The following is a 57,671-nucleotide window of genomic DNA, read 5'->3' as shown; positions in this document are numbered from 1 at the left end:
GATGACAGGAGTTGCTGATGCTAATCTTGATGGTGCGCCTTTAGTCGCAATTACAGGGCAAGTAGGAACAGATCGCATGCATATTGAATCCCATCAATATCTTGACCTGGTAGCAATGTTCGCTCCGATCACTAAATGGAATGCCCAAATTGTTCGCCCCGATAACACTGCCGAAGTTGTGCGCAAAGCTTTTAAAGTTGCCCAAGCCGAAAAACCTGGTGCTGTTCATATTGATTTACCAGAAAACATTGCTGCAATGTCTTTAAATAGTAAGCCTTTGTTGCGAGACAACCGTGAAAAGACTTATGCCTCGACTCGCAGCCTTAATGCTGCTGCTGCTGCCATATCTAAAGCCAAAAAACCGATGATTTTAGCTGGAAACGGCGTAATTCGAGGTTGTGCTAGTGAAGCCCTAACTGAATTTGCCACTCAATTAAATATTCCAGTTGCCAACACCTTTATGGGAAAAGGGGCAATTCCCTATACTCACCCTCTGGCTTTGTGGACGATTGGATTACAGCAGCGGGACTTAATTATCTGTGCTTTTGAAGAAGCAGATCTGGTGATTGCAGTTGGTTATGACCTAATTGAATATTCTCCTAAAAAATGGAATCCCGTCGGTGACAAGCAGATTATCCACGTTGACGAAAGCAGATCGGAGATCGATAGTAGCTACATTCCAAAGGTAGAAGTAATTGGCGATATTTCAGATTCTCTTAATGATATTGTTAAACGTTGCGATCGCTCCTGTAAAGAAACTCCGATGGCAATAAGTAACTTGCGGAGCCAAATTAGAGAAAACTACGAACAGTACGCTAATGATGATGGTTTTCCCGTTAAGCCGCAAAAGATTATCTACGATCTCCGCCAGGTCATGGCTCCAGAAGATATTGTTATTTCTGACGTAGGGGCGCACAAAATGTGGATGGCGCGCCATTATCACTGTGACTGTCCTAACACCTGTATTATTTCTAATGGCTTTGCAGCAATGGGTATTGCCATTCCAGGGGCGATGGCAGCTAAGTTAGTTTACCCTGACCGCAAAGTTGTCGCCGTGACTGGCGATGGAGGCTTTATGATGAACTGTCAGGAATTGGAAACTGCTCTAAGAGTTAAAACTCCTTTTGTAACTTTAATTTTTAATGATAATGGCTATGGCTTAATCGAATGGAAGCAAATCAATCAGTTTGGTCATTCCACCTCGATTAGTTTTGGCAATCCAGACTTTGTTAAATTTGCCGAAAGTATGGGACTTAAAGGCTATCGAGTCGAATCGGCTGCCGATCTAATTCCTACTTTACAAAAAGCTTTAGCAGATGATGTACCTGCAATCATTGACTGTCCTGTGGACTATAAGGAAAATTTACGATTTTCGCAAAAATCAGGACATCTCAGCTGCAATATCGAGCTCTAGCTCTAAAAAGGTACGAGAATGTAAGAGGGCTAGTTACTGGTTACTGTTTCTGGCTCTTTCGCAGATAGATCGACTTCGTAAAGTTACAACTAAATGTAACTTATAGTTTTTGACTGGTGTTTGAGGTTAATATTTATTTAGCTATATTAGATTGATTTAAGAACTAATATTTATGTCACGTACTCAAAGAAACGATAACTTCGTAGATAAAACTTTTACCGTCATGGCAGACATTATTCTCAAAGCTCTGCCTACCAATAAAAAAGCCAAGGAAGCCTTTGCCTATTACCGCGATGGAATGTCGGCTCAGGGCGATGGAGAGTATGCAGAAGCTCTAGAAAACTATCAAGAGGCGTTGACTCTGGAAGAAGATCCTAACGATCTCAGCTATATTCTTTATAATATGGGCTTAATTCACGCCAGTAATGGTAGTATCGACAAAGCGATCGAGCTATACACTGAAGCGATCGACTTAAATCCTCGAATGCCTCAGGCATTGAATAACGTTGCGGTTATTTATCATTACGAAGGAGAAAAAGCCAAGGAAATAGGGGATGTCGAAAAGGCAGAGTCTTATTATGACAAGGCGGCTGAATATTGGAAGCAGGCGATCCGAATTGCGCCCAATAACTATATGGAAGCTCAAAACTGGCTCAAGATTACAGGACGTTCTGAAATGGATGTATTCTTTTAAAAAGTTATCAGCTAATAGCTATTAGCTATTAGCTTAATACAATGTCAAGCCTTTAATTGCTCTTGAGGCAAATAGGCTTTATTCAGTTTAAATATTTAAGTATTCGATATTAACAAACTAAACAAACTAGTAATCAAAATATGATCGATCGCGCAGAAGTAAGAAAAGTTGCTAATCTAGCTAGGCTTGATATTACTGAGGCAGAAGAGGCAGAATTTACGACTCAACTTAATAGCATCCTGGAGTACTTCGATCAGTTGAGCGAATTAGATACTACCGATGTTGCGCCAACTACGAGAGCAATTGAAACCAGCAATATTACTCGTGCCGATCGGTTGATTCCCTTTGCTGATAAAGAAGAATTATTGAAAGCTGCGCCCGAACAACAGGGCGAATTCTTTCGCGTGCCTAAAATTATTAGTACCGACGAACAATAATGAGGATCTGTGAATTGATCTAAGTATAGCGATCGCTAAATTATTTTAATTAATCCCGATACATTTGAATCCTTAGTCACAATTTTTCGTAGGGCGTTTGTCCGTGCATGATAAGCTTCGAGACCGAAGGGAATCCTTTAGGGCAAATGTGACCGAAGGGCGGAGTGCGGTTTATCCGTGAATCCGCGATTGGCTTTAGTATAAGCTCCGCGTCGCAATTACTCCCTTACAGAGTTTTATTGGTGGCTAATTTCCTTTCTAGATATTGATAAAGTTTTGGGGAATATACATCTTCTCTTGATAAGGTGACGGTTTAGGTTGAATACTTTGGATAACATACCCAATCTAAAAATATCAAGGTTTAATAATGAATGATCGATATTAAATTTATAGACTTCTATTATGTCCGCAGGGTCTTTCAAACAAGATGGTTTAGGCTGGCGTTTCAACCTGAGCCAACAAAAATTTAGTGAATGGATTGAATACCAGACTTCTCAACTAAACGTTAATTGGGACTTGCAATCTTTTCAATCTACGCTGCTATGGCAAATTATTAAGTTTTGCCTCTGGTCGATAATTGCGATTTTATTTGTTTGGATAACTTGGCAACTATGGTTACTATTGCGTCTTTACTGGAAACGTTGGCAACGTCCGAACGATCGCTATTCACCACTCGATTCACCGATTAATACTCCGCAATTATCCGCAGCAGATTGGGTAGAGCGATCGCAAACCGCCAGAATTGAGGGCAACTATCGCTCTGCAATTTTTTGTCTGTATCAGGAGAAGATGTCTTAAGTTATCTGGCTCAAACCCCTTGGTTTTTACTATTTATTCAAGGGATTATTATGGCTAGTATCTCTGCTGCTTCTGGCTTTCGCCGCTTTGGTCAACCTCTCATTCCTCAAACGGCGATCGCCGATAATAGTACAATTTATATTGATGCTTTAGCTGGAGTATTGGCAAAAGCCAACAGCACTGATTTTGTCGTTGAGGCGATCGCTAAAGACGAACGACTTAAGTTACAAGCATTTCTTGGTCTAGGAAAATATTTGGTTGATGAAGAAAACTTAATTGCAGCCTGGAAGCAACAAAAAAATCAGCCAGTAGAGGAGTTGAGCCAACTTTTGCAGATTCATCAGGCTAACAAGAAAATTAGTGATGCTCAATTAATTACTTGGATTCAAAAATGGCCAAAAATTAATCGCTAGTTAGATTCAATCAAATAGTTCAAAAAGATAGGATTAAATTAATAATGCTTTACACCGATGCTCAAGAGAATCAAAACAAATACTGCCATCAAATTTTTAAGCAGGGACTATATAGACAAGAACTTTAACAGTTGTGGAAAATAAGTATATTTGGTTAGCATTAGCAATTGGTAATTCCAGATTGCACTGGGCATGGTTTAAGCGTCACACTTTAATCGAGACTTGGAGTACTCCGCACCTATCCAATGCAATCAAGTCAGATCGACTACCGCCGCTGTTTTTATCTAGCAATTTAATTAAGCAAGGTTTAACTAATATTCCCATCTATCTAGCTTCGGTGGTGTCTGGGCAAACAGAACTTTGGCAAAATTATCATAAATTAAATTTAATCAGCTTAGAAGATATCAAATTGTATAATGCCTATCCCACCATGGGAATCGATCGCGCTTTGGCAGCCTGGGGAGCGCTCATAACTTACCATCGACCTTGTTTAGTAATTGATGGGGGAACAGCCTTAACCTTTACAGGAATTGACGAACCAGGACAACTTGTCGGAGGAGCAATCTTACCTGGTTTGCGATCGCAATTAACCACCCTGAAGCAAAAAACCGCAGCACTACCAGAAATAGACCTTCCTGATACGTTACCGCCACGCTGGGCAACAAATACCGAGCAGGCGATCGCTAGTGGTATTATTTATACAGCGATTTTTGGTATTCATGGTTATATTGTTGATTGGCTCAAGCAGTTTCCTAATGGCTCAGTGATTTTTACGGGAGGAGATGCCGAATTACTCTCTCAATATTTACATCTACAGTTTGCCGAACTTGCCCAACAGACAAAAATTGACCATAATCTAGTATTTTGGGGGATGAGATTAATTTATGCGCAGCAGAGGCAGAGGCGATTCGCGGATAAATCCGATTAATTCTTATGAATTGGCCGAAAAACCAGAAATTTTTCACAAAGAGCGTTACGATCTTTATTAACAATAATAAACTTTTGTAACTAAACGTGACTGCAACTCAACCATTCAATCTCTATACTACCCCTGGTAGCTGGCACTCTCTCAAGCCAATTTGGTCGGGAGACAAAGAAACTGTGCAGCAGGGACTACCCCACGAACAGCTAGCACCTACTTGGCAAATGCTTTTGCTGGGAGATGGTTCACCGACTCATTTGTTGCAGTTACTAACAGGAGAACGAACCGAGGTAGACGTGATTGATATGTCTTTGATCGGCAAGCGAGATGATGGCGCACCAGAGGAGATTGAAGTCATTACCGAACCTCGATTAAGAAGACAGGTGTGGTTGCGAACTGAATCAGGACAAAGATTGGCTTATGCTGCTTCTTGGTGGAATGGAAGTAACGTAGATGATTATCTCCAAAATCGTTCTTTACCTGTATGGCGGAGTCTTTCAAACTTGCATACCGAACTATATCGAGATGTGCGAGGAGTTTATTGTGGGCATTGTCCCGAACTAGAGTTGGCATTCGGGCAAAAAGCACCATTTTGGGGTCGTCATTACCTATTTTGGCACGATCGCCAGCCTTTAACCTTAATTTATGAAGTGTTTTCTCCCTATCTACAAAAATATCTGGGTGAGATGAGTCAAAAATCTTAATAACAAGAAATCTAAAGTCTTTGTTAGTTCTTGACTCTGTTTTTACTTGCTGTATTCTATACTGCCAAGAGGTGCAGGAACGTCATGCACTCTAATTATCGATAAGAGGTAGAAGATTATGGGTTTTTTAGGAAAACTTTTTGGTAGAAAAGAAGAAGATAAAGCGAAAAATTCAGGTAAAGTTGCTGTCGCAGCGGCAGCTAAAGATAATGGGATTCCTCGTGAAAAAGTTGGTTTAGATGGCAAGTTTGATGAAAGCGGTTTAGCCAAGCGTGTTGCTCTAGCACTAGATGAAGCCAATATTTCTGATAGCGTTGGGCTTTGGGTTGCTCAAAGAGGCAGCACTGTAGTTTTAAAATACAATCCTGATGCTGAAAGCGTTCTCTCTAAAGCAGAACAGGTAGCAAAAGGAGTTGACGGTGCTGATGCGGTGCAGACTATACCTAACAGCTAGATATTAATTAACCATTTAACGACAGCAAGGATTATGATGCGATCGCACATAGTCCTTTTTTGATGCTTAATGTTCATGGGGGAGAAGTTAAGACACTACGCTGTTTGTTAATCGGTTTAAAGCTTTTAGCTCTTATAGCAATAATTTTCATATTTATAAGGTACACCTCAATTAGCCCGTGCATGATTAGCCCGTGCATGATTAGCCCGTGCATGATTAGCTCCTTACGTCGCGTCCTATTAGCTATTAGCTATTAGCAAAAAACCAGGGTGTCAGACTGTATCTTACGTGAATGAGAACCGCTATATATATTTAAAATAAAAACAACCAAGTTAAATGTAGCATGGAAGAATTAATTGAATTAAGAAAGAGTATTCAAGAGCAAAATTATCCAAAAGCTCTCCAAATTGTTGATGAGTTAGAGGAAATGTCTTTAGAAAATAAGCTTAATAAGATTTATAGCTACATGATTGTGTTATTTCTACATCTTATTAAGCAAGAAGCGGAAAAAACGCTGACTAGATCGTGGGAACTTTCTATTGTTAATTCAGTTAAGCAGATAAATCGAACTAATAGTCGTAAGGCTGGTGGGTAGTATGCCTAACAGAAAGACTTAGAAGAAATAATTAACGATGCTTTTGAGATTGCTCTAAAAGGTGCAGCAATAGAAGCTTTTGGCGCAGACTATAGCCAAGAAGAGCTTTTAAAGTTGATCGATTGCCAAAAAATAAAAGCTCAAGCACTTTCTTTAATTGATTATTAATAATATTAATAATTAACTTTAAGATTTCCAAAATAGTTGCTAAAGCGATCGCCAGTCTAATAAATTTGCCTAAAGTTTAGCCTTGGCAAATGTTCAACTCAAACAAAACTATGGTAATCTTTTTGTTCCTTATACAACGCTTTAAACTTCCTCTGCTGTTGCTTGTGATCGACAATAGGCTGTGGATAACCATAGCTAGCTCTTTCTAATTCTGGTATTTTACCTGTGACTAAATACTCTGTATCCATTGAGCTTATTTCCGACACCCACTGACGGATATATTCACCATCTTGGTCAAATTTAGCAGCCTGAGAAGCGGGATTAAAGATCCGCAAAGGCTTCGGATCCATCCCACTAGAAGCACTCCACTGCCAACCGCCATTATTATTAGATAAATCACCATCGTAGAGTTTTTGTAAAAAATACTTCTCACCCCAACGCCAGTCAATAATCAAATCTTTAGTTAGAAAGCTGGCAACAATCATCCGACAACGGTTATGCATCCAGCCGATCTCATTTAGCTGTCGCATTGCTGCATCAACGATTGGATATCCTGTTTTTCCCTCGCACCAGGCTTGAAACTTAGCTTCGTCGTTTTCCCAAGGAAAGTCTTTGAATTCTTCGCGGTAAGCACCTTTTGCTAGATCGGGAAAGAAAAACATACAGTGTTGATAAAATTCCCGCCAGGCTAACTCTTTTTGCCAAGTTACGACACCACTTCTGGCTTCATCGCTACGACAGTTCTCTAAAACAGCCAAAGTTGCTTGCCATAGTGTACGAATGCCGATCGCCCCAAACTTAAGTGCAGCACTCAACCTAGATGTACCATCAACATAGGGAAAATTACGCTCTTCATCGTAGCAATAAATAGCGCGATCGCAAAATTCTTCTAGCTTTTCTTGGGCTGCGGTTTCTCCTGGAGGTACTAACAAGAGATTATTCCATTCATAACCCAAGTCTTTGGCAGAAGGTAAAGCGATCGCACCTGCTTGGTTTGATTTCTCTATTTCAGCCTGTGATAAACCTTCTAGCTTTTCAATTTTTTTAGCTACACCTGCTTTATCTTCTTTATTCCAGCTACGCCAAAATGGAGTGTAAACTTTGTAGGGTAAGTTGGAAGATTTGGTGACAATTTGTCCTGGGGCGTGTAACAGCTGATCCCAAAAGTTTTTAGTATCAATACCTTTTTCGGCTAAAGCATCTTTAACAGCGCGATCGCGCTTTTTGGCATAAGGTTCAACATCCAAATTCCAAAAGACTGCTTTTGCCTGGAGTGCTTCTGCTAGTTGAGGAATTGCTTTTTGAGGTTCGCCTTGAATAATGAGCAACTGGCTACCCAGCTTTTGATAACTTTCCTGCAACTCTGTTAAACAGCCAATCATGTAGGTAACTCTGGCTGGTGCGATATCATCCCCATCAAGAATACCTGGATCTAAACAAAATAAGCCAACTACCTTAGAAGTGTGTTCTTTAGCTGCTGCTAATCCAAGGTTATCAGAAATCCGTAAATCCCGACGATGCCAAAAGAGTATTAAATCAGACATGAATTGTTCAATGCTTTTCCGTTGTTTATCTTAGCGTTTTTTTAGTTCATCTGAACTTACTTTTGTGTGTCTAATTAACTTTGTAGAGATTTATCGGGTTTGAGCTACTAGTTTTTAGCTATTAGCCCTACGAAAAGCTTTTAAGCGGATGTGTATTTAAAGTGTACATAGCTCGTTTGTGTCCTCGCTTTTAACCACAAACAAACTCGATCGAGTATAACTAACCTACATCTATTTTGAATTAAATATAGTTGCTCTATTTAACAGCTCGTATTTTATGAATGTTCAACGTTGGATCGCCAGAAGAGAACCAAACTGGAAACGTTTAGACGGGTTGCTACAGCAAGCAGAAAAAAAGGGCATAAAATCTTTATCCGCCAGCGAAATTAAAGATTTAGCCAGCCTATATCGTTCGGTATCAGCAGATTTAGCGAGAGCGCGCACTAATAAAGTTGGCAATATTTTAACTCAAGATTTACAAAGGCTGACTTCTCGTGGTTATAACCAGATTTATCAAGGTTTCCAACGTCAAGAATGGCAACAGGTTAAAGAATTTTATCTCTGGGGATTTCCTCAAGTGGTTCAAGATACTTGGATCTATATTGCGATCGCTGCGGGAATCTTCTGGTTAATAGCAATAATCGCTTGGTGGTATGGTTGGCGCGATCCTGTATTTATCGCCGTTACTGTTCCCGAACAAATAATTAACGTTGTCGAAGAAGATGGAGAACTTTGGATGGGTTCAATTGTGGGAGTTGAACCGTTAGCCTCTAGCAGCATTACGATTAATAATCTGTCGGTTTCTTTTGGAGCGCTCGCGGGTGGCATTACCGCAGGACTTTACACGATTTATATCATGGCGTTTAATGGTTTATCCATTGGCGCAATAGCTGCTTTAGTAGATAAAAATAATCTGGCATATCCCTTTTGGGCATTTGTGTTTCCCCACGGTTCATTAGAATTACCCGCTATTTTTCTCGCTGGCGGTGCAGGTTTACTATTGGCAAAGCGATGATTTTTCCTGGTAAATATAGGCGAATTGATGCTTTAAAATTGAACAGCACTAAAGCAGCACAGCTATTGTTCGGTATTATCCCCATGCTAATTATTGCCGGGACAATTGAAGGTTTCTTTTCTCCTAGTCCAATAGTTCCCAATTCCATTAAGTACCTGGTAGGAACAGGTTTGTTTTGTTTATTAATTTTGTATTGTTCTCGTAAGCAAGAAATATAAAAAGCTGGCACGTATTTAGTACCACATTGATTTGTCTAAGTAATAAGTTCTACTCAAGTGAAATTCACTGTAAATGCTGGAGTCCTGATTTGTGACAATAATAGTAAGGTCGAGTAATTAATCAAACTTTATGCCGAAATATATTATGTGGGGTAGCTATTGCGAAAACGCTCTGGAAAAGCGTACTCCTTACAGACAATCACATTTAGATGGTCTAACCCTTCAAAAGGAACAAGGAATATTAGTGACTCTAGGTCCCACAAAAGATAACACCAAGGTCTTCGGGATTTATGAAGCAGATCGAGAAGATATCGTCCGTCAGATCGTCGAGTCAGATCCTTACTGGCAAAATGGCATCTGGACTGAGTATAAAATAAAAGAATGGATTCAAGCTTTCTAACTCAAATTTAAACACCATATCTCACGAAATATTAGAACCTGATTATGCTAGATTTCCTTAATCCGATACTCAACCGTCATCCAGAGCGTATTAAAGCTAATGTTGAGATCTATACCTGGGCTACCTGCCCTTTTTGTATCCGTGCCAAACTGCTTTTATGGTGGAAAGGGGTAAATTTTACTGAGTATAAGATTGATGGCGATGATACTGCCCGCAACAATATGGCGCAGAGGGCAAATAATAAAAAAACAGTGCCTCAAATTTTTGTCAATGACCATCATGTAGGAGGTTGCGACGATCTTTATGAGTTGGATGCTAAGAATGAACTAGATGATTTATTAAGTCAACCTGCAAGTTAATTCTTGGCTGCAAAAGGTTTACATTTTCCACCTAACCCATTAACGATCGCACAGGTATTGTGAGACATCATTTCGGTGTAGTTTTCGGCTTGTCCTAACCCATCGACGTACAGCTTTTCTGGGGATAGTTCAACATTAGCAATACGGGCGACATTATTGATAACGCGATCGTTCTGCGTAGATTCGGTAAAAATCGTGGGTACTCCAGCCTGTTTAATTTCTGCCGATAGTTTTCTTACTTGAGAAGCGGTAGGAGAGACTGACGAACTCAAACCCTGTAAAGTTCGATAATCTTCTAAATAGTAAGCTTGAGCATAATAATTAAGCGAGTCGTGGGTTGTGAATAAAACTCTTTGCCCTGCGGGAATAGTAGCAATTTGTTCATCGATCCAGGCATCAAGCTGCCACAGTTGGTCGGTTAAAGCGGTGCTATTCACTAAGTAAAGTTCGGCTGCTTGTGGGTTTACTTGCAGCAATGTTGACTCGATCGCTTCGACCATCGCCACAGTGTTTTCGATGTTATGCCAGACGTGGGGATCTGCTTCTAATTCTGGCTCAGATTTGGCTGATTCTGATTCAGACTCTTGCTCATGGTCGTGTCCTGCTTCTGCTTCAGAATGTTCTTCATGTTCATGTTCTGACACGAGCGGTTCGGTAACTACCTGTTCATATAAGGCTATTCTGGGTATCTTATTGTCAGTGGCCTCTAGTAAATTAATTACCTTGGGTTCTAACTGATAACCGCCATAAAAAATTAATTGCGCTTCCTCGATCGCCTTGCGTTGTGAGGGCGTAGGGCTATAGGTATGAGGATCTTGATTATCGTCAATTAGGCAAGTTAAATCGAGTGTGTCTTCAGCAATTGTGGTAACTAAATCGCAGATTACATTATGCGATGCTACTACTTTGGGCTTTTCTTGGGCTTGAGCAATATTGTTGCGATTTTTAATAATGCTGCTGGCGATCGCGCTGGCAACTATGCCTGCAATAGCTAAACTAAAAATATTTCTGACACCGTTGTGTTTAAACATAAAAATAATTGTGATTTACTGCTGACAAATAATTCAGCCTGAGAATGATTCTAATTATTTTAATGTAGAATGATAACGGATCTCATTTTTATTCATCAATGCTAGAAGTTTGTAACCTAAGCGTAAACTATCGTCATATTTGGGCAATTGAAAACGTATCATTTACGCTACAACCTGGGCAAGTAACGGGTTTGTTAGGCTCAAACGGTGCGGGAAAAAGCACCTTAATCGAGGCTATTTTAGGATTAGTGCCTCTAGCGGATGGGGTGGCAAAGTGGATGGGTAAGCCAGTTGCCAAACAGCTCAACAAAGTTGCTTATGTACCTCAGCGATCGCAAATTGATTGGGACTATCCCGTCACGGTAGAAAGAGTCGTAATGATGGGGCGAGTGGCTACTACAGGCTGGTTTAGACAGCATAATCGTCATTCGATGAGGCTGGTCAGAAATGCTCTCGAAAGAGTAGGAATGTGGCAATATCGCCAGCGTCAGATTAGAGAACTATCAGGGGGACAACAGCAGCGTGTTTTTATCGCCAGAGCGATCGCGCAAGAAGCGGATTTGCTATTATTTGATGAACCATTTAATAATGTAGATCGACAAACCGAAGCAGTTATTTTTGAGATCTTCGCTGAACTAAAAGCACAACAAAAAACTCTATTGGTCATCAGTCACGATCTGAGTGAAACTTTAGCTAATTACGATCGATTATTATTATTAAATAAAAAGTTAATTGCCTTTGGTTCAAAAGAAGAGGTGTTAACCAACGAAAATATTAATCAAGCTTACGACAGATATTATAATCCTGCACTTGAACCACTAACTATTAATCACCCTGCCAATGCTAACTTGGTTAATTGAACCTTTAGAATTTGAGTTTATGCGTCAAGCGATCGCGATCGGCTTGTCTTTAGGGATTCTCGGCGCAGTAATTGGTAGCTATTCAATTTTGCAGCAGATGGGCATGATGAGTGGAGTAATTTCTCATGCCGTGTTACCAGGTATTTCAATTGCTTTTTTTTTAGAGATAAATATAATAATTGGTGCTTTTGTGGCAGGGGTATTAAGTGCTTTAGTCGTGATGACTATTAAAAAGCGATCGCGAATTAAAGTTGATGCAGCAATGGCATTAACTCTCACTAGTTTTCTGGCATTAGGCGTAATCTTAATTACTAGTTTAGAAACTAATCAAATTAACCTAGACGAAATTCTGTTTGGAGATATTTTAGGCGTAACTAGCGGTGATGTTTGGCGTACCGTAACGATCTCGGTAATCATATTACTATTGACTAAACTTTTTTATAAAGAATTAGAATTTTATACCTTTGACCCTTTAGGAGCGAAAGCCTGTGGTTTACCAGTAAATTTACTCCATTTCGGCTTAATTTGCGCTATCACCTTAACCATTGTTGCCAGTATGCAAACTGTTGGAGTCTTACTAGTAATGTCACTCTTAGTTGGTCCAGCAATTACGGCATACTTATTAGTCAAAGAACTATCTCAAATGATGTTTCTGGGTTCAATCATTGGCGCAGTTTCAGGCATTACAGGGATGTACGGCAGCTATTATTTCGATCTCCCTTCGGGTGCGGCGATCGTCATGGTAATCTTTGCTTTTTTCTTATTAGCATTTCTTTTTAGCCCTAGTCAAGGACTTTTAACTGAACCCGAGATCAAAACTAAAGCCATCAACTGGTTCAAATCCAGAAAATAATTAGAAAACTAATGCTGCATATTTAATTATTAAACTTTAAACATCTCGTTCGGATGATCGCGGATTGGTTTTCTCTTGTAAAGCGCGCAAACTTAATAAGGATGCTGCGATCGCCCCAATAGTATCCATAATCAGATCGACAATAGTATCGTCTAAAGAATTAATCGTGGCCGTAACCCATTCAAATATTTCCCACAGCGCACCAATAGCAATCCCAAACGAAATAATAGTCAACAGGTACAGCCGACGGTGAGAGCGAAACACTGTTAGCATTGAGCTATAGACGATAAAACTAAGTGCTAAGGTAACCGAAAAAGTTGTGAAAGCGTGAGTAATTTCATCATAAGGGCCTGGCTGATAAAATAGACCAATCCATCCTCCAGCATTGAGTAACGCTGCCAAAACAAACAAAAAATCAAATAAGGTTGGTAAGTTGCGATCTTTAATTACGAAAACCAAAGAAGCAACCAAAAAGAACAGCAAAATAATTGCTGCTTGCCAACCAACACGAACTAAAATAATTACCGTGGCGATCGCTAAAAGAAATTGCCCTACCCAGGCTGCAATCCTGTAACCGCGCCAGTTTGTACTCGTTACTGTACCCGCTTCATTGCCTTGAAACATAGATAAACTACAGTAAATTCTCTTGACAAGCAGCTTACCATGCTTAAGCTGATGCGATAAATAATTCTAATGGCTGATATTGACTAGAGATTTTGGGCGTTTCTGGCAATTAAATTTAGCAACAGTAAGATAATTATTGCAACTCCATTTTGCGCTAATTTGATTAATAGCTTAATAGCTACAAAAAATACTATTTAATATCCCAGCTCATTTATTCATGTTTCCTAGTTGCATTCCTCCCGAAGCTAGCAGTTTAACCGAAGCTACGTCTATTGATTTAGCCAAACAGATTCAACAAGTATTTATCTCTACGTCTTTGAGTAATCAGGATATTGCAACTACTTATATTAACCAGGGAAGCGGTGGCACGCCTATCTTACTAATACACGGCTTTGATAGTTCTTTATTGGAATTTCGTCGTTTATTACCTATACTCGCAGCACAGCAATCGACTTATGCGGTAGATCTTTTAGGGTTTGGCTTTACCCAGCGCAATTTAGATATCCCGCTTAATTCTGAAAACATTAAAACCCATCTCAATCTTTTCTGGAAAACCGTCATCAAGCAGCCTGTCATCTTGGTAGGGGCATCAATGGGAGGTGCAGCAGCGATAGATTTCACTCTTACCTATCCTGATGCGGTGGAAAAATTAGTCTTAGTAGACAGTGCGGGTTTGGCTAAACAACCTGCGATCGGTAAGTTTATGTTTCCGCCGATCGATACTTTCGCCACAGAATTTCTCCGCAACCCTAAAATTCGCCAAAGCATTAGTCGCGCTGCCTATTTCAATAAGAATTTTGCCAGTTTAGATGCCCAAGCCTGCGCTGCACTACATTTAAAATGCCTAGATTGGAATAAATCTTTGATTGCTTTTACTAAAAGCGGTGGTTATGGTTCATTTGTCCAAAGAATTTCTGAGATACAACAGCCGACGTTAATTATCTGGGGCAAGCAAGACAAAATACTAGGAACTAAAGATGCTGCTAAATTTAATCGAGCTATTCCTAATAGTAAGCTAGTCTGGATCGATAACTGTGGTCATGTTCCTCATTTAGAACAGCCTGATGCTACTGCTAGAGAGATTTTGAATCTGAATCAGCAAAAGCAGGATCTTGTTTAGTTGCGATCGCAGTTGACTTCATCATTCTTGCCAATTAGCCATTATTAACTGTTGATTTTAACCAAATATCTTTAAAGACTAACGATTAGAAACTATAAAATGTGCGATCGCTTTTTGGAGGGAGTATAGACAGAGATCGAAACCCATGTTAGAAAAAATTTAGGAACTAAAATTTTTTGGCAAGCTGTGTTATTTGCATTTATGGACTTAGACTGGAATAACTTTAACTGTTCGAGAACTAATCTTAACCAAAGATATTAATGGAGGTAATTGGCCAAGGTGAATTTATTAGAAATTATTGATAAAGGTGGGATCTCTATGTATCCCCTGCTATTCCTCTCTGTTCTCTCAATTTCAACAATTTTAGAACGGCTTTGGTTTTGGTCGCGAGTGGTTTTTCAAGAGAAACAAATCTTTAATCGGATTATGGAAGCAGCCGAGCGCAATTGGGATTTGGTCGGTAAAATTGCCCAGGAACATATTAATCACCCGTTGGGTAATTTTGTCTATTCCCCGTTTAGACTGTCCGATCCCGACCCAGAGATGTTCCATCTTGCTTTAGAATCGGCAGCAGAAGAACAGTTAGCTCGGATGCGTAAGGGGGATAAAATTCTCGAAGCGATTATTGCTCTTTCTCCTTTGCTAGGATTATTTGGTACAGTTTGGGGGCTAATTCAAGCATTAAGCGCAATTAAGATTAGCGATTTAGGTACAGCAGATTCATCTGGTGTTACTTTGGGTATTGGTGAATCTTTAATTTCTACCGCCACTGGTCTATTAGTGGCAATTATTAGCCTAAGTTTTTATCGTTTGTTTCAAGCTTTTTGGGCAAATCAAATCAGAATATTACGTCGTACTGGTAGCCGTTTAGAAGTTATGTATCGCGATCGCTGGATGCAGTCGGAGGCTGAAAATCCCAAGATTGTTAATCAAGATGATTATTCTTTCGTCAAAATCAAGCCACCTAGCCAATAATTAGTCGAGACGTTCGATGGAACGTCCGTACAGTAATCAGGAATCATTTGTATGAGTCGTAGAAAGTACCGGCCCCAACCAATTAAACCTCTAAATCTCTGGCAGGATGATAGTCACTCAAGTAACGCAAATATCGAAATACTGCCCTTAATTGACGTAATTTTTTGCATTTTGATCTTTTTTATCTTGGCAGCCGTCAATTTTTCCCGTCAGCAAGCAATCAGCCTAGATTTACCCCAGGCGAAAACGGGTACGCCTCAGATGGAAAATCTTTTGATCGTGACCATTGATGATATTGGTCAGCTATACGTCGATAAAAACATAGTCAGCCGTAGCGATTTAGCTTGGGAAATCAAAAAATATAATCAAGCTAATCCTGATGGTTTAATGACTCTATATGCAGCTAAAAATTCAACCTATAGAGAAGTAGTAGAAGTATTAGATATTTTACGCGAAGTAGGTGGCGATCGCGTTGCTCTAGCCACTTTACCACAAGGCTCTCAACCAGCACCAGTTCCTCCTACTCCAGGCGTAAATCCCGCTCTTCCTGGCTTGCCCAGCAGCATCGACTCATTCCCCACCCCACCTAGCCCTCCAACGCCTTAGTGAATTGAAGGTTGCTACTTACTACTTACCCTGGGGGCCATTTCATCGCGCGATCGCCCAAAATATGTAAATGTAGGTGATCGACTGATTGTCCGCCATCTGCACCGTTATTGATTACTACTCGATATCCATTGCTTAGGTTTGCTTGTTCGGCAACCTGCTTTACAGTCATCAATAGATGTCCCATTAGTTCCGCATCTTCTTGAGCGGACTCCGATAAACAAGGAATTGGTTTTTTAGGAATAACTAAAATGTGCGTTGGTGCTTGTGGATTAACATCTTTAAACGCTAAAGCTAAATCATCTTCATAGACAATATCGGCAGGAATTTCACGACGAATAATCTTGCCAAAAATAGTATCTGTCATAGATTGTCAAAAATTATTATTGTCAGTTTGGTCAGCAATCCTAATTGTAATAGTATTTTGACGCTAGAAGGGTCGAAGTGAGTGTTACCACTACACCCCTCCCGTCCGAAACCGAGCGTGAAAGTTTCCCTTCACTCGGCTACTCAATATATTTCCTATTGTCAGTAGGACATCCTACTCTTTTCATTAGAGACAATTAGCAAATCATTATCATTCCAAAACCAGTTACATTTATCTAGTTCTTGGTTAATGTACTTCATATATCTCATGAATCTTTGATTCCTAATAAACTCTAAATCAAGGGCAGTTTTTTTATCATGGCAATGACCGTGAAGAAGTTGTAGATTCCTATATTCATCCTTCCCGCCCTTGGCGGGAGGGATGTTATGGTCGGTTTCCAGCAGGTCTCCTTCACGAAATTGTAGGCAGCACCAAGAACATACACCTTTTTGTCTCTTAAGCAGTGAGGCTTTCCGAGTTGGCATATCGGGATTTTGACCCATCCTAATACTCCAGTAAATTAACCTTCCATCAAATGGGCTAGAATCGCCTTTAACTTTCACGTACTCAGAACCTCTGCTTCCGAACTCAGTGTGTGTTAGTAACCGAAGAGGATTTTCATCTTCTTTTTTCTGGTTGCGAATACCCAATTATTTTTATCAATGGTTGTCCAATATTTCTTTCGAGCTTTGTACCAGTCACCTGTACGATGACGACTCCATGCTCTGAGTTTTAGAAAAACCAAGCGGTCTTGTCCTGTAAGTATCCCCATTGTTTGAGCATCTTTGGAATGAATAATAGTTTGTCCATCCTCTAATGATTGGATTAAGCTCAACTATTAGTTTTGCCTGGTGGGAATATTTGTGCTTTTTGATAACATCTTTAATTTTCTGTTGATGTCTTTTTAAAGCATCTTTGGAAGGAATAATGAGCGTTCTAAAACCTAGTTTTTCCTTAGTGCTGGGATGTATTGAGCTTCTGTGTTTACCTGTACGAAATTGTCGTATATGATATCCAAGAAAATCAAATCCAGCTTTTCCGTCTTCGCTTTGCTCTGTAATTAGAGTGTGGGCGATTCTGGTTTTGGATGGTTTTAGTTCCAGTCCCATGTCTTTTAACCACTCAGAGATTAATTCTCTGCATCTTTGGACTACACTTAGGTCATGATGTATTAGGAGAAAGTCATCTGCATACCTGATAAACGTAAGGGACTTAACCTTTTGTTGCCAGCTAATCTGGTTTTTAGGTTTGTCTTTCCTCTTCATATCAAGAGTTTTGGCGAACTCCATTAACATATTTTCTATTCCATGTAGAGCAACATTAGCAAGTAAGGGGCTTATAACCCCACCTTGCGGTGTTCCTTCAGATGTGGCAGTAAATACCTTTTGATCTATGACTCCAGATTTTAACCAGGCTTTAATTTGTTGCCTGAATTTACCCGTGTAACCGAGTTTCTGTAGTAAGGCTAAGTGGTTGATGCGGTCAAAACATTTCGCAATATCAGCGTCAAGCACGTATTTTGCTTTATTCTGTATGGCGTTTTTAATTGCCCATACTGCATCCTGACAGGATCGTCCTGGTCGAAAGCCGTAGGAATTTGGCTCAAATAGAGCTTCCCACTCTGGCTCTAATGCGTTTTTTATTAACGCTTGCAAGGCGCGGTCGTTAATAGTGGGTATTCCTAATGGGCGTTTTTCTTCCTTTCCAGGTTTAGGTATCCAAACTCTTCGAGTTGGTCTACTTTTCCCTGTAAGTTTTAATTGCCCTATGAGCTTAAGACGTGCTGATAGGGACAGTGATTTCTTACCGTCCACTCCTGCTGTCTTTTTGCCACGATTATCTTGTGTTACCCTACGAATCGCTAGAACCTTGTTAGACCATGACCTCATTAATGTCTTTTGAAGTTTTCTAACTTGTCTTATATCTCCATGATGAGATGCTGCGTAAATGCGCTTTTGTTGCTTATAGACATATCTTTCGACTTTAAGCCAATTAATATCGTCCCATCCCACAGTATTCAATTTAATTGAGTCTGTATTAGGCATATATACTACTACTTGTACCCTTACACATTGATATATTGCGAGTCACGTCTGCTTATCCTGGGCGTTACCCCGTCCCTTTTCAGGCATTACTGGTTTCAGGTTAGGCTTTTGCTTCTTGACCCATCTTCCTCAATCTCACCATACGGTTTTGACGATACCTACCAGTTAATCTGGGGATGAGGTTGAGTTACTATCGTTCCTGTATTCCTTTGCTGTATATGACGGCATATACAGTTGATTTGAGTCCGTTAGGGTTCATTTATCCACCTGTATGAGCTAATTGTGCGTTACGTAAAACGAGAGAGCTACGTAAATCTAAACTCGTCCCGATATTTCGGGTAGCAAGGTGTGGTCTTTAACACCACTAGCTTATATCCCTTGCCTCCTTGTTTAAGATGGTTCAGTAAATGATTAGTTTGTCTACCCCACGATTTCCTATTCCTCGGTGTTATCCTCAGTCCAGGTCGCTTATAAAACTCATGTTAGCGATTAGACGTTTTCAGCAATTATCGCTCTGTTCGCTTTCACTCCCGCTTTTATATCTGGGTTGTCATCCCAGATATAAGGGAAACTTCTCTCTATCGTCGCCGATAGGGACGCTGTGTACTTTTTTCCTCCGCACAAGAGGACAAGGACTTGGTGTTCTAGGTTACTAGCCTCACCTTGAAGAAATACAAGTTATCATCTGTTAAGGATTAAAGTGCGAACTCTACCTTTCGGTTACTTAACAGAAGCCATACATCCCTCCTAAAATATAGGATTTCGTATGAACGAATCGCACCCCCCGCATAAATGACGGGGATTCCTGCTGCATTGGGATCTTCTAAGACTTTTCCCCTTCAGAGGCTGTCTTACGACAATCGCTCATGGGGGTTTCCACCAAACTAAGCGTTATCCTTTAGGGCATATAGCTTCGCGTCGCAAATGCTGAACCCGAAGGGCTATTAACTATTAGCTAATAGCTTTTTTAAATTTTATTAATATAGGGAATTTGACAGCTAGCAATTAAATCTTCGATAGATTCTGAATTATCTTCTGTAGTTTCGGCTTGCTTCTGTGAATGCTTATGCTGTAGCCGCTGAAAAAAATTGCTAGTTTGCTCTGGCTTTAGCTGTTGTAATGCTTGAAGCAGATTTATCGCTTGCTCGAGTAGCTGTTCAACATCTACTCCTTCATATTCTGGCTGATAATCGCATAAGCGTTTAACCGCCTCTCCTAAAAGAATAATTGACCCGCGCAGATTATCGTTGCTTAAATGATAACAACTCACTGCAACCTGTAGAATTCCCTGATAAAAACGTTTATCTGCTTCAGGAGCATCAACCCAAATAGCTTCTAAAGTATCGTGACAGGCGTAAAACTGCTGCTGATTGAATTCAGCGATTCCTCGTTCAAATTCTGGTGATGCTGCCATACTAATAAAGTGCTTTGATCGATGATGCGGCGTTGCAGGGTTGTAGGGTTATAGTCAAAGGAAGATAGTTAAGCTACTCTTGACTTGTAATATCTTCATTCCATTTCACTACAAAGTTGATTGATTTGTTCGGTGCTGATTTCCTGAATATTACTGGCAAAGGCGTTATCGGGAGTTAAAAATAACATACAGTGACATTTCTTTTCTTCCCGCATTGGAACACAAGGGCAATTCCAATAGGCTTTTTTTACCTCTGCCTGTTTATCTTCATAGTGGCGACAGGGGCATAGAGGAGAACCTAATTCTTGCTTGTGCTGGGCTAATCCTTTAATTACCGCAGCAGTGACTGATAAATTACTGCAAAAATAAGTATCTGTGCGTTGAGCATACTTTTCGGCAAATTTTCTCATAGCTTCTAGATTTTTGTCTTGATTTTGACCTGTAGAGGTTGATTTTGCCGTAGTCATAATCTTAAATAATTGAGTTCAGAAAATGGAAAAGCTGGTTACCCTAATTGTATGTAATTGTATGCCAAACTGATTTTATTTAAGTTTTTGTAAGATTATTCCCAAAGAGTGGGAATAATTATAGTAGCGAAATTAAGATGTCATGAAAATATCCTCTTTAAATAATATAGAATTTCTTGATGTCGAAGAGCTAAAATATCAGTTATAAAGGACTGGTTATGTTAAATACTTAATTTACTCTAATTTATTTAATTAGAAAAATACATAATTAATCTTAGAAAAAGCAAATGATTCCTTTTTGATTGAGCCAAAATCTAGAACTGGCTTTGCCCTTAAACTACCCTTAAACTAAATTGAAAATGCTGATTAATGTTCAGTGTGATAATTAACCATAATTACATTTTTCTATAAGAAGCTAGCTCATAATCTAATATTTGAAGAAGTTACTAATTATCTAACATTATGAACTCATCCAACAACGGTAATAGTGATTACCTTTCAGGTAGTAGCAGTTTGCCCTCAGATGCAGGTCAAACAAAACATGTAAATGATGATGCTGCTACCCCGCCCGATAGTATGATTCGCGTTCTAATCGTAGACGATCAAAAAATGATTAGGGAAGGATTAAAAGCCTTAATCAAAGCAGAACACGATCTCGAAATAGTTGGAGTTGCTGAAAACGGAGAACACGCCGTTAAACAGGTAGAATCTCTCGCTCCAGATGTTGTTCTAATGGACATGGAAATGCCTGGAATGAACGGGATGGAAGCGACAAAGGCGATCTGCCAAAAATTTTCCAAAGTCAAAGTATTAGTGCTTAGTACTTTTGATAATCAGGAATATGTAGCTCGCTCTCTTAGCTCTGGAGCGATGGGCTATCTGCTCAAAGGTACTCCAGCCATAGAATTGACGGATGCAATCAGATCGGTTCATCGTGGCTATGCTCAAATTGGACCAGGAATTTACCGTAATTTGGCTCTACCACAGCCAAAAGACGCATCAAAACTACCAGCTATATCTCCTTTGGCAACTCGCGCCCCAGAAACCGTGGCTCATTCTGAAAAATCTTATCCCCCAGGAGAACTAGTTCGCAGTAAATCTGCTAGAGATATTTCTACTTTGGCTAAACGCAATCCTGCTTCAATCAACACTCGTAAATTTGAGCAAACAGTAATTCTACGCTCTTCTCCTAGATGGTCTCGATTGATTATGGGGTGCATTGTTGGAGTAACTGCGTTTAGTTTGATTTGGGCTAAATTTGCCAAAATTGAACAGGTGATTCCTGCCACAGGCATAATTCAACCAACAGGTGAGTTACAAGAAATTCAAGTGCCTACCAATGGTGTCGTCGAAGAAGTCAAGGTTGAGGAAGGACAACGAGTCAAAAAAGGAGATGTGTTACTGGTTTTAGATTCTACTACTTCTAAGGCACAGGTTGATTCTCTAAGCCAGGTGCGTAAGTCTCTGACTCAGGAAAATAAGTTTTATCGCGCTTTGATGGCAGGAGATCTCGATTCTGGTAATATTAATGGCGCGATCGCGTCATTGAAAATCCCTAAGGAAGTGACTTATTTAACTCGTAATCGAGCCGAGTTAAGAGCAGAAAATCAGCTATTTAATCGTCTTTTGGGTGAGTCTGGAGGTAGCTTAGGCTCAGAACAACAGGCAAGATTAGCAGCCTCTCAAGCAGATATTAGAGAGCGAACAGCAACAGCCAGACTAGAAGTTGAACAGCTAGAAAAACAATTACAGCAAAACAATATTCAATTACAAGACAGCCAAGCGCAGTTAAATACGGCAAAGCAAAATTTAATCGAAATCAAGCAGCGCAACCAAGAGGCGATCGAACAGGCAGAAGATAGCATAAAAATTGAACGTGAAACTTTAGACGCTATTATGCCTGTCTATAAAGAGGGAGGAATCGCCAAAATTCAGGTCGATCAACAAAGGCAAAAAGTTAACGATCGCAATGCCTCAATGGTAGATGACATGAAGGAGGGAAATCTAGAGCGCGATCGTCAACAACAGGAAGCAACGACTCTGCAAGCGGAAATCAACCGTTTATTACAAGAAGAACAGCGGTTGGATCTAGATATCGCCCAGGCGAGAGAACAGTTAAACAACACTACTACTCTATCTAAAAAAGAGCTGTACGATCAACGGGCTGAAAACAGTAAGCGACTGTCAGAAATAGATAGCCAACTAAATAAAACCATCGTGGAAAACGATAAGCAAATTGCCGAAATAAACAGTCAAATTAGCAGTGCCGAACAAAATCTGAAATATCAAACAATTGTTGCTCCCGTTACGGGAGACGTTTTCGATCTCCGCGCCTATCCTGGCTACGTCCCTCCTGCTGGTCAAGCAGCCAATCCAGTGCTGCAAATTGTGCCGACCGAAGATTTAGTAGCGGAAATATTTATTGCGCCTCAAGATATTGGTTTTGTCCGCAAAGGAATGACAACCGACGTGCGGATTAGTGCCTTTAACTACAGTGAATATGGCGATATTAAAGGCAAAGTGGAATTCATCAGTGCCAGTGCTTTAGAGCCAGAACCACCATATGATTTTTTCCGCTATGTTGCTAAGGTGGAACTCGCTCAGGATTATCTCACGATTAGGAATGAAAAGAAATATCTTCAGCCTGGAATGGACGTTCAAGCCAATATTAAAATCAATGAAAACCGTACCGTATGGAACTTGTTAACCGATCAATTCTTAGGTGGAATTGATAATCTGAAGAAACTTGAGTAGCCGATGAACTAAAAATTATTTATGAGCTATTTATTAAGGCGTTTATTTAGAGCGTCTTTTTTTGGATCTTGTTTAATTAGACTAATAGCTAATAGCTAATAGCTAAAAACCGATCGGCTTTTAAGTAAACATCATTTTTCGCATCACAAAAGCAACTAAACTTACGGCACAAACTACCGCCAATTGTCCTGGAAGGGGATGAATTGAATAAATAGCGATCGCCTGGATGAGAGAATTAATTTCTTCTTCCAAACCAGTTGTGTAATACATCACCGTAAGATAAATAATACCTATTAGATGAATTACAATCAGCCCAGCCAAACAGCTAGCAACTAAAGTTGAAAACTTTACCAGTGTTTGGAAGGACAGCCAGCCACACAGCCAAGCACCTAAAATAAACCCAATTAGATAACCAAAGTGGGGTTGTTGGAGATAATCTAAACCACCACCGCGATCGAAGATAGGCAATCCTGATATACCTAACAAAACATAAGCAGTTTGCGAGATCAAAGCAGCATTTTTGCCACCCAAGCAAGCGGTAAGCAATACTGCACCTACCTGATAGCTAACTCCCAAAGTTTGAACCCCAAATCCATTTCCCCACCATGACCAAGGAGCAGCAATAGTATAAGCTGGAATAAAAGTACCACCAGTAGTCAAAATTACGCCAATAGCAGCCCAAAGTAAGACTTCTGGTACAGGTGGTACGTGAGGACGATTGGGTTTGTCTAAAGTCAAATCAAGCTGATTTCGTAACCACTGGTTTTCTTTTTGTAAGTTCTCTAATTTATCCTGCTTTTGTTGGAGTAGCTGCTGTAGGCGATCAATAGTTGCTTTAACTGGGTGAGGGGTAACTCCCCATTCATAGTCGGTAATATCAGAATTAGGTTTGGGCGATTCTTTTAGGTTGGACATAGACCCAGGCGATTGAGAGCATTTTCCAGTTTAGCTTCGGATCGATTATTTGTTTATTTGTCGCGCAAATAAATTCAAGTTAATTTTATTGATGATTTGTCAATAACTCTAAAATTGACTTGAATTTAAAGAAATATTTAGTGAACCAGTCCAACAACCTGAAGTAATTTTCTTTCCTTGATGTTGTTTAATTCTAGCGATCGCCATATAGTATGCCCAGGCTTGACCAATTAAGCGATCGCTGTAATTATAAACTGAAGCTAACTGTCGATAATATTCATTTAGCTCGGGGGTTCGTTGTTCATGATAATCTTCAAGTCGATCTAAACTAGCTAAAATGCTGAAATCGTTAAACCTTAAAACAACTCCGTGAACTTGGTTTTCTCCCTGGCTCATGGCAGGATAGCCTATCGGTAAGGCATATAAATCTCCCCTGGTATAAACAGGTATTTGAGATACTACTTTTGCGCCACAGTAAGCCGAATAATTAGCTTCTCCTGGCTTGAGAGTGCCATAAACAAAAACATCAAGGGTTGATAACTGAGATTTCATGGCGATAATTTACTCGAGCATTAATAATTAGGATTTAATCATTGAAAGTAGCTACTTGGAACGTTAATTCAATTCGCACTCGCCTACAAATTGTGACAAATTGGTTACACCAATATCAGGTAGATGTGCTTTGTCTACAAGAAACTAAAGTCCAAGATCGTGACTTTCCGCGATCGCCTTTTGAAGATTTGGGTTACAACGTTTATATTTCAGGTCAAAAGTCATATAATGGCGTAGCTCTTTTTAGTTTAAATCCACTTAGGGAAGTAACCTGCGGGTTTAGTCCGATTGTAGGGGATGCAGGATTAGATGAGCAGAAACGGGTAATTAGCGGGATTGCTGGCGACGTGAGGATTGTTAATCTTTATGTGCCTAACGGAGCGGCGATCGCTAGTGAAAAATATGAATACAAGCTTAACTGGCTTAAAATGCTGCGAGAATACCTGCAAATTCTACAAACAAAAGAAGCAAAAATATGCGTCTGCGGTGACTTTAACATTGCTCTAGAAGATAAAGATATTTACACTGATAAGGCCAGAGATAAACACATTATGTCTTCTCCTGGAGAAAGAAATGCTCTAAATCAGCTATTAAAACTTGGTTTGCGAGATGCTTTTCGTAAATTTACCACCGACGGAGGACACTATAGCTGGTGGGATTATCGCTCTGGCGGTTTTACGCGTAACCAAGGCTGGCGAATCGACCATCATTATCTGACAGAAAAACTTTACCAACAAGCAACTAAATGCTGGATTGATGTCGAACCTAGAAAGTTAGCAAAACCTAGCGATCATGCTCCTGTAATTGTAGAATTTTAATTTTCTTCAAAAAGAAGTCTCCCGATTTATACCACAAGGGTACAATGTCGGCGGGAGTCGTCAAACTGCTTTCTTTTTACGCATTCGACCAATAGTTAAGCTTTGTTGGCGACTGGTATTTTAATATTCGTGAACAATCGGTTTTCTTTCGGCTTCAAATTGAGCTAAGGCTTCAGGAATACTCTTAGCCGAAACCAAAATATGGCATAAAGTTAAACCATCTTCCCAACCAGAGGTCATTCCCTTAGCGCGAGTCGGACTTTTAGCATGAGCCGCATCACCAATTAATAATATCCTGCCCCGATGTAGTCTTGGTAAAGGATCTATATCATAAGAGTAGCGCGTCACTATTTGTTCTGGTGGTGTAGATTCAATTACAGTTCGTGGTTTTGCAGGTAATTTAGCCAACTCTGACGCGGGAATCGGCACGTAACCCGAAGAATTATGATTATATTGCTGGTCTTCTTCTTCCATAAAAAAGCCCCAATGGGTCAAACCATGACCGAGATCGAAGAAGTTGGCATAGATACCACGACCTCTGATATAAACTATAAAATTGCCATCAGTGCAAAAATCATGATCGGCAACCACGCTTCGCCAAACAAGATCGCCTAAGTAAAAGGGTTTTACATTTGGTACAACTAACTTTCTGACAGCAGAAAACAAACCATCCGCACCAATCAGCAAATCACCTTGCCATCTAAGTTCCATCTTTGAAATGTGCTGTTACCAGATCCTCAGTCTGAGTTATCGATTCAAATTCAGCATCAAGATGCAGAGATTCTGGAGGCAAAAATGCCAATAACGTTTCTAAAATTACTTTACGGTGGATCAGCATACCTGGTAATTCATTTGCCTGGTATTCGGGCGATCGCGAATTTGCTAATTTATCTTTGAGGTTACGAAACTCAAATTTGCTCACCTTAACTCCGGCCTGAAGCATTTGTTCGCATAGCTCAAAGTTTCCCTGTTGCAGTGCTGTTATACCGCTAGAGGTTAGTAAGATGCCGCAGCCATCGGTACGAGGAAAAGCTGACTTTTAAAATATATCTATTTGATACCCTTTTTGCGCCAACAAGATAGCTAAAAATATTACCGATGAGCCTGCGCCAATGATGCCGATTTTGCTATCTATTGAAACCATAAACTAATCTCCTAATGTAGGTTAATTATGTATCGATGTCAGGGCGATCCGCCCTTAGCTGAAGTTTTTATCTTTAAGATAATACTTCTGGTAAATTTATGAGTAACTAAATGCTTGTGAGCTTATCATCATGACGAGAGCCATATTTCAACCACCAAAATTACGTCGAGAAGAATGTGAGGACGGTGAACGTAGGGCAACCTGGTTAGAGTTATTTTTCGATTTAATCTTCGTAGTAGCGATCGCGCAGTTAGCCCATAATTTTAACGAAGACTTTAACTTTATGGGTCTAGTCAAACTGGGAATTTTGTTTATCCCTGTATGGTGGTGTTGGATTGGCGCAACCTTTTACGATACTCGTTTTAATAACGATGGTTTGGTAGATCGTTTGATTACGTTGAGCCAAATGGCGATCGCAGCAAGTATGGCAGCCAATATTCATCATGGATTAGACAGTTCTTCGGTGGGCTTTGCCCTTAGCTACATCTCATTTCGCGGTGTGTTGATCTGTCAATATCTTCATGCGGGATATCATGTACCCCAAGCAAGACCTTTAACTAGTTGGTATGCGATTGGTTTTACGATCAGCATTGTCTTTTGGTTAGCTTCGATATTTGTTCCTATTCCCTGGCGTTTTATGTTGTGGGGTATCGGGTTAATTGTTGATTTTGCTACTCCTTTAACAGCAGGGAAGCGAGTAGTTAAAGTTCCACCCAATATGGCTCATACTACCGAAAGAATTGGGCTGTTTACAATTATTGTTTTAGGTGAATCGATTGTTGCCGTAGTAGGCGGGGTATCGGAGATCGGATGGACTCCAATTTCCATCGCGATCGCTTTATTAGGCTTATCTATCGCCTTCAGCTTTTGGTGGATGTATTTCGACACTGTAGAGGAATCTCCCCTCCAGGCGATGAGAAAAGGGGATATGGTGGTTGCTCTCACCTGGCTTTACTCTCACTTACCTTTGGCTGTTGGTTTGACTGCCACAGGAGTTGGAGTAGAAAAAATGATTCAGGGCTTAGGACATGATTCGGCTATGGGTGAAAAAGTCTTGTTTTGTTTAGCAGTGGCTTTATGTCTTTTGATTCTTTCTAATCTGCATTGGACAACTTGCGAACTAGGACGAACTAAATGCAAAAGAATTTTGACCTTTTATCGTTTGGGTGCAGCAGCTTTTGTTTTAATTTTAGCTCTTGCTAGTAGTGTTCTATCTTCCTTAGTAATTATTACCTTAGTGGCATTTGCCTGTATGATTCAAATCGTTTTAGATATTTTTAATACTTGTTCTTAGTATTTAGTGGAGGCAGAATTAGCTGTCGATCTTACGCCCTAAAATTACTAAGCTTTTCTCTATTCCATCAAGTTCAGCAATATTTGGTAGATAACCCCACTGGTTAAAACCATTGCTTGAAAAGAGGTTAAGGCTAGGTTGATTGTGAGCGAAAACAAAGCCTAGCAGGGTGGTGAGCCGTAGTTGAGGACTCTGAGCGATCGCCTGTTGTAAAAGCTGACTACCAATACCCTGATGATGATATGCTGTTGCCACATAAATACTAATTTCGGCGGTATGCAGATATGCGGGACGACCATAAAAATTTTGAAAACTAAGCCAGCCTAGCATCTGATTTTGTTCACCTGCTACCCACAGGGGACGATTGGGAGAATGATTATGATACCAATTTAGTTTATCGTCAACACTGACAGGTTCGATATCCGCAGTTGCCAGACGACCAGAAATACTTTGATTATAGATATCGACAATTGCAGTTAAATCTGCTGCTACAGCATCACGAATATTCATCGGATAAGATTATTGAATAAAACTCAATTCAGTTGTACGGCTTGTCAAAGAAGGTCTAGCAATAAACCGTTATAATCGCCATATTCTATAAATATTACGGCATTCATGAAAGAACGCATTGCCAAAACATTTGATATCTACGCCAATAAATTGGTTCAGTTTAGCCAAACAAAAGGTCGTCTATCTTGGTGGATTTTTCTGTTTATTTTGGCACTTACCTTAGTGTCAATTACCCCGCTTCCCGGTCATTCCCAGCTATTGACAATTAAGCCTCCTGCCGACCAAATTTGCCAGCTCGATACGCCTAGAGAAATACGGGGAGTATGGCTGACTAATGTAGATAGTGATGTTCTGTTTGAAACAGCTAAAACCGCCGAGGCGATCGCACTGTTAGCTGAATCTAATTTTAATACAGTTTATCCGACAGTCTGGAACTGGGGCTATACTCTTTATCCTTCCAAAGTGTCCGAAGCGTTTACTGGATTAGCTCTTGACCCCACTGAAGGACTACAGGAACGAGATATCTTAGCAGAAATTATCACCGCAGGACATAAGCAAGGAATGAGCGTAATTCCTTGGTTTGAGTTTGGCTTTATGGCTCCTGCTGATTCAGAATTAGCTAAACGCCATTCCCAGTGGCTGACTGAAAGAGAAGATGGCAGCACTATTTGGTGGGAAGGAGATATACATCAACGGGTGTGGTTAAATCCCCTGCGCCCTGATGTGCAAAAATTTATGACGGATTTAATTGTCGAGATAGTCAGTAACTACGATATCGACGGCATTCAGCTAGACGACCATTTTGGCTATCCCTCAGAATTTGGCTACGATGAATATACGGTCGAGCTATATCAACAAGAGCATCAGGGTCAACTACCGCCATCAGACCCTCAAGATGCAGATTGGGTGCGCTGGCGTGCTGATAAAATTACGGCTTATGTTGAAACACTGTTTCATGAGATTAAACAGCATAACCCTCAAGCAATTGTTTCCCTGTCTCCCAACCCCCAGGATTTTTCCCTCAACTCCTTCTTGCTTGATTGGCACCAGTGGGAGCGAAAAGGCTTGATTGAAGAACTAATTGTCCAGATATATCGCGATCGCAACGACAGCTTTAGACAAGAATTAGAACAGCCTGAAATCTTAGCAGCCAAGGAGCATATTCCCGTAGGTATCGGTGTTTTGTCGGGTTTAAAAGGTCGCCCCATACTGTGGCATAAAATTTATCAGCAGGTTAAAATCGCTCGCGAGCGTGAGTTTGCTGGAATATCTTTTTTCTTCTATGAAAGTCTTTGGAATTTAGCAACCGAATCTCCCCAAAGAAGACAGGCTGCTCTTAAAAATTTATTTCACCATCAAGCGCAACGACCCAATTTATCTGACTGCAAATTCTTTTCTCAGCAATGATGCTCGACGAGATCATTTTGGGAACTATTACCTGGGGTGCAGCATGGAGAACCCATATATAAATGGATAGTAAATTAAAGTATTTAACTACTGAAGACTATAATATTTTATTAGAAAAAGCCCAGGTGGCAACCTATAAACAGCATGAAGTAATTTTAAAAGAAGGTCGTTTATCTCAGGCAATATATCTAGTACGCAAAGGCATGGTCAGAGTCGAAAGGGCAGCCTCGGGTCGAGATGTGGCGATCGCTTTTTTGGAGCCTGGAGAAGTTTTTGGTGAATTGTCTTTTTTGGAAGAAGTTCCGACTAATGCTGCGGTAATTGCTCAAGACAATGTAGAAGTATGCGTGTTAGACCAACAAAATCTTTATTCGTTGCTAACTTCTGTACCTGGTTTATCAGATCGTTTTTATCAGTCTTTGGCACACAATCTTTCTAGTCGTTTACGTCAGACTTCTTCTTTAGTAGCTCATTTGATGCGACGGGTGCGCATTGCGCCCACGTATGACACCCAGCGTACAGGACAAGAAGGACAAGATGCTATTCCGCCTGAATTAATCGGCGAAACCGAGCTGTTTAAAAAAAATATTTACAGTATTGAGCAGGCAATTCGCGGTAAAGAACTCAGCGAAACCGAAGCTCAAGAACAAATTAATAAAATCTGTAATATGCTGATTAGCTCTTTACGAGAGCAAATTATCCAAGAACCTAAAATTCAAAAAGCGATTGGGACTTATCTTTTCCGCGAAACGTTTCCGTTTTATATGCTCAGTAGCTTCTTTGATCGCTCTTTTCGTCGTCCAGGTGGCTATGTCAGCGATTCTTATATTACCGAAATCCTTTCCCAAAATGAGCCAGAAGGCGATGGACATCTAGGGATTTATTTAGATCGCTGGATTCGTTCTTTGCCTACCTGTTTGGCTTTAAAAAATCGTGGCGGCATAATTACCGAAACTATCAAACAGTTAACAAAACATTGGTCAGCGAATAACCCGATGCCCGTGACTAGTATTGCTAGTGGTACAGCTTCAGAAATTATGGATCTTTATTTTCAGACTTCTCCACCCAACGTTCACGTTACCTGTATTGACTTCAATCATCAAGACTTATCCTCTGCTGCCAATGTGGCTCATAAATGGGGCTTTCGAGATCATCTGACCTTTATTCAAGATAATTTCTTTTTATTAGCCGAAGGCTACAGTCACATTGATATTCCTCCCCAACAAATGATTTATAGCGTCAGTATGGCAAATTACCTGCGCGATCGCGAATTTATTGGAATCTTGGACTGGATTTATGACCGTCTTTTACCTAATGGAACAGTAATTTTGGGCAATTTACACGCTGCAAATCCCGACCGTGTTTTATTGGAACATATCCTAGAATGGCACTCAATTTATCGCTTTGCCGAAGATCTAGAAAAGTTGTTTTCTCATTCTAAATTCCGTTCTTTACCCGTTCAAATTCAGTCTGACGAATATGGAGTGGAATTATTTGTCGTCTGTACTAAAACTTGGCAACAGGAATAGTTAATCATTAAATAATTAACCGTAGCGATTCTTTTATTTTATTCTTCTCGACTCCATAAAGCTAATCCACCACCTCTACCTCTAGCCGCAATTAAATTGTCTTGAATTAAAAAATATCTGAAAAAAGCCTGATGCTTAATTTCTTTTTGCTCGAACTCCGCTTCTTTTTTTAATCCGTTTTTAATATAGCCATCATACAAACTCAACCCTAATACGACAATTTTTAGATAGGTAAAGTCAAAAGCTAAAATTCCTTTGGGCGGCATAAATTTAATAGGCCCAGTTAGAGAAAGCTCAACAAAACCAATTTTTACGGAGTTGATTACTTTACCAATGTTGGCAATTTCTTGCCTGTCTTTTTGATAAGAAATTTTGATTTTAATAAGTCGAGGAATATATTTTCCTGCACCTAAGACAATACCTGCTCTTTTTCTGGCTTTTTTGGTTCCAGTAACAAAGCACAAGTTCCAATTGCCAGTTAAATCGGCAAGAGAATATTTAGTTTTTTCTTTCGCGCTCTTTTCAAGCTCAAGCAAAGCCTCAACTACTTCAGCTGAATTTGGCAGATTGGCTCGAGATTTTTTAAACTTAGCTGCTTGTTCTAGTAATGATAAATGGGTTAACATAGCAAATTATCATTTTAGGTAAATAGCATTATACTTTACATATCGATTAAGATTTATTACATCGCTGGGCAAAATTAAGTATTTATTTTAAATACATTCTTTGATGAATAGTTTCAGCTTGTAACTGTAGTATTACAAATATTTAGCGTTTTTAGGCAGATTAATTTATCGATGTATAGATACTGTGTTGCAGGTCTGAGCAAAACTTAAGCAAAATACCAAAAAGTTCTGATTAGTTTCAATTATATTAAAGCAATTCAGTGAAAAATCCCAAAAAACTATTGAATCAAGTAGAATTACAGAGTTAAAAATTCAAAAATAGTTAGATTAATCAAAAAATCAGGAGTTATGCAGTAATGCCAAAAGATTAACTTATAACTTATAGTTGGATTAAAATTTTTCTAAATAAGGTAAATTAATATACTCGAGTAGCTTTATGCTCTAAAAAAAACGCAAATTATCTTCTCTATCTCAACTAAATCAGCTTATAGTACTGACAATTATGTGCAATCGCCCATAATTGCTGTTTGAGGCGTGTAATAAAAATATGTATTTAATTACTCTTTGTCTAAAAGCAGATCTTTGCCATTTCTAATTACTATACCCATAGTTGAAAAATAGCTTAACTGCAAGAACACTCTATTTCTAGATATTAATATCTGTTTAAAAAGCGAAGTTTACTATGTCTTTGACCACAAAATTATTAAAGATAATCGGTTTAAAAAAATCCTCGAAGCTACCTTACTGGCTGAAAATAAGTACCAAAGTTCCACAGTGCGTTTACTATTTCGGCCCTTTTGAGAGTTTTTCAGAAGCAAAGACATCGCAGCCTGGCTATATCGAAGATTTGCTAGAGGAGAATGCTCAGGGCATACACATTGAATTAGAACAGCGATCGCAGCCAGAAAACCTGACTATTTATGAAGATGATATTTTCTAGTGGTTTAAAAGCTCTTTAATTTTGAACACCATTTCTGTTCGAGAATGAACTTCTAACTTAATAAACATTCGTTTAAGAGCTTGTTTAACCGTATTTTTGCTAATCCATAACTCTTGAGCAATATTATTATTGGTCAAACCTTGCGCCACTAAATTGGCAAGTCACTAAAACCTGTAATAAGTAATGAAGGTTTAATCCTAACTCCCACAGTAGATTTTGATAATTGTCCTCAACTAGATGTAATTTGTGTCCCTGGCGGAGGTATGGGACAAGTTGAGATAATGCAAGATGAAGTAACTTTAGAATTTTTACAACGTCAGGCTAGAGAAGCTCAATATATTACTAGCGTCTGTACAGGTTCAATGATTTTGGCTGCTGCGGGGTTGTTACAGGGTTATCAAGCAACTTGTCATTGGGCATTTCGAGATCGGCTAAAGATGTTGGGGGTAGAAGTTATTCCTCAAAGAGTTGTAATCGACAGGAACACAAATTACAGGCGCAGGAGTTACTTCGGGAATTGATTTTGGTTTGATTCTACTGGACTTATTATGTGGCGAAAACGTAGCTAAAATGACTCAGTTAATGATGGAATATAGTCCCCAACCACCCTTCAACTCTGGTACTCCAGACACAGCAGATCCCCAAACTGTAGAGTGCTTACTCGATGCAGGAAAGCCTCTGATTGATGCCTTTAGGACACAAACTCAATTAAATTTGTGAAAATGACTATGGTGCGTTGACTTAAAAATAATTGATAACGCTAGTCAATTGGCCGTAATGCTGCCATCAACAGACAATGCCTACTTCTAACACCATTAATCACGAAACTAACCAAGATCTTTTCTTAGTATGCGGTCTGAAAAGTTTAGGGCAACACTGTGTTGCAGTTCTTAAAGATTACAATGTCAAAGTTCGTGCTATTGATGATATACAACCCGAATATTGGGAAGTTCCCGAATTACTTAGCTTACTAGACCAATTAATCATCGGAGATTGTCGTCAAGCAAGCGTTTTAGAGCAAGCTGGAATCGGAGAGTGTCGTTCGATACTTTTGGTAACAGAGAACGAGCGAATTAATATAGAAGCTGCTTTTGTCGCACGGCGTATTAATCCGCAGGTTCGTCTAATTGTAAGTTCTGACCAACAAAATTTTAACCAACTGCTGTCTGAAAATTTGGGCAATTTTGTCGCTTTTGAGCCTAACCATCTCTCGGCTCATGCTTTTGCTTTGACAGCGCTAAGATCTGAAGCTATTGGCTATTTTACTTTAGAAGGGCAACTATTACGAGTCATTGAACATCAAGTAAAACCAAAGGATAGTTGGTGTAATGATAAACCAGTATACAGACTCAATCTTACAACTCGCTGCATCTTGAGTCATATCCCGGTTGACTCTCACACACCGCCGCAATTTTATAACTGGAATCCAGAAGCCATAGTACAAATAGGAGACACTCTAATTTATCTTGAAGTTGTGCGCGAACTGGCTTTATCCGAGCCATCTTTCATCAAGAGCCCTAAAGGATTAGCTTCGCGTCACGATCGCGCTTGGCAATGGCAATTTTGGCAAAGCATTACACCAAATAAGCTCTGGCAGAAAACAGTCCGATTTTGGCAAGATCACTACCAAAGCCAAAATCAAATTCGGCGAATTGCTACTATCTATGCAGTTACTGTCTTCACCCTGTGGATTTTTGGGATATTTATTTACCGTTTTTATTATCCTGGCATTACTTTCTCTGAAGCTTTCTATGCAACAGCCGTTTTGCTCTTGGGAGGATACGGAGATTTATTTGGCGGGGTTAAATTTACCTCTGCGCTACAATCTTCTGACTATATGCCCTGGTGGCTGCGGTTGTTTAGCCTGGGCTTAACCTTGATCGGTCAAGCTTTTGTCGGAGTATTATATGCCTTGCTGACTAGTGCTTTGGTCACTTCTAGATTCCAGTTTTTTGATTCTGCTCCTCCAATACCACAACGCAACCATGTAGTACTCGTTAGCTTGAATAGTTTGGGGCAAAGAGTAGCAGCTATTTTGCAAGAACTTAACCAGCCGTTAGTGGGACTTAATATTAGCACACAGGAACGACAGGCTTTACCTAACATACCCCTAGTTGAAGGTAATGTCACCGAAGCACTCGTTAAGGCAAATCTTGCCAATGCTAAAAGCATCCTGTTACTTGGGGATGATCATCTAGAAAATCTCGAAATTGGCTTGATGGCTCAGGCGATCGCTCCCGCAATTCCCTTAATTATTCGTACTCAAGATCGCCAATTTAATGATAGTGTAGCTTCTTTGTTTGTTGATGCTAAAGTCTTGTGTGATGCGGTTTTATCAGCGGAAGTCTTTGCTTGTGCTGCTTTTGGCGAAAACGTTCTTAGCTTCTTTCACTTAAGCGAGCGCATTGTGATGGTAACGGAATATAACATCGAAGCAGGTGATACTCTCAATGGATTACTTCTATCTGAGTTCGCTCATGGCTATGGTGTCGTGCCGATTCTTTATCAACAATATCGACAACACCATTACTTGATGCCTTGGAAAGATGTAGAGCTTCAGGTTGGCGATCGCTTAATCGTATTAGCTACAAGTAATGGTTTACAGCAAATTGAATGGGGTGAAATGCTACCTCGTTTTTGGCAGGTACAAATAGATCGAGCTTTGACTGAAAATGCTACTGCCAAGGGTATAGAGAAAATCATGGAGATCGCGCAATGTAATTATACTGAGGCTCGGCAATGGCTGAATAATCTGCCCATAGTCTTACCAAAATCGTTTTATCAATACCAAGCTCAACATTTGGTACGCGAGCTAAAAAAAGCAGGAATTATAGCAAGTTTAATCTCCCTTAAGCCTTCTGATTAGTAAATTTATGGCGATCGCTAGATCCATAAAAACAGTGAAAATAAGGAAGGCATATACTTGCCAATCCCTCGTCGACTAGAATTAGCCACAATTAATCTTGAGTTTATTCAAACTTCAAATTTCTTAAACTTTTAATTGCCAAAAAACCCGCACTACAACTAAAGCTATTTCTTTACTACAAGCAGCTTCCAACCATTTATCACTACCTTCATCAACCATAAGCCAGAGCGGAAAAGAAAATTAATATACGTTCTCATAAAATGTCTGCCAAGATTAAAGAATAGTTCACTAACAGTAGTCTCTTATACACTGTAATGCACTAAAAATAGGTCTAAGTTTTTACACCTAGTTTGAATTTTGAAAAATTGGCAGATTTAAATACTGCTGGGCTTGAGTAAATTTTCAAAAGTTGATGGGGAAAAATGAAGGCGAACAAAATAGCGATGCGTAGGGGAAAGCGCATTAAGACAGCGATCTCTGCTAGCATCTTGGGGCTAGTAAGTGGTACTCTTTTCGGCTGTACGAATACCTCTTCTAATGACAATGCTACTAACGTAAGTATGCAAAGCCAGGAAGATGCAAAGTTAGACTCGGTAGGTGTCACCGTTGGCGATCTAAGCAACCCCTTCTTCGTCGTCATGGCGCAAGGAGCCGAACAAGCCGCAAAAGAGATTGGCGGTGATGATGTCAGAGTGACTACAGTTTCTAGTGGCTATGACTTAAATCAGCAGTTTAATCAACTCGAAAACTTTGTGGCTGCCGATACGGACGTAATTGTCCTCAATGCTGCTGATAGTAAAGGAATTAGACCAGCCGTCGATCGAGCGAGGAAAGCGGGTAGTGTCGTGGTTGCGGTAGATACAGGCATAGAAGCAGATGTAGATGCTACGGTAACGACAAATAATCTGCAAGCTGGAGAAGTAAGCTGTCAATACATCGCCGATCGCTTAAACGGTCAAGGCAATGTAGTAATTGTTAATGGACCTCCAGTAACTTCCGTAATTGAGCGAGTGGATGGCTGTTTAAGTGTGTTATCCAAATATCCGAAGATCAAAATTCTCTCTAAAGATCAGAACGCAGAAGGAAGCCGAGATGCAGGTTTGAGAGTAATGAGTGACTTGCTGACTACTTTCCCCGATATCGATGCGGTTTTCGCGATCAACGACCCCAGTGGTGTCGGAGCAGATTTGGCTGCTAATCAAGCAAAACGCGATGACTTTTTTATCGTTGGAGTTGATGGTGCGCCAGAAGCGATCGATGCGATCGCCTCTGAAGACAGTATCTATGCTGCCACAGCAACCCAAGATCCCAGAGGAATGGCCCAAACCGCAGTCAGGGTAGGAAATAAGGTCTTGCAGGGTCAAAAACTTGAAACTGAAGATATTTTGATTCCAGTCAAGCTAATTACTAAAGAAAATGTTGACACAGCACAAGGTTGGTAAAAAGGCACAAGTCAGCGATATTTAAACAAATTTAAGAGTATTTCTGTCAAATATTCCAAAAATTCTGGTTAATCCGATTCAAGTTAGAGCTAATTGTTAAAACAAAAGCTCTTAGCTTAGCTTTGCTCTTAGCTTTTAGTTGGTTTAAGCAAAGCGAGTTTTAATTACATAACTTATTTTCGAGCAACCAGATTAAAAATTATTTTTAACAGGATTTACTTATGACAGCACATATTAAAACGGATTCCGAGGCATCAAGCGTTACTCCCGTATTAGAAATGCGGGGAATTGCAAAACGATTTCATGGTGTTTCAGCATTAGAAAATGTTGCTCTAACGATTTATCCAGGAGAAGTTCATGCTCTGATGGGTGAGAATGGAGCGGGTAAAAGCACTTTAATGAAGATCCTAGCTGGAGCTTACATTGCCGATGAAGGTGAGATTCGCATCAATGGCAAGCCTGCAAAAATTACCGATCCAGCTTCAGCACGTAAAGCGGGTATCAATCTAATCTATCAAGAACTTAATGTTGCGCCCAATTTAACCGTTACCGAAAATATGTATATGGGTAGCGAGTTGAAAAAGGGTCAATTTTTAAACCGCCAAGCCATGCAAGCAGAAGCCCAAAAAGTGTTAGATAGTTTGGGAGCTACTTTTGGCGCAAATACCATCGTTGGCAGTTTGGCGATCGCCGAACAGCAGCAGGTAGAAATTGCGCGGGCATTAAAAGATAATAGCCGTATTTTGGTGATGGATGAGCCGACAGCAGCCTTATCCGACCGAGAAACCGAGCGTTTGTTTGAAGTAATTCGCCAACTGCGCCATAACGGCATTGCAATTATCTATATCAGCCATCGGATGGAAGAAATCTATGCTCTGGCAGATCGAATTAGCGTATTGCGGGACGGTCAATATATTGGCAGTCTCACTAGGCAAGAAATTTCTCCCCAACGCTTGGTACAGATGATGGTCGGTCGTTCAATGCAGGACTTTTATGAACATCAACGGCGAACTAATCCTGGCCCCGTGGTGCTAGAAGTCAGAAATATTAGTGACGGGCGCAAGGTGCAGCCAGCTAGTTTTCAACTTCATGCAGGAGAGATCCTTGGCTTAGCAGGACTAGTCGGTGCAGGACGCACAGAAGTATCGCGATTGATCTTTGGTGCTGACCCCAAAGCGAGTGGTGAAGTTTGGCTTAATGGCAAAAAACTGAAGATTAATTCCCCTGGTGATGCTATTGCTGCTGGCATTGGCTACGTCCCAGAAGACCGCAAAGATCAAGGTTTGTTTCTGGAAATGAGTTCTCGCAAAAATATTGGTTTAAATCGATTAAAGCAGGATGCCAAGGCTGGTTTGGTTAATTGGGGTTCGGTAAATAATATTGCCAAGCAAGCGGTGGAAAACTTTAATATTCGACTCGCCAATTTAGAAATTAGAGCCGTAGATCTCTCTGGTGGCAATCAGCAAAAACTACTACTAGCAAGATGGCTAGCGATTAAACCCACGGTATTGATGTTGGATGAGCCGACACGAGGGGTAGATATCGGTGCTAAGAGCGAAATTTACCGCATTATCAGCGATTTAGCAGCTCAAGGCGTAGCGATTTTGATGGTTTCGAGTGAACTAGCAGAAATTATCGGCATGAGCGATCGCGTTTTAGTAATGCGAGAAGGTCAGCTAGTGGGTGAGCTTGACGACAGTGCGGGTCAAGAAATTACTCAAGAAAATATTATGCAATATGCAACTGGAGCAACGGAGGTAGTAGCATCATGAGACAAAGTTTAAAACCTGCCGAAACTAGAGCAGGTAAGTATCCCAAGTCAAGCAAGCGTCGTTCCCTCAACAATTTTGTTCAGGTTGCAGGTATTCTGCCGATTTTGTTACTAATCTGCATTTTATTTGCTCTGCTTAGTCCTAACTTCCTTAGCGCAGGTAATGCCGTTAATATCCTGCGCCAGGCATCAATTAACATTGTCTTGGCAACGGGGATGACTTTTGTGATTCTTACTGGCGGTATTGACCTTTCAGTGGGATCTATTTTGGCGGTTTCTGCTGTCGTAGCGGTATTAGTCTCTCTACTGCCAACTATTGGTTGGCTGGCTGTTCCTGCTGCCTTGCTAACAGGATTGTTGTTAGGTCTAGTTAACGGCACACTGATTACTTTTCTGAATGTGCCACCGTTTATTGTCACCTTGGGTACGCTGACAGCCTTGCGAGGTACTGCCTATTTGGTTGCCAATGGCACGACGGTGATCAACCGCGACATCAATTTTGCTTGGATTGGTAATAGCTATATCGGTCCTCTTCCCTGGTTGGTAATCATTGCCTTGTTAACCGTAGCGGTAAGTTGGTTTGTTCTGCGACAAACTGTTCTGGGGGTACAAATATATGCTGTTGGTGGTAACGAACGGGCAGCAAGACTGACTGGAATAAAAGTGAATCGGGTACTGTTATTTGTCTACGGCGTAAGTGGATTACTGTCAGGTTTAGCAGGAATCATGAGTTCTAGTCGTCTTTATAGTGCTACTGGTTTGTTAGGTCAAGGCTACGAATTAGATGCGATCGCTGCTGTGATTCTTGGTGGAACTAGCTTCACTGGCGGTATTGGGACTATTATCGGTACTCTTTTTGGGGCGTTAATCATTGCCGTTCTCAACAATGGTTTGACCCTATTAAATATGTCTTACTTCTGGCAATTAGTAGTCAAAGGTTTAGTAATTATTGCGGCCGTAATCATCGACCGACTCCGCAAACGGTCTAGAAGATAAATTCTCGGCGAGAGATCTGGTAAGGGCGATATCTCCTTCACAGACGCTACTTAACACGTAAATCGCCCCTAATCCTAATCAATCTGTGGTTTTTGGGATGTACCAATAATCAAATATTTATGAAATACAACTTATGTCAAATATTACTTCTCGCCGTAAATCCAATACTTTATATGTAATTCTAATTGCTGCTGCTGCTGCTCTTGGTGGTTTTTTGTTCGGTTTTGACACCGCAGTAATTAACGGTGCAGTTGCAGCTTTGACTACAAGTTTCAATGCTAACAGCGTATTGGTCGGTCTTGCCGTATCCCTAGCATTATTGGGGTCGGCACTAGGAGCTTTCTATGCAGGGAAAATTGCCGACCGTTATGGTCGCGTCAAGGCGATGATCGCTGCTTCGGTATTATTTACCATTAGTGCGATTGGTTCTGGACTGGCGATCGGCATCTGGGATTTTACCTTTTGGCGGCTATTAGGTGGAATTGCCGTTGGTACAGCTAGTGTAATTGCACCAGCCTACATCGCAGAATGTTCTCCAGCTCACTTACGAGGCAGACTAGGCTCGCTCCAACAGCTAGCGATTGTAATCGGTATTTTTATCGCTTTACTTTGCGACTATTTTATTGCCGTATCAGCAGGTTCGGCAGAGTCGCCATTTCTCTTTGGTATAGCCGCTTGGCGGTGGATGTTTTGGACGGAAATTCCGCCAGCCGTTCTCTATGGAATGTCTGCTCTAATGATTCCCGAATCACCACGATACTTAGTTGCTCAAGGGAAAGAATCAGAAGCAACAAAAGTTCTCACCAAAATTTTGGGGGGTAATGTTCGGCAAAAAATTGAGCAAATTCGGCAAACGGTTTTGCGAGAACGTCAACCTAAGTTTTCGGACCTCTTAAGCAGAAGTGGCGGACTCCTTCCCATCGTTTGGATCGGGATGGGCTTATCTTTACTCCAGCAATTTGTCGGTATTAACGTCATCTTTTACTACAGCAGTATTTTATGGCGAGCCGTCGGCTTTTCCGAGCAAGATTCTCTGACTATCACAGTAATTACAGCCGCAGTAAACATTATTACAACCTTAATTGCGATCGCCTTTGTTGATAAATTTGGTCGTAAACCCCTGCTCGTTCTAGGCTCGATTGGTATGACCGCTACTTTAGGAACGTTGGCATATATTTTCGGCAATGCTCCTTTAGATGCTGCGGGCAATCCTACTTTGAGTGGCACACCAGGTATTGTCGCCCTCATCGCTGCCAACCTTTACGTATTTTGTTTCGGATTTTCCTGGGGACCAGTGGTCTGGGTATTGTTAGGAGAGATGTTTAATAACAAAATTCGCGGTGCTGCCCTCTCAATTGCTGCTGCAATTCAATGGGTAGCAAACTTCGCCGTTTCTACTACTTTCCCTCCCATATTGCAATATTTTGGGCTAGGAGCTGCCTACGGTCTGTATACAATTGCTGCTGCCATCTCAATATTCTTCGTGTTCTTTTTTGTTAAAGAAACCAAGGGAATTGAGCTCGAAGATATATAAACAGTTATCAAAGTAGGGGCGAACGGCGACGCGAACTTTTAATCATGCAGGGGCATTCGCCCCTACTTGACTCCTAAATTTTAATTTTTGCTGAAGTTACTTGATGAATTTCAAACGATTTTGCATCATATCTAAAACGTAATGCTAAAAATTTTATTTATCTTTCCTATTTTCTGGTTAATATCTTCAGCAGTCTCGGCAACGCCTTTGGCAAATAATTCTATTCCAGTAGATGGAGATTATGCTAGTCGCGTCAGCGTAGGCGATCGCACTCTGCAAGCACAAGTTCCTTCAGTTTCGCAGTTATCTGATGTACGACCAACTGACTGGGCATATCAGGCTCTGCAATCATTAACCGAGCGCTATGGCTGTATTTCAGGTTATCCCGACTCTACCTATCGTGGCAACAGTACTTTGAGTCGTTATGAGTTTGCTGCCAGTTTAAATGCCTGTCTCAACCAAATTAATGAGTTAATTACCACCAGCACCAACAATCGAATCCAGGCTGAAGACTTGTCGGTACTGCAAAGATTACAGACCGATTTTGGCGCAGAGCTAGCTACTTTACGCGGACGAGTTGATAATTTAGAGTCACGTACGGCAACACTAGAGGCACAACAGTTTACAACCACTACTAAACTAAATGCTCAAATTATTACTGCCGTTAGCGATAGCTTTGGTAACAGCGTAGGCAGCGACGAAGACCAATCCCAAGTTTACTTTGCCGATCGCGGTCGTCTTAACTTTGAAAGCAGCTTTACAGGCAAAGATTTACTGCGAGTCCGTCTGGAATTCGGCAACTTTTTTGATTCTGATGGCAATAGTCAAATTGCCGCAATTACGGGTACGGGAATGACGCGCCTTAATTTCGACAATGATAGCAATAACAATCTGATAATTCCTCATGTCCGTTACTATTTTCCTGTTAGCGATTCACTCTCCTTTGTAGTAGGTCCAGTCGGCATTGGTTACACCGACATTACAGACACTATAACTCCTGCACTGATCGCGGATGATGGTAATGGAGTTCCCTCACTATTTGGCTCATATAATCCCCTGTTTCGTCGAGGTGGCGGTGGTGCTGCTGCTAATTGGGAGTTTACTGAAAACTTCAACTTAACTCTAGGTTATTTAGCAGATAATCCTGATTCTCCTTTGCCAGAAAACGGTTTATTTAACGGCGGTTACAACGCCTTAGCGCATCTAGCATACATAGGAGAGCAAGGAGCTATTGGTGTTGCCTATTCTCACGGTTATGCTCCTAGTGCTGGAGTAAATCTTACTGGCGGAACGGGTAGCCTTCTTTCTGCATCTCCCTTTGGCGATAATATTGCGACTTCTAATGACATTATTGGCACGCAAGGATTTTATCGCTTTTCGGAGAATTTCCAAATTCACGCTTGGGGTGGATATATCTGGGCAAATGCTAAGAATTCTGGTTTGAGTGCAATTGCTAATGGTTTAGGTGAAACCGATTCTCTTTTCGTCAACGAGGGTGATGATGCAAATGCCTGGTATGGGGCAGTTGGTCTTTCTTTTCCCGACTTTGGCGGTGAAGGCAATCTACCTGGAATTCTCTTTGGTATACCACCTCATGTTGATTCTAGCGATGTCCGTGAAGAAAATGATCGTGCTTACCATATCGAAGCATTTTATCGCTTGCGGGTCAATGATAATATTTCAGTGACTCCAGGTTTGTGGACGATTTTTAATCCAGAAAATAATAGCAGTAATGATACACAGTATGTAGGAGTTCTTCGGACAACTTTTGATTTTTAACTTTTATTTTTAACAGGGTGAGCGAGAATTGCCCCACCTCAACAAAAATGAGTTGGTGCGCAACGATCGGCAAAAGCTGGCAATCAAAGATCAAAAATACTGTATTTAAACTGGGGTGCTAGGATTCGAACCTAGGAATGTCGATACCAAAAACCGATGCCTTACCACTTGGCGACACCCCAACGTTTTACAACAAAGTTAGTATAGCAATTCCTTACCCAAGTTTGTCAAGTAAATGGAGTAAAAATCTTTAGATGTTTTGAGAAGTATGTTTTTGAATGTCTTTGATTACTTGACGTAAACCCCTGGCGTGGATTAAACCAACATAGCCAGCGTAAAGACATTGCTGTTGCTTGCCAAGATACACATGATTGACTCCTAAAGGGTTTTTCCAGGTATGGAGAGTATTGTCATCAGGAAAACTAGCAATAATTTGCGATCGCTTAAAATCATGATAGCTGGTATCAGTCATTCCTGGTATAGAACGTAAGCGTCGAATAAACTGATTGGTAAGATCTTCTTGCGGCGGTAAACCTAATTGGGGATTTGCCCAAAAGTTTTGCACGATCGCAATCATATCGGGATGATATCGCATCGCGTTGTGCGGAATACCAGATATTAGCAGCCAGTTACTAAAGTCAAACTTGGTATTTTCCACAGTTACTAAACCATCAGTACCCATACCAATTTCGCTAGCGACGGAAAGAGTCGGAATTTGTCGAGCAATTTTTTCGGCTATGTTACGGCGATTCTTACCTAAATCTCTGGCTGTACCGATACCAATGTTCAAAGGATCGACGATCCGAGCTATATTTGAACCGCCCACAGGAGAACCAAGTAAAATTAAGGAGTGAATTTTTTGCCACCACTGAGGGTTACGATTTAATACTTCTAACCACATTAAACCACCCATAGAATGTCCCACTATTTTGATTGGGATATCAGGATAGTTGTTGATTGCTGCGGTGGCAATTTGTTCTAATTGTTTAATTAAGGGTTCAATTCTAATAAAAGTTTTAATTAATCCCAAGCTAGGTGCAATAATCATCGTCTCAGGATTGGCTGCTGCTTTGGCGAATCTGCCTAGGCAATTACCTGTATCAGCCCATCCATGTTGCGCAAACAATAAGAATTGAGGATTGTTATGACCTACTGCCATCGAAAATTACTTGAAGCCTCGACTGATTACATTTCTTTAACGTCAATAAGTAATTATAGATCGGTAAAAATTAAAAAATTAATTAACTGTAGTTTTTGCTCGCTGAGACTGCCAAAGTGCGATCGCATCTAATAATTCTGAGGGATTATTTACCACGTAATCTGGTTGGTATTCCGCTAAAATTTGAGCAGAATTAAAGCCCCAACTTACAGCAATCACAGGGATACGGCTTTTTCTAGCCGATCTAATATCTCTAGTTTCATCTCCAACATAAATTACCTCAGATTTATTTAATGCATGTTCTTTAATTGCTTGATTAATTACTCGATGTTTACCAAAAATACCCGTGCTAGAGTATATGTAGCGAAATAAATGGTTTAATTTATTTTTAGCTAAAAATATCTCGACATTGTCTTGATGATTAGAAGTGACAATACCTAAAACATAGCCTTGATTTTTTAAATTTAATAAAGCCTGATTTATATCGACAATTGGCTCTAATTCAGCAATTTCTTTGCTTAATTCTAGTCGAATCCGCCGGACTAAAAAAGGTAATTTAAATAGGGATATTTCTGAACGTTGAACTATTTCGCGGGAGCTTAAATTTTTAATTAATAATAATTCTTCTGAATCTAATGCTTTATAACCAAACTCAGTTGATAATTGATTAGTAATATTGGCGATCGCTTGGTAAGTATCAGCAACAGTACCATCAAAGTCAAATAAAATTACCTTAGCAGTCATTGAATTTTCAGTATAGGGGTAATTAATTATGTCAATTATAGTCAGTAAAAATTATAATATTTGTCAAATAAAAACAATTATTTCTCTTTATTCAGATTAGCACGAGCATTGCGTCGCCACATATCTGGCTTGATTCTTCTGAGGGCTGAGGCGCGAAAACGCCGATCCCACTCTGCTTCATCTAAATCGGCTAATTCTTTTAGCTGTGGCTGAAGATTAGCCTCGTAAGGCTGAAAATCATCAACATCCGTTTCTCGAGCAAAACGTTGATTCCAAGGACAAACATCCTGACAAATATCACACCCCGCCACCCATCCCGAAAGATTATCGGCGATCGCCTTGGGTAATTCTGAATCACGATTTTCAATTGTATGGTAAGCAATGCAACGATTGGCATCGACCACATGAGGCTTAACAATCGCACCAGTAGGGCAAGCGTCTAAACAGCGCGTACAGGTACCACAATGACTGGTATGAGGTAGATCGGGAGTTAGTTCTAAATTAGTCAAAACTTCTCCCAAAAATATCCAACTGCCATATTTACGAGTAATTAGGTTACCATTTTTGGCAATCCAGCCTAAACCCGCGCGCTGCGCCCAAACCTTATCCTGAATTGGGGCAGTATCTACCGAATAACGAGCCTGAATAGATTCATCTTGCGATCGCAACCAGTTACTCAGAATCTTGAGCTTTTTGACCATGACTTTATGATAATCTCTGCCCCAGCCATAACGAGAGATTTTGGCAATTTCAGGACGATCGCAATGCTGGTGGGGAGTATAATAATTCAGAGCCACAGAAATTAGCGATCGCACTTCAGGCATATAGGCACGAATATCTGCTCTTTTTGGGTTTGCCATCCAAGCCAGATCAGCCTGGTAGCCTAAAGCCAGCCAGTTTTGCAGATGTTCTGCTGCCTTGTCTTGATGGTTATCTATTGTTGCTATACCAACTAAATGAAATCCAATATCGATCGCTTTGTGTTTGATTTGGGAACTATCGATCATTAGTTACGTCTCATCTGATTTAACTTACTAGTTATTAGCTTTTAAATACTTTTGCTTAAGATCAACAGCTAAAAGAATAGATAATTAACTGTTAAATTCAACCAAGTCTAGCCAAAAAAAACTATTGCGATCGCTATGCAACATTTCTACTCTTCTTTATTAAGCTTATCTTTATTCGCTACCGGTGGGATGGCAGTTGCCGAGGGAACTGTTAATGCTCAAAAAGCAAATCAATACCCAGCAGAATTTGTTCAAAATTATAATCAAGAATGTATCCAAACCTCTTTGGAAGAAGGATTAGAGGAAGGTGAAGCTAAAAGATTGTGTGATTGCACAATCGACGAGTTTGAACGGCAATACAATCTTCAGGAATTTCAACGGTTAACCGCAGCTGCGGCAACAGATCAAAAAGCCGAGACGGCTTTGGTTGAGGTAGGACAATTTTGTTTTGAACAGATTTTATATGAGCAATAATTCAGCCCTAATTTTGCCGCTCGATAACCCGATCTGTTATAAACTGTTTGAACAGTGCGATCGCTGGTTCTTGAACTTCATGAGCCATATCAAATTCGTGATATTGCACATTTACGCCAATCTTGGTTAATTCATCCCTAGCTTTGATAGCAGCCTGTAGAGGTACTACAAAATCTTGTTTGCCGTGGATAATCGAAGTGGGTGGAAAAACCCGTTCTTCTTTTGGCTGAGGTTGGTAATGTAAATATCCACTAAAGCTACATAGAGCAGCCAAAGGCAAAGTTAAGCCGACGTCTAACGTCATTGCTCCTCCCTGAGAAAAACCAGCTAAAACTGTCCGATTAAGCGGTACTCCTGTAGAGGCTTCTAGAGAGTTTAACCAATTGAATAATAACTTGCGGCTTTGGGCTAAACCCGTAAATTCTTGGTTTTCCAGAGCATACCATGCCCTGCCACCTGGCACTTGAAAATGGTCGAAGGGCGCATTGGGGAAAAAGTAGCCAAAGCCATTCAGGTTAAGCACTTTAGCAAAAGGAACAAAGTCTTGATAATTAGCTCCCCAACCATGTAACACCACGAGTAAATAGGTTGGTTTGTCGCCATTGGGCATTACAGAAATAGCTTCAATATTTGGTATCATGAGTTACTGTAGATCGGCACGTAAATTCTTGTCTCAACATTTTTCAGCATATATCAGCATATAACTTTACTGTTCACAAATAATCATCAATAAGTCAGTTACTCCCAAATCTAATCCCTGCTGACTGATTAAAGTAGAGATTTGTCCTCGATGATGAGTTTGATGATTAAAAAAGTGCTGTATTAGTTGCCCAAAGTTTTTCTTGTATTGCTTTCCTTTGGTATCGGTGTATGGCAAACTACTCTCTAGATCTTCTGACTCAATTTCTTGACACCAATCAATCACAATCATATCTAATTTTTGCCTGAGCTGAGCCAAAGTTTCTAGGTTATTGGAGACTGTTTGATCTAATGCTCGATAGCTATTCAATTCTGGTAGTTTATTTAAGCTTCGATATTGTTTTAAATGCTGGGCAAACCGTCTCAGCCAAATCACATCTGCGACATAAATATGATTTAGAGTTCCTAAAATCGAGTCGAAAAATGCTCCTTGGTTTTGTTGAATTTTTTGTTCGCCCAACTGTTGAGCTACTTGATAAACTTTCTGATTCATCAATTGATTATATTGGCTCATTAACTGTAAGTTAGACAAAAGGCTCATTGGTAATATTATTAAATTACTATTATTTAACCAGCCGAAAGTGTTGTTTAAAAAAATCGATGAAAACCTTAACCCGAAGCGGGAGATAGGTACAACAGGGATAGACAAGCCAAGCTGAAGTATCAAAAACTGTGGCAGTAACTTCATAGTTTGGCAATATTTTAATTAGTTTACCAGCCTCAATTTCTCGCTCAATTAACCAGTGAAGAAGCAGTGCTATTCCCATTCCGACGATCGCACATTCCTTTAAACCAATAGCATTAGAAATAATAGTACGCCCGCTCACAAATACTTCAGATACTTTCCCCTGCTTACTTCTAAAAATCCAGCGCTATCTAAACCCAGCCAAAAGAAACAACAAACAATTTGAGCTTGTAGAAAAAGACTTCAGTTACGCCTTGAAAACTGCCCAAGTAAATAATGCAAAAATGGCGCTAGTACAAACGACACAACAAATTTATCTGACAGCGATCGAGCAGGGATACGGTGCTGATAATATTACTGGAATCGCTCAAATATATACCTGCTGAGATTGTCAACTATCTTGACCTGAGATGGAATAAGCGGCGCGACGTAAAGAACCACTCTCTTGTTTGCTTCAGAAGCTGCGACTCACACCGCGAAGGACTTTTATCTTGCGGAAGTATCCTCGTCTTCTAGTTGCGATCGAGCAAAATCCTTGTCTGTTAATGCTTCACGGATTAATTGTTTGGCTACTTCTTCAGCAAATAAACCTTGAGTTCTTCTGTACCAAGTATTCGTGGGAATCAGTAAAATCACTAAAGCTAAGGACACAATATTACCTAATATCAATGCACAAAGCAGATATCTTCAATTTAATTTAACTATTTAGGCTTGTAGATCTAGTTTTAAAAAGCAGTATTATGATGAGCGAATAAAAACTAAATTATTATCTTTTGACATTTCGGCACTATAACTATACCCAGCTTCACTAAAATTTTTAAGATCTTCGACCTTTTTCAAGCGCTGTTTAATAATATATGCTGCCATCATGCCGCGAGCTTTTTTAGCATAGAAGCTAATTATTTTATATTTATCTTTTTGCCAATCTTTAAACACGGGAGTAATAATATTTCCCTGGAGTAACTTCGGTTTTACTGCTTTAAAATATTCTTGGGAAGCTAGATTAACGATAATTTTACTGTCTAACTTTTCTAATTGTCGATCGATCGCTTGACTTAACTTGTCCTGCCAAAAATCATAGAGAGTATCAGCAGATAAATTTTTTAGGTTGGAATGCGCTAACTTTGTCCCCATTTCTAGTCTATAGGGTTGAATTAAATCTAATGGTCGCAGCACTCCGTATAGTCCTGATAGAATCCTGAGATGCTCTTGGGCAAAGTCAAAGTCTTGTTGTTCAAAGCGATCGACATTCATCCCTTGATAAACATCTCCCTGAAATGCTAGCAAAGCCTGTTTAGCATTAGTGTTATCGGAAGATGGCTGCCAAGTCTGATAACGAGATGCGTTTAACTCGCCTAGTTTGTCACTAATTTTCATAATTGATGTAATTTCTACCGCCGATAACTGTTGCAGTTGCTTGACTAAAACTTGGGTATCGGATAAAAACTCTGGTTGAGAAAAGCGATCGCACTTCGCAGGGGTTTCAAAATCTAAGGTTTTAGCTGGGGAGATTAGTATCAGCACTTATCTAAAAATAAAGCTTAAATTATGCTCAATCTTCATTTTAGTCTCGACAGTGCTGCTTAATTGGCATTCGCTATTTTCAATTGTGTATCAAGACTGAAGCAACTAGATTTATGATGTATCTAAAAATGAGCTAGATTAAATAAACCAAAGACTGAAGAACAATTTGACGACTTCGAGCAGACGATTTCAAGACATCCTGATTAATATTGCTTTGCTGTTGCGCCTGGTATGGCAAGCTACTCCAGTTTATTTATTTTTATCCTTGGCGGTAACGGGTTTTCAGTCATTGATACCAGCTTTGATCTTGTTGATCGATAAAACAATTGTCGATATGGTGATTGCTAATTGGGGTAATGCTGATTTTGTCTGGCGACCATTAATAATCTTGGTGGTAGCGCGCTTTGGAGTTAGTTTACTGGGAGGAATTTTCAATCAGATTAATCTTTACGTAGCGCAGATTTTTAACGATCGCTTGGTGCTTCATGCTAATTACGTTTTGTTAGAAAAGTCTACTCAGCTAGATTTGGCTCATTTTGAATCTTCAGAATTTTATGACACCCTAACTCGCGCTCAAAATAGCGGTAGTACCTACCCTGTGAGAGTGCTTAAGCTGTTTACGGATTTATTTGGTCAGGCAATTACTTTAGTTAGCTTACTAGGATTGCTATTGCAGTTTAATGTAGCAATCATCCCCTTGTTAGTATTTACTACCCTTCCTGCTTTTTGGACGAGCATTGTTTATTCAGGGAGGCGGTTTTGGATGATGCGCTTGGAGACGGAAAGCGGCCGATTATCTGACTACATTCAACGGGTTTTAACCGATCCTAGTTTTGCTAAAGAAGTGCGTTTGTTTAATCTTGGCAGACATTTATTAGGCAAATGGGCAGAGATTCGGACAGATTTTAACGCCAAGTCGGCGGCGATCGCTTCTGAGTATGCCAGAATGCGGGGTTTGTCGGGCATCTTGGTTAACAGTGGGTTTTATATTGCTTACGGTTGGACATTGATTAAAGCCATTACAGGTGTTATTTCAGTCGGCGACTTTACGATGTATACGGGGGCATTTAGCCAAGCGCAACAGCTATTACCTTCAATACTCGAAAATTTGGCGAGAATCTACGAATCAAATCTTTATGTCTCGCAATACTTTGAATTTCTCAATCTTCAGCCCAAAGTAACCAACGCAACTCATCCGCAGTCTTTTCCACAACCAATTAAACGAGGATTATCGCTCAAAGATGTCACCTTTACTTATCCAGGGGCAAACCAACCCACGCTGCGTAACTTGAGTTTGGATATAGATCCAGGAGAAAGTATTGCTTTAGTCGGTTTAAATGGTGCAGGAAAAACTACTTTACTAAAGCTGCTTACCAGACTATACGATGTCGATTCGGGCATAATTACGATTGACGGTATACCTCTACAAAACATCAAGCTGTCTGAGTTACACACTAATATTGGGGTATTAAACCAAGATTTTGCCCGTTATCAGCTCAGTGCTAAAGACAACATCGGCTTTGGCAATTTATCAGAAAGCGAAAACCAGCTACGTATCGAACAAGCAGCCCTAGATTCTGGGGCAGATCGTGTGGTAAAAACCCTAGAGAAAGGTTATCAAACTCGTTTAGGCAAAATGTTCAAGGGAGGAGTAGACCTTTCTGGCGGACAATGGCAAAAAATTGGTATGGCAAGAGCGTTTATGACCGATGCACCAATCCTAATTTTAGATGAACCAACGGCTGCTTTAGATGCGATCGCCGAATATGAATTGTTTGCCAAGTTTCGGGCATTAACCGCAGGTAAAATGACTTTTTTTGTCAGTCACCGTTTCTCTACTGTACAGTTAGCTAATCGTATTGTAGTTTTGGAAAACAGTCGAATTATTGAAGTTGGCTCACATCAAGAATTAATCGCCCAAAATGGTTTGTATGCTGAAATGTTTCGCCTACAAGCATCTAGTTATAATTTATAAACAATTGTTGTTTAATAACAATCTTTAATAATTCAATCCCAAAAATTGCTCACAAGTAAGTATTTTCCGATATAAGTATAAAAAAATTCTTATTCGGAAATTTTATGAAGCAAAATTTATACCATAAAAAGCTATTAGAGTCTTTAAATAAATTTGTGCAATATATGCGCGCACTCGATTTAGCTGATAATCCTAAGCTAGTCTCTCAGCTAGTTTTGAGGTGGACAAAAGCTCAACCATTATTAACTAAAAAGCTTTTAGAGTATATTTAATCGCTCAAAGCAAATTTCAAACGGCTTTAGATCTAGAAAAAAATAATCCAGAAGCTTTATGACTAACCCTGATTTTTCGGTCAATGGTGCGACTGGTAGATTTCGGTTTAAACAACAGGCGATCGCCTTGGCAAACTACAGCTTGCTTACATTGCTAAATTAGACCCCAACTCAGATCGATATCAGTTTTTACAGCTAGATCTTAAAAGCAAAATTTAGCGTTATCTCAATACCAGTCTGAACAACAGGCGATCGCTCAAATTAATTTCGTTGAATATACGGATAAATTTGTCAGCAATAGATGATTTATAGTTACTATGTATAATAGGTGTTTAACATTTACTTATAATTTTTCTTGATTATTCCTCAAATAATCTCTTATATAGCTATGGTGCTTGACATTGTGCTGCTTTTTTATTGCAGTGCAGTCTTGCTTGGACATTGTTTTGAGCGCAATTTTAAGAATCGAGTAATATTTGCTGTAGATGAAAAAGCATTAAAATTGTGTTTTTTAATATCATGATCTGCATCCAAAAAGTATTTTCGTAAAATTTTGTTAATTTTTTTGAACAATCATGTTAATTTAATTTAAGCAGGGACTTACACAACCCTAAATAATCTTGCACATACCTTTTTTTCGGAATTAATAATGACAAAGACTTCCTCAGCAGTTAAGGCATTTATCTCCATGCATGACTGTGAGCCTCTGGCGTATCAAAACATCGACAACGCCGTAGAAAATATTTGTTGTAGCGAGCAATTTAGAAGCTTACTTCTTTCATTAATTGAAAGCCCGGCCTTCTCCCAAGAATTAGGGTCAGAGTTTGCTGCGGCAGAAGCAGTGGAAGGTTTATCAGCCTGTCGTAAGCTTCGGAGTTGCCTCAATCTATCTCTGAGTAACTTTTTTGGTCTATTGGCAGAGCTTATTGCTGCTTTTGATCGAGCTGCTGGCGCAGAATGGTATACGTTTGCTAATAAAATACACACATCTGAAGTTGGCAAAATCAAACTGCTCGATTACTTATTAAACAGCACAGACCAAGACTTTTATCGAGATTTAGCGGAACGTTTGGTTGAGTCCAACCCTCATGCCATATATCCAACTTCTAACTATCGTGAAAGCCGTGGATATGTCGAAAGTACCGCAGATGACCAAACCATTGAAGCAGTGATGAGGTCTAGCACCTTTACTTCAATTAAAGTTATTGACAACTCTCTTAATCATGAACAATCGATTTTAAGAGATATGTATGTCTCTCATGGACGCTGCGTGTGTTTAGTAGATCAAAATGTGGAGCGTTACTATGGCGAACAGATCGAGCATTATTTTGATTATCATGGTATTGAATTAGACAAGCTAGTATACCGTGCCATGGAAGTAGATAAAGGGATCTACACGGTTGAAAAAATGCTCGGCGATCTCAAGCGTTTAGGGGTATCTCGCAACGAACCTGTATTGATAGTTGGCGGTGGCGTGCTTGCCGATACCGCTGGACTAGCCTGTGCTTTATATCATCGCAACACCCCATATATAATGCTGTCTACCTCAATTGTGGCAGGTATCGATGCAGGACCTTCTCCTCGAACCTGCTGTGATGGCTTTGGCTATAAAAATCTTTTTGGGGCTTATCATCCACCCGTGCTATCAATTACCGATCGCTATTTCTTTAAAACTTTAAGAGAAGGATGGTTGCGTCACGGCATCATTGAAATCATCAAAATGGCAGTAACCAAAGATGCCGAGTTATTTAACTATTTGGAACAGGCTGGACCACGGCTCATTGAAACTCGTTTTGGTACGGTCGATTGCCAACCAGAAGCTGAAATCAACGACCTATCCCAAAAGATTTTAGGAGCTGCTCTACGGAGTTATGTAGCGGCGGAGTACGACAATCTTTATGAGACTCATCAGTGTCGTCCTCACGCCTATGGTCATACTTGGTCGCCTGGATTTGAGATTGAAGCTGGTTTACTACACGGACACGCCGTTTCGATTGGCATGGGCTTTGGAGCTTATTTGAGTTATCGCCTAGACTGGATTAGCGAAGAGCAATTCCAGAAAATTATGCGCTTAATTAGTTCCTTTGGATTAAGTCTCTGGCACGATATTATGCTCAAAACCGAAACCCTGTGGTCATCACAAGTAAAAATCGTCCAGAAGCGCGGTGGTAATTTGGCTGCACCACTACCCAAAGGTGAAATTGGTCAATGTGGCTATCTCAACTCCTTAACTCGTGAAGAACTAGATAGTGCGATCGCCGAATATCAAAAAATCTGTGAAGATTACCCCAGAAGAGGTTTAGGTATTGAACCTCACTGTAGCGATGTCGGGCTTGAAGATCCTTCCACCGTAGCTCATGCTCCCGCAAAATCTTCGTCTTTAGAAGAACCAACACTTTCAGCCGTTTAAATCGACAATTTTAGATAAATGTCAATAATCAATTTGGTATCGTCAACAAATATTGTTTGTTGGTTTTATGGATTGGTAACTGCTCTAGCTCCTGATAATTAATTTTTTTATCCAGAGGAGAAAATACGGCTCAACCACTGAGGGATTTTTTGACCATAGTACAGGTTTATTTTCCGCAGCCTTAAGACGGTATAAAATGTCTGCGCTTAGAAACGATCTATATCCTTACTTACGCAGACATAATTTTATCTATAAAAAATAACTATGGTAAATTGATGCTTTAAAAACTACGATATATTTACCATGGAGCATTTTTTCGTTAAAAGACTGGTAGCAATGATACCGACTTTAGTCGCGATCAGTATGATTATTTTTGCCATACTATCATTAGCACCAGGAGACCCTTTAGGAGAATTTGCCTCTAATCCTGCTATTACAGCTGAAGTTAGAGAAAACATCCGTAAATCATTAGGTTTAGATCGACCCGCTTACATTCGTTATTTCAAGTGGCTAGGCTCATTTATTCAAGGAGATATGGGTTACTCTTTTAATAGTAGAAGCCCCGTATCACAATTATTATGGCAACGTTTACCAACTACTCTCTTCATCGTCGGTTCTGCCTATATTTTAGGTTTATTAATTGCTTTTCCTTTGGGAATAATTTCGGCTATTAAACGCTACTCAACTATAGACCAAATAATCACCACGATCGCCTTTTTAGGATTTTCTATTCCGCCTTTTTTTACAGGTTTACTCTTTATTATTATTTTTAGCGTTCAGCTTCGTTGGTTTCCTTTTATCTTCAATAGCACCCTACAGGTAACAGACTGGCAAAGTGCGATCGCTCAAGTTAAACAATCGATTATGCCCATATCTGTGTTGGCTTTGTATCATGCAGCGATTTTGATGCGCTTTATTCGTTCGGCATTTTTAGATGAATTGAAACAAGAATACGTTACAACAGCTTTAGCTAAAGGATTGAGTAAATTTGCCGTAATTAAAAATCATCTCTTGCGTAATGCTCTAATTCCCGTAGTCACCCTAATTGCTTTAGATATTCCCACTGTTTTTACTGGTGCGCTGGTAACAGAGCAGGTTTTTCGCGTACCAGGTATCGGCGCATTATTAATTGAGTCGATCTACCGCAGCGATACCCCGGTGGTCATGGCAATCACATTTATTTACGCCATTCTCATCGTGCTATTTAACTTGATCGCGGATTTAGTTTATGCAGCACTCGATCCCAGAGTTAAGTATTAAAGTTGCATGGTGGACAAAAAAAAGCGTTTTCAGCTTTTATGTACAATGATGTGTACAGCTATATTCAAGATAAATTTTAGAAGATTAATGATCGAGCGGTATTTTGGATATGGATTCTGTTAAGCAAGCTCAAAGCAATTTGTGGCTAGATAGTTGGCAAAAATTTAAGCGCGATCGCTCTGCTGTTTTTGGCTTAATTATTATGGCAGTTATTACTTTGGCGGTAGTTTTTGCTCCTTGGCTTTATACAACTCCCGTGGACACAATTGACTTTTTAGCATCGGCTGCGCCTCCTAGCTGGTCGCATCCTTTGGGAACTGACTCTTTGGGACAAGACCAATTAGCGCGGATTTTACAAGGGGGAAGAGTATCTTTAACCGTTGGCGTGGCCTCGATGCTGGTGACAATATTTCTGGGGACAATTATTGGGGCGATCGCTGGATTTTATGGCGGTGTTGTTGACGGGACATTGATGCGAATTACCGACTTATTTTTAGCATTACCTCAGTTACCTTTATTGCTGCTCATTGTTTATTTGTTTCGTGAATCCATGAAAAAGCTCGTAGGCGCAGAATTAGGTGTGTTTATTTTAATTGTGCTGTTGATCGGTGGTTTAAATTGGATGTCGGTAGCAAGGTTAGTTAGAGGTAATTTCTTAAAACTAAGAGAGATGGAATTTGTCAGCGCAGCCAAAGCGATCGGTGCTAAACCGAGTAGGTTAATTTGGGTTCACCTGTTTCCTAACGTTCTCAGCATCATTATTGTTGCTGCTACTCTCGCAGTTGGTAACGCGATTATCACCGAGTCTACCCTTAGCTTTTTAGGCTTAGGTTTCCCTCCTGATGTCCCTACCTGGGGAAGAATGTTATTTGATGCTAAAGATTATCTAGAATCTGCTCCCTACATGGCAATTTTTCCAGGAATGGCAATATTTTTAACCGTGCTTAGTATTAACTATATTGGTGATGGACTTAGGGATGCTTTCGATCCAAAAAGTTAAGTAGTGAGTTTTTAAAATAATCTGAACCAAGTTGATTTAGAACATAGAGGCTAGAATGGCGAAATCTTTGCTCTATTTTAAAGCCTATGAAACCGCTACTATTAACCGGAATAACTACCTTAATTACTATTGCTATATCTATACCTATTCAGGCAGAAAGCTTGAGCGATCTAAACCAGCTTTTAAGTAGTAAAAAATGCGCTCAATGTGATCTTACTAATGCTGGTTTAGTGCAGGCTAACCTCACAGGATCCGATCTAGTTCAAGCAAATTTGGCAGGGGCAAATCTAAGTCAAGCAAATTTAGCCGGGGCAAATCTTCAGGGTGCTAATTTAACTGGGACATCACTTCATGGCGCAAATTTAACAGGAGCAAATTTAACTGGCGCAAACTTAGCCGGGGCAGATCTAAGAAATGCTTACGTCGGTAATGCTAATTTAGCCGAAGTAGATTTAGATTCTGCTTATTTAGAAGGTATCAAGGGTCTTTCACTAACCGCTGCTTCTGCCGAACAATTTCATCGCTGGGGAGTACAAGAAGCCGAACGAGGCAATTATGATGGTGCGATCGCCAATTATCGTAAAGCAATTAAGCTCGATCCAGAATTAGCACCTGCTTACTTGGGTTTAGCGATTATTCAATATGAGTTTGATCGTCGAGCAGAAGCCGAACAAAATACTAAAATAGCTGCTAAGCTGTTTAAACAACAAAAGCATCAGTTAGGTTATCAAACGGCGACTAATTTTCAGCAAAAAATGGCTTTAATTAAAGAAGCAGAAGATAACGTTGCCGAACAAGAGGGAGGCATGGGACATATAGGCAAGTTTATGGGCAGCGTCGGCTCATTATTATTGCAATTTTTACTTTAGATAACTTACAGCCGTTTTCAGTTGAATAGACTACGTTTTCTTGAAGCAGTCTATCACGGATACCGCTTCGCATATCGCTCATGGGGCGGCGGCTTTTGAGTAAGAAGATTCTTACTCAACCTCGACAGTTCCTATAACGGGGGGAACCCCCGCAACGGACTGTCTCGCAAAACGCGCCTTGCTTGCACCGCTTAGTTTGGTGGAAACCCCCAAGACCGC

At 40.1% G+C, this 57,671-nt stretch carries 62 protein-coding genes and 1 tRNA gene (1 of these 63 running past the window's edge); 39 read left to right on the top strand and 24 right to left on the bottom strand.

Features of this window, described 5'->3' with window-relative positions; translation table 11 throughout:
* From V6C71_07010 to V6C71_06970, 9 genes are all read left to right on the top strand, one after another.
* Positions 1–1,414: the 3' portion of an acetolactate synthase large subunit gene (locus V6C71_07010; GenBank protein HEY9768246.1), read on the top strand. Its footprint begins 281 nt before the window's first position; 1,414 of the gene's 1,695 nt are visible here — the last part of the coding sequence; the start codon falls outside the window, past its left edge; its stop codon occupies positions 1,412–1,414.
* A 172-nt stretch (positions 1,415–1,586) separates the two neighbouring features.
* Positions 1,587–2,108 carry a photosystem I assembly protein Ycf3 gene (locus V6C71_07005; GenBank protein ID HEY9768245.1) on the top strand — a complete coding sequence of 174 codons (522 nt, stop codon included), beginning with the start codon at positions 1,587–1,589 and terminating at the stop codon, positions 2,106–2,108.
* A 140-nt stretch (positions 2,109–2,248) separates the two neighbouring features.
* Positions 2,249–2,545, top strand: coding sequence for an Asp-tRNA(Asn)/Glu-tRNA(Gln) amidotransferase subunit GatC (gene gatC, locus V6C71_07000; protein HEY9768244.1), 297 nt, complete (start codon positions 2,249–2,251; stop codon positions 2,543–2,545).
* A 402-nt stretch (positions 2,546–2,947) separates the two neighbouring features.
* Entirely contained in the window at positions 2,948–3,343 is a 396-nt protein-coding gene (locus V6C71_06995; protein HEY9768243.1) for a hypothetical protein, read from the top strand.
* Complete coding sequence (locus V6C71_06990; protein ID HEY9768242.1) at positions 3,316–3,756, top strand: hypothetical protein; 441 nt, start codon at positions 3,316–3,318, stop codon at positions 3,754–3,756. The genes V6C71_06995 and V6C71_06990 overlap by 28 nt, the downstream gene beginning before the upstream one ends.
* 133 nt (positions 3,757–3,889) lie before the next feature.
* On the top strand, positions 3,890–4,684 hold the full coding sequence (locus V6C71_06985) for a pantothenate kinase (GenBank protein ID HEY9768241.1): 795 nt from the start codon (positions 3,890–3,892) through the stop codon (positions 4,682–4,684).
* An 86-nt stretch (positions 4,685–4,770) separates the two neighbouring features.
* On the top strand, positions 4,771–5,382 hold the full coding sequence (locus V6C71_06980; GenBank protein HEY9768240.1) for a chorismate lyase: 612 nt from the start codon (positions 4,771–4,773) through the stop codon (positions 5,380–5,382).
* A 118-nt stretch (positions 5,383–5,500) separates the two neighbouring features.
* Positions 5,501–5,836 carry a phospholipid-binding protein gene (locus tag V6C71_06975; protein HEY9768239.1) on the top strand — a complete coding sequence of 112 codons (336 nt, stop codon included), beginning with the start codon at positions 5,501–5,503 and terminating at the stop codon, positions 5,834–5,836.
* 343 nt (positions 5,837–6,179) lie between these two features.
* Positions 6,180–6,431 (top strand): DUF29 family protein, encoded by a 252-nt coding sequence (locus V6C71_06970; protein HEY9768238.1) that lies wholly within the window; start codon positions 6,180–6,182, stop codon positions 6,429–6,431.
* Between the two features lie 266 nt (positions 6,432–6,697).
* On the opposite strand, the gene V6C71_06965 is transcribed toward V6C71_06970, so the two are convergent.
* Positions 6,698–8,143, bottom strand: a complete 1,446-nt coding sequence (locus V6C71_06965) for an FAD-binding domain-containing protein (protein ID HEY9768237.1) — start codon at positions 8,141–8,143, stop codon at positions 6,698–6,700.
* A gap of 277 nt (positions 8,144–8,420) precedes the next feature.
* Between V6C71_06965 and V6C71_06960 the strand changes: the two genes are divergently transcribed.
* From V6C71_06960 to grxC, 4 genes are all read left to right on the top strand, one after another.
* Positions 8,421–9,158 (top strand): stage II sporulation protein M, encoded by a 738-nt coding sequence (locus V6C71_06960; GenBank protein ID HEY9768236.1) that lies wholly within the window; start codon positions 8,421–8,423, stop codon positions 9,156–9,158.
* Positions 9,155–9,376 (top strand): stage II sporulation protein M, encoded by a 222-nt coding sequence (locus V6C71_06955; protein HEY9768235.1) that lies wholly within the window; start codon positions 9,155–9,157, stop codon positions 9,374–9,376. The genes V6C71_06960 and V6C71_06955 overlap by 4 nt, the downstream gene beginning before the upstream one ends.
* Positions 9,377–9,506: 130 nt before the next feature.
* On the top strand, positions 9,507–9,776 hold the full coding sequence (locus V6C71_06950; protein ID HEY9768234.1) for a YciI family protein: 270 nt from the start codon (positions 9,507–9,509) through the stop codon (positions 9,774–9,776).
* A gap of 44 nt (positions 9,777–9,820) precedes the next feature.
* Positions 9,821–10,135: a glutaredoxin 3 gene (gene grxC / locus V6C71_06945; GenBank protein ID HEY9768233.1), complete on the top strand. Its 315-nt coding sequence runs from the start codon at positions 9,821–9,823 to the stop codon at positions 10,133–10,135.
* On the opposite strand, the gene V6C71_06940 is transcribed toward grxC, so the two are convergent.
* Positions 10,132–11,166, bottom strand: a complete 1,035-nt coding sequence (locus V6C71_06940) for a zinc ABC transporter substrate-binding protein (protein HEY9768232.1) — start codon at positions 11,164–11,166, stop codon at positions 10,132–10,134. The genes grxC and V6C71_06940 overlap by 4 nt on opposite strands.
* A 98-nt stretch (positions 11,167–11,264) precedes the next feature.
* Here V6C71_06940 and V6C71_06935 point away from each other — a divergent pair, with 98 nt between their 5' ends.
* Positions 11,265–12,026 (top strand): metal ABC transporter ATP-binding protein, encoded by a 762-nt coding sequence (locus V6C71_06935; protein ID HEY9768231.1) that lies wholly within the window; start codon positions 11,265–11,267, stop codon positions 12,024–12,026.
* Entirely contained in the window at positions 12,007–12,879 is an 873-nt protein-coding gene (locus V6C71_06930; GenBank protein ID HEY9768230.1) for a metal ABC transporter permease, read from the top strand. The genes V6C71_06935 and V6C71_06930 overlap by 20 nt, the downstream gene beginning before the upstream one ends.
* A gap of 36 nt (positions 12,880–12,915) precedes the next feature.
* On the opposite strand, the gene V6C71_06925 is transcribed toward V6C71_06930, so the two are convergent.
* Positions 12,916–13,503 carry a hypothetical protein gene (locus tag V6C71_06925; protein HEY9768229.1) on the bottom strand — a complete coding sequence of 196 codons (588 nt, stop codon included), beginning with the start codon at positions 13,501–13,503 and terminating at the stop codon, positions 12,916–12,918.
* A gap of 217 nt (positions 13,504–13,720) precedes the next feature.
* Between V6C71_06925 and V6C71_06920 the strand changes: the two genes are divergently transcribed.
* The 3 genes from V6C71_06920 (at position 13,721) to V6C71_06910 (ending at position 16,204) form a co-directional block, all read left to right on the top strand.
* Complete coding sequence (locus tag V6C71_06920; protein HEY9768228.1) at positions 13,721–14,623, top strand: alpha/beta hydrolase; 903 nt, start codon at positions 13,721–13,723, stop codon at positions 14,621–14,623.
* A gap of 279 nt (positions 14,624–14,902) precedes the next feature.
* Positions 14,903–15,598 (top strand): MotA/TolQ/ExbB proton channel family protein, encoded by a 696-nt coding sequence (locus V6C71_06915; GenBank protein HEY9768227.1) that lies wholly within the window; start codon positions 14,903–14,905, stop codon positions 15,596–15,598.
* Positions 15,599–15,649: 51 nt separating this feature from the next.
* The gene (locus V6C71_06910) at positions 15,650–16,204 is read left to right on the top strand and encodes a biopolymer transporter ExbD (GenBank protein ID HEY9768226.1); all 555 of its coding nucleotides are present in this window, start codon (positions 15,650–15,652) and stop codon (positions 16,202–16,204) included.
* 25 nt (positions 16,205–16,229) lie between these two features.
* On the opposite strand, the gene V6C71_06905 is transcribed toward V6C71_06910, so the two are convergent.
* From V6C71_06905 to V6C71_06885, 5 genes are all read right to left on the bottom strand, one after another.
* A complete protein-coding gene (locus V6C71_06905) occupies positions 16,230–16,571 on the bottom strand; it encodes a histidine triad nucleotide-binding protein (GenBank protein ID HEY9768225.1) in 342 nt (113 codons plus the stop codon).
* 161 nt (positions 16,572–16,732) lie between these two features.
* Positions 16,733–17,056, bottom strand: coding sequence for an HNH endonuclease signature motif containing protein (locus tag V6C71_06900; protein HEY9768224.1), 324 nt, complete (start codon positions 17,054–17,056; stop codon positions 16,733–16,735).
* A 213-nt stretch (positions 17,057–17,269) separates the two neighbouring features.
* Positions 17,270–18,616, bottom strand: a complete 1,347-nt coding sequence (gene ltrA / locus V6C71_06895) for a group II intron reverse transcriptase/maturase (protein ID HEY9768223.1) — start codon at positions 18,614–18,616, stop codon at positions 17,270–17,272.
* 967 nt (positions 18,617–19,583) lie between these two features.
* Positions 19,584–20,030: a DUF309 domain-containing protein gene (locus V6C71_06890; GenBank protein ID HEY9768222.1), complete on the bottom strand. Its 447-nt coding sequence runs from the start codon at positions 20,028–20,030 to the stop codon at positions 19,584–19,586.
* Positions 20,031–20,125: 95 nt separating this feature from the next.
* On the bottom strand, positions 20,126–20,497 hold the full coding sequence (locus V6C71_06885; GenBank protein ID HEY9768221.1) for a ferredoxin-thioredoxin reductase catalytic domain-containing protein: 372 nt from the start codon (positions 20,495–20,497) through the stop codon (positions 20,126–20,128).
* Between the two features lie 462 nt (positions 20,498–20,959).
* On the opposite strand from V6C71_06885, the gene V6C71_06880 reads away from it, so the two are divergent.
* A complete protein-coding gene (locus V6C71_06880) occupies positions 20,960–23,251 on the top strand; it encodes a response regulator (GenBank protein ID HEY9768220.1) in 2,292 nt (763 codons plus the stop codon).
* Between the two features lie 120 nt (positions 23,252–23,371).
* Here the strand turns inward: V6C71_06880 and V6C71_06875 are convergent, their stop codons facing one another.
* Positions 23,372–24,166 carry a biotin transporter BioY gene (locus V6C71_06875; GenBank protein ID HEY9768219.1) on the bottom strand — a complete coding sequence of 265 codons (795 nt, stop codon included), beginning with the start codon at positions 24,164–24,166 and terminating at the stop codon, positions 23,372–23,374.
* Positions 24,167–24,274: 108 nt separating this feature from the next.
* Complete coding sequence (locus V6C71_06870) at positions 24,275–24,718, bottom strand: gamma-glutamylcyclotransferase family protein (protein ID HEY9768218.1); 444 nt, start codon at positions 24,716–24,718, stop codon at positions 24,275–24,277.
* Between the two features lie 41 nt (positions 24,719–24,759).
* On the opposite strand from V6C71_06870, the gene xth reads away from it, so the two are divergent.
* Positions 24,760–25,536 carry an exodeoxyribonuclease III gene (gene xth / locus V6C71_06865; GenBank protein HEY9768217.1) on the top strand — a complete coding sequence of 259 codons (777 nt, stop codon included), beginning with the start codon at positions 24,760–24,762 and terminating at the stop codon, positions 25,534–25,536.
* A gap of 120 nt (positions 25,537–25,656) precedes the next feature.
* On the opposite strand, the gene V6C71_06860 is transcribed toward xth, so the two are convergent.
* Together V6C71_06860 and V6C71_06855 are read right to left on the bottom strand one after the other, a co-directional pair.
* Positions 25,657–26,247, bottom strand: coding sequence for an FAD-dependent monooxygenase (locus tag V6C71_06860; GenBank protein ID HEY9768216.1), 591 nt, complete (start codon positions 26,245–26,247; stop codon positions 25,657–25,659).
* Positions 26,237–26,479 (bottom strand): hypothetical protein, encoded by a 243-nt coding sequence (locus tag V6C71_06855; protein ID HEY9768215.1) that lies wholly within the window; start codon positions 26,477–26,479, stop codon positions 26,237–26,239. Before V6C71_06855 ends, V6C71_06860 begins: the two co-directional genes overlap by 11 nt.
* Positions 26,480–26,810: 331 nt before the next feature.
* Here V6C71_06855 and V6C71_06850 point away from each other — a divergent pair, with 331 nt between their 5' ends.
* Positions 26,811–27,974, top strand: a complete 1,164-nt coding sequence (locus V6C71_06850; GenBank protein ID HEY9768214.1) for a low temperature requirement protein A — start codon at positions 26,811–26,813, stop codon at positions 27,972–27,974.
* An 18-nt stretch (positions 27,975–27,992) separates the two neighbouring features.
* Here V6C71_06850 and V6C71_06845 read toward each other — a convergent pair whose 3' ends face one another.
* Positions 27,993–28,484 (bottom strand): N-acetyltransferase family protein, encoded by a 492-nt coding sequence (locus V6C71_06845; protein ID HEY9768213.1) that lies wholly within the window; start codon positions 28,482–28,484, stop codon positions 27,993–27,995.
* Between the two features lie 105 nt (positions 28,485–28,589).
* Between V6C71_06845 and V6C71_06840 the strand changes: the two genes are divergently transcribed.
* The gene (locus V6C71_06840; GenBank protein HEY9768212.1) at positions 28,590–29,891 is read left to right on the top strand and encodes a glycoside hydrolase family 10 protein; all 1,302 of its coding nucleotides are present in this window, start codon (positions 28,590–28,592) and stop codon (positions 29,889–29,891) included.
* A gap of 62 nt (positions 29,892–29,953) precedes the next feature.
* A complete protein-coding gene (locus V6C71_06835; protein HEY9768211.1) occupies positions 29,954–31,420 on the top strand; it encodes a cyclic nucleotide-binding domain-containing protein in 1,467 nt (488 codons plus the stop codon).
* Positions 31,421–31,458: 38 nt separating this feature from the next.
* On the opposite strand, the gene V6C71_06830 is transcribed toward V6C71_06835, so the two are convergent.
* The gene (locus V6C71_06830; GenBank protein HEY9768210.1) at positions 31,459–32,046 is read right to left on the bottom strand and encodes a hypothetical protein; all 588 of its coding nucleotides are present in this window, start codon (positions 32,044–32,046) and stop codon (positions 31,459–31,461) included.
* 682 nt (positions 32,047–32,728) lie between these two features.
* Here V6C71_06830 and V6C71_06825 point away from each other — a divergent pair.
* Positions 32,729–32,986 carry a DUF1816 domain-containing protein gene (locus V6C71_06825; protein HEY9768209.1) on the top strand — a complete coding sequence of 86 codons (258 nt, stop codon included), beginning with the start codon at positions 32,729–32,731 and terminating at the stop codon, positions 32,984–32,986.
* Here the strand turns inward: V6C71_06825 and V6C71_06820 are convergent.
* On the bottom strand, positions 32,983–33,135 hold the full coding sequence (locus V6C71_06820) for a helix-turn-helix transcriptional regulator (GenBank protein ID HEY9768208.1): 153 nt from the start codon (positions 33,133–33,135) through the stop codon (positions 32,983–32,985). The two genes, V6C71_06825 and V6C71_06820, sit on opposite strands and share 4 nt — an antisense overlap.
* Positions 33,136–33,138: 3 nt before the next feature.
* Between V6C71_06820 and V6C71_06815 the strand changes: the two genes are divergently transcribed.
* The 8 genes from V6C71_06815 to V6C71_06780 all read left to right on the top strand — a co-directional run bounded on the left by V6C71_06815 (position 33,139) and on the right by V6C71_06780 (position 43,374).
* Entirely contained in the window at positions 33,139–33,507 is a 369-nt protein-coding gene (locus tag V6C71_06815) for a DJ-1/PfpI family protein (protein HEY9768207.1), read from the top strand.
* A gap of 7 nt (positions 33,508–33,514) precedes the next feature.
* Positions 33,515–33,706, top strand: a complete 192-nt coding sequence (locus V6C71_06810; protein HEY9768206.1) for a hypothetical protein — start codon at positions 33,515–33,517, stop codon at positions 33,704–33,706.
* A gap of 76 nt (positions 33,707–33,782) precedes the next feature.
* Positions 33,783–35,852, top strand: a complete 2,070-nt coding sequence (locus tag V6C71_06805; protein HEY9768205.1) for an NAD-binding protein — start codon at positions 33,783–33,785, stop codon at positions 35,850–35,852.
* Between the two features lie 443 nt (positions 35,853–36,295).
* Positions 36,296–37,294 carry an ABC transporter substrate-binding protein gene (locus tag V6C71_06800; GenBank protein HEY9768204.1) on the top strand — a complete coding sequence of 333 codons (999 nt, stop codon included), beginning with the start codon at positions 36,296–36,298 and terminating at the stop codon, positions 37,292–37,294.
* Positions 37,295–37,515: 221 nt separating this feature from the next.
* Positions 37,516–39,066, top strand: coding sequence for a sugar ABC transporter ATP-binding protein (locus tag V6C71_06795; protein ID HEY9768203.1), 1,551 nt, complete (start codon positions 37,516–37,518; stop codon positions 39,064–39,066).
* Positions 39,063–40,061 carry a ribose ABC transporter permease gene (locus tag V6C71_06790; GenBank protein ID HEY9768202.1) on the top strand — a complete coding sequence of 333 codons (999 nt, stop codon included), beginning with the start codon at positions 39,063–39,065 and terminating at the stop codon, positions 40,059–40,061. Before V6C71_06795 ends, V6C71_06790 begins: the two co-directional genes overlap by 4 nt.
* Positions 40,062–40,194: 133 nt before the next feature.
* Positions 40,195–41,595 carry a sugar porter family MFS transporter gene (locus tag V6C71_06785; GenBank protein HEY9768201.1) on the top strand — a complete coding sequence of 467 codons (1,401 nt, stop codon included), beginning with the start codon at positions 40,195–40,197 and terminating at the stop codon, positions 41,593–41,595.
* 141 nt (positions 41,596–41,736) lie between these two features.
* Positions 41,737–43,374 carry an iron uptake porin gene (locus V6C71_06780; protein HEY9768200.1) on the top strand — a complete coding sequence of 546 codons (1,638 nt, stop codon included), beginning with the start codon at positions 41,737–41,739 and terminating at the stop codon, positions 43,372–43,374.
* A gap of 110 nt (positions 43,375–43,484) precedes the next feature.
* Here the strand turns inward: V6C71_06780 and V6C71_06775 are convergent.
* The 4 genes from V6C71_06775 to queG form a co-directional block, all read right to left on the bottom strand.
* A tRNA-Gln gene (locus tag V6C71_06775) sits at positions 43,485–43,556 on the bottom strand.
* A 68-nt stretch (positions 43,557–43,624) separates the two neighbouring features.
* Positions 43,625–44,533: an alpha/beta hydrolase gene (locus tag V6C71_06770; GenBank protein HEY9768199.1), complete on the bottom strand. Its 909-nt coding sequence runs from the start codon at positions 44,531–44,533 to the stop codon at positions 43,625–43,627.
* A gap of 78 nt (positions 44,534–44,611) precedes the next feature.
* On the bottom strand, positions 44,612–45,277 hold the full coding sequence (locus V6C71_06765; GenBank protein HEY9768198.1) for an HAD-IA family hydrolase: 666 nt from the start codon (positions 45,275–45,277) through the stop codon (positions 44,612–44,614).
* A gap of 77 nt (positions 45,278–45,354) precedes the next feature.
* The gene (queG, locus tag V6C71_06760; protein HEY9768197.1) at positions 45,355–46,284 is read right to left on the bottom strand and encodes a tRNA epoxyqueuosine(34) reductase QueG; all 930 of its coding nucleotides are present in this window, start codon (positions 46,282–46,284) and stop codon (positions 45,355–45,357) included.
* A gap of 135 nt (positions 46,285–46,419) precedes the next feature.
* On the opposite strand from queG, the gene V6C71_06755 reads away from it, so the two are divergent.
* Positions 46,420–46,758 (top strand): hypothetical protein, encoded by a 339-nt coding sequence (locus V6C71_06755; protein ID HEY9768196.1) that lies wholly within the window; start codon positions 46,420–46,422, stop codon positions 46,756–46,758.
* 7 nt (positions 46,759–46,765) lie between these two features.
* Here V6C71_06755 and V6C71_06750 read toward each other — a convergent pair whose 3' ends face one another.
* The 5 genes from V6C71_06750 to yaaA form a co-directional block, all read right to left on the bottom strand.
* Positions 46,766–47,398, bottom strand: a complete 633-nt coding sequence (locus V6C71_06750) for a dienelactone hydrolase family protein (protein HEY9768195.1) — start codon at positions 47,396–47,398, stop codon at positions 46,766–46,768.
* 66 nt (positions 47,399–47,464) lie between these two features.
* On the bottom strand, positions 47,465–47,998 hold the full coding sequence (locus tag V6C71_06745; protein ID HEY9768194.1) for a DinB family protein: 534 nt from the start codon (positions 47,996–47,998) through the stop codon (positions 47,465–47,467).
* A gap of 22 nt (positions 47,999–48,020) precedes the next feature.
* The gene (locus V6C71_06740) at positions 48,021–48,284 is read right to left on the bottom strand and encodes a LysR substrate-binding domain-containing protein (protein HEY9768193.1); all 264 of its coding nucleotides are present in this window, start codon (positions 48,282–48,284) and stop codon (positions 48,021–48,023) included.
* Positions 48,285–48,628: 344 nt separating this feature from the next.
* Positions 48,629–48,793, bottom strand: a complete 165-nt coding sequence (locus V6C71_06735) for a hypothetical protein (protein HEY9768192.1) — start codon at positions 48,791–48,793, stop codon at positions 48,629–48,631.
* An 87-nt stretch (positions 48,794–48,880) separates the two neighbouring features.
* Positions 48,881–49,666 (bottom strand): peroxide stress protein YaaA, encoded by a 786-nt coding sequence (gene yaaA, locus V6C71_06730; protein ID HEY9768191.1) that lies wholly within the window; start codon positions 49,664–49,666, stop codon positions 48,881–48,883.
* A 166-nt stretch (positions 49,667–49,832) separates the two neighbouring features.
* Here yaaA and V6C71_06725 point away from each other — a divergent pair, with 166 nt between their 5' ends.
* The 6 genes from V6C71_06725 (at position 49,833) to V6C71_06700 (ending at position 57,452) form a co-directional block, all read left to right on the top strand.
* A complete protein-coding gene (locus V6C71_06725) occupies positions 49,833–51,641 on the top strand; it encodes an ABC transporter ATP-binding protein (protein HEY9768190.1) in 1,809 nt (602 codons plus the stop codon).
* 104 nt (positions 51,642–51,745) lie between these two features.
* Positions 51,746–51,913, top strand: a complete 168-nt coding sequence (locus V6C71_06720; protein ID HEY9768189.1) for a hypothetical protein — start codon at positions 51,746–51,748, stop codon at positions 51,911–51,913.
* A gap of 649 nt (positions 51,914–52,562) precedes the next feature.
* Positions 52,563–54,323: a sedoheptulose 7-phosphate cyclase gene (locus V6C71_06715; protein ID HEY9768188.1), complete on the top strand. Its 1,761-nt coding sequence runs from the start codon at positions 52,563–52,565 to the stop codon at positions 54,321–54,323.
* Positions 54,324–54,626: 303 nt separating this feature from the next.
* The gene (locus tag V6C71_06710; GenBank protein HEY9768187.1) at positions 54,627–55,583 is read left to right on the top strand and encodes an ABC transporter permease; all 957 of its coding nucleotides are present in this window, start codon (positions 54,627–54,629) and stop codon (positions 55,581–55,583) included.
* A 109-nt stretch (positions 55,584–55,692) separates the two neighbouring features.
* Positions 55,693–56,583, top strand: a complete 891-nt coding sequence (locus V6C71_06705; GenBank protein HEY9768186.1) for an ABC transporter permease — start codon at positions 55,693–55,695, stop codon at positions 56,581–56,583.
* Between the two features lie 86 nt (positions 56,584–56,669).
* Positions 56,670–57,452 (top strand): pentapeptide repeat-containing protein, encoded by a 783-nt coding sequence (locus tag V6C71_06700; GenBank protein ID HEY9768185.1) that lies wholly within the window; start codon positions 56,670–56,672, stop codon positions 57,450–57,452.
* The last annotated feature ends 219 nt before the right edge of the window (positions 57,453–57,671 follow it).

This window comes from Coleofasciculaceae cyanobacterium (genome assembly GCA_036703275.1).
Lineage (GTDB): Bacteria > Cyanobacteriota > Cyanobacteriia > Cyanobacteriales > Xenococcaceae > Waterburya.
This window is presented reverse-complemented; position numbering and strand designations above follow the sequence as displayed.

Bases quoted from the DNA above. Each gene is read 5' to 3' on its own strand.
- V6C71_07005 (HEY9768245.1), top strand. From the start codon at position 1,587: ATGTCACGTACTCAAAGAAACGATAACTTCGTAGATAAAACTTTTACC.
- gatC (HEY9768244.1), top strand. From the start codon at position 2,249: ATGATCGATCGCGCAGAAGTAAGAAAAGTTGCTAATCTAGCTAGGCTT.
- V6C71_06995 (HEY9768243.1), top strand. From the start codon at position 2,948: ATGTCCGCAGGGTCTTTCAAACAAGATGGTTTAGGCTGGCGTTTCAAC.
- V6C71_06975 (HEY9768239.1), top strand. From the start codon at position 5,501: ATGGGTTTTTTAGGAAAACTTTTTGGTAGAAAAGAAGAAGATAAAGCG.
- V6C71_06970 (HEY9768238.1), top strand. From the start codon at position 6,180: ATGGAAGAATTAATTGAATTAAGAAAGAGTATTCAAGAGCAAAATTAT.
- V6C71_06965 (HEY9768237.1), bottom strand. From the start codon at position 8,143: ATGTCTGATTTAATACTCTTTTGGCATCGTCGGGATTTACGGATTTCT.
- V6C71_06960 (HEY9768236.1), top strand. From the start codon at position 8,421: ATGAATGTTCAACGTTGGATCGCCAGAAGAGAACCAAACTGGAAACGT.
- V6C71_06955 (HEY9768235.1), top strand. From the start codon at position 9,155: ATGATTTTTCCTGGTAAATATAGGCGAATTGATGCTTTAAAATTGAAC.
- V6C71_06950 (HEY9768234.1), top strand. From the start codon at position 9,507: ATGCCGAAATATATTATGTGGGGTAGCTATTGCGAAAACGCTCTGGAA.
- grxC (HEY9768233.1), top strand. From the start codon at position 9,821: ATGCTAGATTTCCTTAATCCGATACTCAACCGTCATCCAGAGCGTATT.
- V6C71_06940 (HEY9768232.1), bottom strand. From the start codon at position 11,166: ATGTTTAAACACAACGGTGTCAGAAATATTTTTAGTTTAGCTATTGCA.
- V6C71_06935 (HEY9768231.1), top strand. From the start codon at position 11,265: ATGCTAGAAGTTTGTAACCTAAGCGTAAACTATCGTCATATTTGGGCA.
- V6C71_06930 (HEY9768230.1), top strand. From the start codon at position 12,007: ATGCTAACTTGGTTAATTGAACCTTTAGAATTTGAGTTTATGCGTCAA.
- V6C71_06925 (HEY9768229.1), bottom strand. From the start codon at position 13,503: ATGTTTCAAGGCAATGAAGCGGGTACAGTAACGAGTACAAACTGGCGC.
- V6C71_06920 (HEY9768228.1), top strand. From the start codon at position 13,721: ATGTTTCCTAGTTGCATTCCTCCCGAAGCTAGCAGTTTAACCGAAGCT.
- V6C71_06910 (HEY9768226.1), top strand. From the start codon at position 15,650: ATGAGTCGTAGAAAGTACCGGCCCCAACCAATTAAACCTCTAAATCTC.
- V6C71_06905 (HEY9768225.1), bottom strand. From the start codon at position 16,571: ATGACAGATACTATTTTTGGCAAGATTATTCGTCGTGAAATTCCTGCC.
- V6C71_06900 (HEY9768224.1), bottom strand. From the start codon at position 17,056: ATGCCAACTCGGAAAGCCTCACTGCTTAAGAGACAAAAAGGTGTATGT.
- ltrA (HEY9768223.1), bottom strand. From the start codon at position 18,616: ATGCCTAATACAGACTCAATTAAATTGAATACTGTGGGATGGGACGAT.
- V6C71_06890 (HEY9768222.1), bottom strand. From the start codon at position 20,030: ATGGCAGCATCACCAGAATTTGAACGAGGAATCGCTGAATTCAATCAG.
- V6C71_06885 (HEY9768221.1), bottom strand. From the start codon at position 20,497: ATGACTACGGCAAAATCAACCTCTACAGGTCAAAATCAAGACAAAAAT.
- V6C71_06880 (HEY9768220.1), top strand. From the start codon at position 20,960: ATGAACTCATCCAACAACGGTAATAGTGATTACCTTTCAGGTAGTAGC.
- V6C71_06875 (HEY9768219.1), bottom strand. From the start codon at position 24,166: ATGTCCAACCTAAAAGAATCGCCCAAACCTAATTCTGATATTACCGAC.
- V6C71_06870 (HEY9768218.1), bottom strand. From the start codon at position 24,718: ATGAAATCTCAGTTATCAACCCTTGATGTTTTTGTTTATGGCACTCTC.
- V6C71_06860 (HEY9768216.1), bottom strand. From the start codon at position 26,247: ATGGAACTTAGATGGCAAGGTGATTTGCTGATTGGTGCGGATGGTTTG.
- V6C71_06855 (HEY9768215.1), bottom strand. From the start codon at position 26,479: ATGCTTCAGGCCGGAGTTAAGGTGAGCAAATTTGAGTTTCGTAACCTC.
- V6C71_06850 (HEY9768214.1), top strand. From the start codon at position 26,811: ATGACGAGAGCCATATTTCAACCACCAAAATTACGTCGAGAAGAATGT.
- V6C71_06845 (HEY9768213.1), bottom strand. From the start codon at position 28,484: ATGAATATTCGTGATGCTGTAGCAGCAGATTTAACTGCAATTGTCGAT.
- V6C71_06840 (HEY9768212.1), top strand. From the start codon at position 28,590: ATGAAAGAACGCATTGCCAAAACATTTGATATCTACGCCAATAAATTG.
- V6C71_06835 (HEY9768211.1), top strand. From the start codon at position 29,954: ATGGATAGTAAATTAAAGTATTTAACTACTGAAGACTATAATATTTTA.
- V6C71_06830 (HEY9768210.1), bottom strand. From the start codon at position 32,046: ATGTTAACCCATTTATCATTACTAGAACAAGCAGCTAAGTTTAAAAAA.
- V6C71_06825 (HEY9768209.1), top strand. From the start codon at position 32,729: ATGTCTTTGACCACAAAATTATTAAAGATAATCGGTTTAAAAAAATCC.
- V6C71_06805 (HEY9768205.1), top strand. From the start codon at position 33,783: ATGCCTACTTCTAACACCATTAATCACGAAACTAACCAAGATCTTTTC.
- V6C71_06800 (HEY9768204.1), top strand. From the start codon at position 36,296: ATGCGTAGGGGAAAGCGCATTAAGACAGCGATCTCTGCTAGCATCTTG.
- V6C71_06795 (HEY9768203.1), top strand. From the start codon at position 37,516: ATGACAGCACATATTAAAACGGATTCCGAGGCATCAAGCGTTACTCCC.
- V6C71_06790 (HEY9768202.1), top strand. From the start codon at position 39,063: ATGAGACAAAGTTTAAAACCTGCCGAAACTAGAGCAGGTAAGTATCCC.
- V6C71_06785 (HEY9768201.1), top strand. From the start codon at position 40,195: ATGTCAAATATTACTTCTCGCCGTAAATCCAATACTTTATATGTAATT.
- V6C71_06780 (HEY9768200.1), top strand. From the start codon at position 41,737: ATGCTAAAAATTTTATTTATCTTTCCTATTTTCTGGTTAATATCTTCA.
- V6C71_06770 (HEY9768199.1), bottom strand. From the start codon at position 44,533: ATGGCAGTAGGTCATAACAATCCTCAATTCTTATTGTTTGCGCAACAT.
- V6C71_06765 (HEY9768198.1), bottom strand. From the start codon at position 45,277: ATGACTGCTAAGGTAATTTTATTTGACTTTGATGGTACTGTTGCTGAT.
- queG (HEY9768197.1), bottom strand. From the start codon at position 46,284: ATGATCGATAGTTCCCAAATCAAACACAAAGCGATCGATATTGGATTT.
- V6C71_06755 (HEY9768196.1), top strand. From the start codon at position 46,420: ATGCAACATTTCTACTCTTCTTTATTAAGCTTATCTTTATTCGCTACC.
- V6C71_06750 (HEY9768195.1), bottom strand. From the start codon at position 47,398: ATGATACCAAATATTGAAGCTATTTCTGTAATGCCCAATGGCGACAAA.
- V6C71_06745 (HEY9768194.1), bottom strand. From the start codon at position 47,998: ATGAGCCTTTTGTCTAACTTACAGTTAATGAGCCAATATAATCAATTG.
- V6C71_06720 (HEY9768189.1), top strand. From the start codon at position 51,746: ATGAAGCAAAATTTATACCATAAAAAGCTATTAGAGTCTTTAAATAAA.
- V6C71_06715 (HEY9768188.1), top strand. From the start codon at position 52,563: ATGACAAAGACTTCCTCAGCAGTTAAGGCATTTATCTCCATGCATGAC.
- V6C71_06710 (HEY9768187.1), top strand. From the start codon at position 54,627: ATGGAGCATTTTTTCGTTAAAAGACTGGTAGCAATGATACCGACTTTA.
- V6C71_06705 (HEY9768186.1), top strand. From the start codon at position 55,693: ATGGATTCTGTTAAGCAAGCTCAAAGCAATTTGTGGCTAGATAGTTGG.
- V6C71_06700 (HEY9768185.1), top strand. From the start codon at position 56,670: ATGAAACCGCTACTATTAACCGGAATAACTACCTTAATTACTATTGCT.